This window comes from Pseudonocardia sp. DxW (assembly GCF_058448985.1).
Genome location: NZ_JBZFLK010000008.1, coordinates 1 through 55,625, shown reverse-complemented (window position 1 = coordinate 55,625; position 55,625 = coordinate 1). Strand labels below are relative to the sequence as shown.

58 protein-coding genes and 1 tRNA gene are annotated in these 55,625 nt (G+C 74.4%); 32 read left to right on the top strand and 27 right to left on the bottom strand.

Annotation, left to right across the window (positions count from 1 at the left end; genetic code table 11):
• Nucleotides 1–165: 165 nt before the first annotated feature.
• The gene (locus ACVJO7_RS14160; protein WP_344024948.1) at nt 166–378 is read left to right on the top strand and encodes a hypothetical protein; all 213 of its coding nucleotides are present in this window, start codon (nt 166–168) and stop codon (nt 376–378) included.
• A gap of 128 nt (nt 379–506) precedes the next feature.
• The gene (locus tag ACVJO7_RS14155) at nt 507–1,691 is read left to right on the top strand and encodes a pyridoxal phosphate-dependent aminotransferase (RefSeq protein ID WP_491673249.1); all 1,185 of its coding nucleotides are present in this window, start codon (nt 507–509) and stop codon (nt 1,689–1,691) included.
• Between the two features lie 18 nt (nt 1,692–1,709).
• Here the strand turns inward: ACVJO7_RS14155 and ACVJO7_RS14150 are convergent, their stop codons facing one another.
• Nucleotides 1,710–2,906 carry a threonine aldolase family protein gene (locus ACVJO7_RS14150; RefSeq protein ID WP_491673248.1) on the bottom strand — a complete coding sequence of 399 codons (1,197 nt, stop codon included), beginning with the start codon at nt 2,904–2,906 and terminating at the stop codon, nt 1,710–1,712.
• Between the two features lie 119 nt (nt 2,907–3,025).
• Here ACVJO7_RS14150 and ACVJO7_RS14145 point away from each other — a divergent pair, with 119 nt between their 5' ends.
• From ACVJO7_RS14145 to ACVJO7_RS14135, 3 genes are read left to right on the top strand one after another with little or no spacing between them, the layout of a single operon-like run.
• Nucleotides 3,026–3,610, top strand: coding sequence for a TetR/AcrR family transcriptional regulator (locus ACVJO7_RS14145; protein WP_491673247.1), 585 nt, complete (start codon nt 3,026–3,028; stop codon nt 3,608–3,610).
• Between the two features lie 53 nt (nt 3,611–3,663).
• Entirely contained in the window at nt 3,664–5,082 is a 1,419-nt protein-coding gene (gene purB, locus ACVJO7_RS14140; protein WP_491673246.1) for an adenylosuccinate lyase, read from the top strand.
• Nucleotides 5,079–5,939 (top strand): phosphoribosylaminoimidazolesuccinocarboxamide synthase, encoded by an 861-nt coding sequence (locus tag ACVJO7_RS14135; RefSeq protein WP_344024938.1) that lies wholly within the window; start codon nt 5,079–5,081, stop codon nt 5,937–5,939. Before purB ends, ACVJO7_RS14135 begins: the two co-directional genes overlap by 4 nt.
• 115 nt (nt 5,940–6,054) lie before the next feature.
• Here ACVJO7_RS14135 and ACVJO7_RS14130 read toward each other — a convergent pair whose 3' ends face one another.
• Nucleotides 6,055–6,624 (bottom strand): flavoprotein, encoded by a 570-nt coding sequence (locus tag ACVJO7_RS14130; RefSeq protein WP_491673245.1) that lies wholly within the window; start codon nt 6,622–6,624, stop codon nt 6,055–6,057.
• 42 nt (nt 6,625–6,666) lie between these two features.
• Nucleotides 6,667–7,617: a sugar-binding transcriptional regulator gene (locus ACVJO7_RS14125; protein ID WP_491673244.1), complete on the bottom strand. Its 951-nt coding sequence runs from the start codon at nt 7,615–7,617 to the stop codon at nt 6,667–6,669.
• Nucleotides 7,618–7,773: 156 nt separating this feature from the next.
• Here ACVJO7_RS14125 and ACVJO7_RS14120 point away from each other — a divergent pair, with 156 nt between their 5' ends.
• From ACVJO7_RS14120 to ACVJO7_RS14095, 6 genes are all read left to right on the top strand, one after another.
• Nucleotides 7,774–8,871, top strand: coding sequence for an alcohol dehydrogenase catalytic domain-containing protein (locus ACVJO7_RS14120; RefSeq protein ID WP_344024935.1), 1,098 nt, complete (start codon nt 7,774–7,776; stop codon nt 8,869–8,871).
• 11 nt (nt 8,872–8,882) lie between these two features.
• Entirely contained in the window at nt 8,883–10,190 is a 1,308-nt protein-coding gene (locus ACVJO7_RS14115) for an RbtT/DalT/CsbX family MFS transporter (protein ID WP_491673243.1), read from the top strand.
• Nucleotides 10,187–11,899 (top strand): dihydroxyacetone kinase family protein, encoded by a 1,713-nt coding sequence (locus tag ACVJO7_RS14110; RefSeq protein WP_491673242.1) that lies wholly within the window; start codon nt 10,187–10,189, stop codon nt 11,897–11,899. Before ACVJO7_RS14115 ends, ACVJO7_RS14110 begins: the two co-directional genes overlap by 4 nt.
• Nucleotides 11,896–12,402, top strand: a complete 507-nt coding sequence (locus tag ACVJO7_RS14105; RefSeq protein WP_344024931.1) for a ribose-5-phosphate isomerase — start codon at nt 11,896–11,898, stop codon at nt 12,400–12,402. Before ACVJO7_RS14110 ends, ACVJO7_RS14105 begins: the two co-directional genes overlap by 4 nt.
• Nucleotides 12,402–13,121, top strand: a complete 720-nt coding sequence (locus ACVJO7_RS14100; protein ID WP_344024929.1) for a GolD/DthD family dehydrogenase — start codon at nt 12,402–12,404, stop codon at nt 13,119–13,121. The genes ACVJO7_RS14105 and ACVJO7_RS14100 overlap by 1 nt, the downstream gene beginning before the upstream one ends.
• Nucleotides 13,122–13,199: 78 nt before the next feature.
• Nucleotides 13,200–13,961, top strand: coding sequence for a DUF2334 domain-containing protein (locus tag ACVJO7_RS14095; RefSeq protein ID WP_491673241.1), 762 nt, complete (start codon nt 13,200–13,202; stop codon nt 13,959–13,961).
• A 69-nt stretch (nt 13,962–14,030) separates the two neighbouring features.
• On the opposite strand, the gene ACVJO7_RS14090 is transcribed toward ACVJO7_RS14095, so the two are convergent.
• Nucleotides 14,031–14,390: a VOC family protein gene (locus tag ACVJO7_RS14090; protein WP_344024925.1), complete on the bottom strand. Its 360-nt coding sequence runs from the start codon at nt 14,388–14,390 to the stop codon at nt 14,031–14,033.
• 186 nt (nt 14,391–14,576) lie between these two features.
• Between ACVJO7_RS14090 and ACVJO7_RS14085 the strand changes: the two genes are divergently transcribed.
• On the top strand, nt 14,577–15,437 hold the full coding sequence (locus ACVJO7_RS14085) for an alpha/beta fold hydrolase (RefSeq protein WP_491673240.1): 861 nt from the start codon (nt 14,577–14,579) through the stop codon (nt 15,435–15,437).
• Nucleotides 15,438–15,449: 12 nt separating this feature from the next.
• Here ACVJO7_RS14085 and ACVJO7_RS14080 read toward each other — a convergent pair whose 3' ends face one another.
• The gene (locus ACVJO7_RS14080; RefSeq protein WP_491673239.1) at nt 15,450–16,466 is read right to left on the bottom strand and encodes an NAD-dependent epimerase/dehydratase family protein; all 1,017 of its coding nucleotides are present in this window, start codon (nt 16,464–16,466) and stop codon (nt 15,450–15,452) included.
• A 90-nt stretch (nt 16,467–16,556) separates the two neighbouring features.
• On the opposite strand from ACVJO7_RS14080, the gene purS reads away from it, so the two are divergent.
• The 6 genes from purS (at nt 16,557) to purM (ending at nt 22,994) form a co-directional block, all read left to right on the top strand.
• Nucleotides 16,557–16,790 carry a phosphoribosylformylglycinamidine synthase subunit PurS gene (gene purS, locus ACVJO7_RS14075; protein ID WP_491673238.1) on the top strand — a complete coding sequence of 78 codons (234 nt, stop codon included), beginning with the start codon at nt 16,557–16,559 and terminating at the stop codon, nt 16,788–16,790.
• On the top strand, nt 16,787–17,467 hold the full coding sequence (gene purQ, locus ACVJO7_RS14070; RefSeq protein WP_344024918.1) for a phosphoribosylformylglycinamidine synthase subunit PurQ: 681 nt from the start codon (nt 16,787–16,789) through the stop codon (nt 17,465–17,467). The genes purS and purQ overlap by 4 nt, the downstream gene beginning before the upstream one ends.
• Nucleotides 17,468–17,541: 74 nt before the next feature.
• Nucleotides 17,542–19,839, top strand: coding sequence for a phosphoribosylformylglycinamidine synthase subunit PurL (purL, locus tag ACVJO7_RS14065; RefSeq protein WP_491673237.1), 2,298 nt, complete (start codon nt 17,542–17,544; stop codon nt 19,837–19,839).
• Nucleotides 19,836–20,198, top strand: a complete 363-nt coding sequence (locus tag ACVJO7_RS14060) for a sterol carrier family protein (protein WP_344024914.1) — start codon at nt 19,836–19,838, stop codon at nt 20,196–20,198. The genes purL and ACVJO7_RS14060 overlap by 4 nt, the downstream gene beginning before the upstream one ends.
• A 68-nt stretch (nt 20,199–20,266) precedes the next feature.
• Nucleotides 20,267–21,838: an amidophosphoribosyltransferase gene (gene purF, locus ACVJO7_RS14055; RefSeq protein ID WP_491673236.1), complete on the top strand. Its 1,572-nt coding sequence runs from the start codon at nt 20,267–20,269 to the stop codon at nt 21,836–21,838.
• 58 nt (nt 21,839–21,896) lie between these two features.
• Nucleotides 21,897–22,994: a phosphoribosylformylglycinamidine cyclo-ligase gene (purM, locus tag ACVJO7_RS14050; protein ID WP_491673235.1), complete on the top strand. Its 1,098-nt coding sequence runs from the start codon at nt 21,897–21,899 to the stop codon at nt 22,992–22,994.
• Nucleotides 22,995–23,015: 21 nt separating this feature from the next.
• Here the strand turns inward: purM and ACVJO7_RS14045 are convergent, their stop codons facing one another.
• From ACVJO7_RS14045 to ACVJO7_RS14030, 4 genes are all read right to left on the bottom strand, one after another.
• Nucleotides 23,016–23,732, bottom strand: a complete 717-nt coding sequence (locus tag ACVJO7_RS14045; protein WP_358480493.1) for an NUDIX hydrolase — start codon at nt 23,730–23,732, stop codon at nt 23,016–23,018.
• Nucleotides 23,733–23,938: 206 nt separating this feature from the next.
• Nucleotides 23,939–24,142 (bottom strand): DUF3073 domain-containing protein, encoded by a 204-nt coding sequence (locus ACVJO7_RS14040; RefSeq protein ID WP_344024905.1) that lies wholly within the window; start codon nt 24,140–24,142, stop codon nt 23,939–23,941.
• Nucleotides 24,143–24,365: 223 nt separating this feature from the next.
• A complete protein-coding gene (gene ygfZ / locus ACVJO7_RS14035; protein WP_491673234.1) occupies nt 24,366–25,502 on the bottom strand; it encodes a CAF17-like 4Fe-4S cluster assembly/insertion protein YgfZ in 1,137 nt (378 codons plus the stop codon).
• A complete protein-coding gene (locus ACVJO7_RS14030) occupies nt 25,499–26,017 on the bottom strand; it encodes a Fur family transcriptional regulator (protein ID WP_491673233.1) in 519 nt (172 codons plus the stop codon). Before ACVJO7_RS14030 ends, ygfZ begins: the two co-directional genes overlap by 4 nt.
• A 248-nt stretch (nt 26,018–26,265) precedes the next feature.
• On the opposite strand from ACVJO7_RS14030, the gene ACVJO7_RS14025 reads away from it, so the two are divergent.
• Together ACVJO7_RS14025 and ACVJO7_RS14020 are read left to right on the top strand one after the other, a co-directional pair.
• A complete protein-coding gene (locus ACVJO7_RS14025) occupies nt 26,266–28,119 on the top strand; it encodes a hypothetical protein (RefSeq protein ID WP_491673232.1) in 1,854 nt (617 codons plus the stop codon).
• Nucleotides 28,120–28,162: 43 nt separating this feature from the next.
• Nucleotides 28,163–29,767, top strand: coding sequence for a hypothetical protein (locus ACVJO7_RS14020; protein ID WP_491673231.1), 1,605 nt, complete (start codon nt 28,163–28,165; stop codon nt 29,765–29,767).
• A gap of 93 nt (nt 29,768–29,860) precedes the next feature.
• Here the strand turns inward: ACVJO7_RS14020 and ACVJO7_RS14015 are convergent, their stop codons facing one another.
• From ACVJO7_RS14015 to ACVJO7_RS14000, 4 genes are read right to left on the bottom strand one after another with little or no spacing between them, the layout of a single operon-like run.
• Nucleotides 29,861–30,724 carry a 5-oxoprolinase subunit C family protein gene (locus tag ACVJO7_RS14015; protein WP_491673230.1) on the bottom strand — a complete coding sequence of 288 codons (864 nt, stop codon included), beginning with the start codon at nt 30,722–30,724 and terminating at the stop codon, nt 29,861–29,863.
• Nucleotides 30,721–31,335: a 5-oxoprolinase subunit B family protein gene (locus ACVJO7_RS14010; RefSeq protein ID WP_491673229.1), complete on the bottom strand. Its 615-nt coding sequence runs from the start codon at nt 31,333–31,335 to the stop codon at nt 30,721–30,723. The genes ACVJO7_RS14015 and ACVJO7_RS14010 overlap by 4 nt, the downstream gene beginning before the upstream one ends.
• Nucleotides 31,336–31,965 (bottom strand): heme-binding beta-barrel domain-containing protein, encoded by a 630-nt coding sequence (locus ACVJO7_RS14005; protein ID WP_425563640.1) that lies wholly within the window; start codon nt 31,963–31,965, stop codon nt 31,336–31,338.
• Nucleotides 31,962–32,144 carry a hypothetical protein gene (locus tag ACVJO7_RS14000; RefSeq protein WP_491673228.1) on the bottom strand — a complete coding sequence of 61 codons (183 nt, stop codon included), beginning with the start codon at nt 32,142–32,144 and terminating at the stop codon, nt 31,962–31,964. Before ACVJO7_RS14000 ends, ACVJO7_RS14005 begins: the two co-directional genes overlap by 4 nt.
• A gap of 140 nt (nt 32,145–32,284) precedes the next feature.
• Here ACVJO7_RS14000 and ACVJO7_RS13995 point away from each other — a divergent pair, with 140 nt between their 5' ends.
• The 4 genes from ACVJO7_RS13995 (at nt 32,285) to ACVJO7_RS13980 (ending at nt 37,386) form a co-directional block, all read left to right on the top strand.
• Entirely contained in the window at nt 32,285–33,826 is a 1,542-nt protein-coding gene (locus tag ACVJO7_RS13995; protein ID WP_491673227.1) for an FAD-dependent oxidoreductase, read from the top strand.
• Between the two features lie 152 nt (nt 33,827–33,978).
• Entirely contained in the window at nt 33,979–34,917 is a 939-nt protein-coding gene (locus tag ACVJO7_RS13990) for an alpha/beta hydrolase (protein WP_491673226.1), read from the top strand.
• 118 nt (nt 34,918–35,035) lie between these two features.
• On the top strand, nt 35,036–36,655 hold the full coding sequence (locus tag ACVJO7_RS13985) for a flavin-containing monooxygenase (protein ID WP_344024886.1): 1,620 nt from the start codon (nt 35,036–35,038) through the stop codon (nt 36,653–36,655).
• 83 nt (nt 36,656–36,738) lie between these two features.
• Nucleotides 36,739–37,386 (top strand): GntR family transcriptional regulator, encoded by a 648-nt coding sequence (locus ACVJO7_RS13980; protein ID WP_491673225.1) that lies wholly within the window; start codon nt 36,739–36,741, stop codon nt 37,384–37,386.
• Nucleotides 37,387–37,514: 128 nt separating this feature from the next.
• Here the strand turns inward: ACVJO7_RS13980 and ACVJO7_RS13975 are convergent, their stop codons facing one another.
• The 6 genes from ACVJO7_RS13975 to ACVJO7_RS13950 form a co-directional block, all read right to left on the bottom strand.
• The gene (locus ACVJO7_RS13975; RefSeq protein ID WP_344024882.1) at nt 37,515–37,814 is read right to left on the bottom strand and encodes a DUF1416 domain-containing protein; all 300 of its coding nucleotides are present in this window, start codon (nt 37,812–37,814) and stop codon (nt 37,515–37,517) included.
• Between the two features lies 1 nt (nt 37,815).
• Nucleotides 37,816–38,652, bottom strand: coding sequence for a sulfurtransferase (locus ACVJO7_RS13970; RefSeq protein ID WP_344024880.1), 837 nt, complete (start codon nt 38,650–38,652; stop codon nt 37,816–37,818).
• Between the two features lie 42 nt (nt 38,653–38,694).
• Nucleotides 38,695–39,162, bottom strand: coding sequence for a DUF4395 domain-containing protein (locus ACVJO7_RS13965; RefSeq protein ID WP_344024878.1), 468 nt, complete (start codon nt 39,160–39,162; stop codon nt 38,695–38,697).
• Between the two features lie 67 nt (nt 39,163–39,229).
• A complete protein-coding gene (locus ACVJO7_RS13960) occupies nt 39,230–39,304 on the bottom strand; it encodes an Ms5788A family Cys-rich leader peptide (protein ID WP_358481078.1) in 75 nt (24 codons plus the stop codon).
• 80 nt (nt 39,305–39,384) lie between these two features.
• Entirely contained in the window at nt 39,385–39,804 is a 420-nt protein-coding gene (locus ACVJO7_RS13955; protein ID WP_491673224.1) for a thioredoxin family protein, read from the bottom strand.
• A 15-nt stretch (nt 39,805–39,819) separates the two neighbouring features.
• Nucleotides 39,820–40,647 (bottom strand): LmeA family phospholipid-binding protein, encoded by an 828-nt coding sequence (locus tag ACVJO7_RS13950; protein ID WP_491673223.1) that lies wholly within the window; start codon nt 40,645–40,647, stop codon nt 39,820–39,822.
• A 215-nt stretch (nt 40,648–40,862) separates the two neighbouring features.
• Here ACVJO7_RS13950 and ACVJO7_RS13945 point away from each other — a divergent pair, with 215 nt between their 5' ends.
• The 6 genes from ACVJO7_RS13945 (at nt 40,863) to pstB (ending at nt 46,883) form a co-directional block, all read left to right on the top strand.
• Nucleotides 40,863–41,657: a winged helix-turn-helix transcriptional regulator gene (locus ACVJO7_RS13945; protein WP_491673222.1), complete on the top strand. Its 795-nt coding sequence runs from the start codon at nt 40,863–40,865 to the stop codon at nt 41,655–41,657.
• A 44-nt stretch (nt 41,658–41,701) separates the two neighbouring features.
• On the top strand, nt 41,702–42,604 hold the full coding sequence (gene mshD / locus ACVJO7_RS13940) for a mycothiol synthase (protein WP_491673221.1): 903 nt from the start codon (nt 41,702–41,704) through the stop codon (nt 42,602–42,604).
• 183 nt (nt 42,605–42,787) lie between these two features.
• Nucleotides 42,788–43,888 (top strand): phosphate ABC transporter substrate-binding protein PstS, encoded by a 1,101-nt coding sequence (gene pstS / locus ACVJO7_RS13935; RefSeq protein ID WP_491673220.1) that lies wholly within the window; start codon nt 42,788–42,790, stop codon nt 43,886–43,888.
• Nucleotides 43,889–44,030: 142 nt separating this feature from the next.
• Nucleotides 44,031–44,975, top strand: coding sequence for a phosphate ABC transporter permease subunit PstC (gene pstC, locus ACVJO7_RS13930; RefSeq protein ID WP_344024866.1), 945 nt, complete (start codon nt 44,031–44,033; stop codon nt 44,973–44,975).
• A gap of 1 nt (nt 44,976) precedes the next feature.
• Nucleotides 44,977–46,092, top strand: coding sequence for a phosphate ABC transporter permease PstA (gene pstA, locus ACVJO7_RS13925; protein ID WP_425563639.1), 1,116 nt, complete (start codon nt 44,977–44,979; stop codon nt 46,090–46,092).
• 11 nt (nt 46,093–46,103) lie between these two features.
• Nucleotides 46,104–46,883 (top strand): phosphate ABC transporter ATP-binding protein PstB, encoded by a 780-nt coding sequence (pstB, locus tag ACVJO7_RS13920; RefSeq protein ID WP_344024862.1) that lies wholly within the window; start codon nt 46,104–46,106, stop codon nt 46,881–46,883.
• Between the two features lie 67 nt (nt 46,884–46,950).
• Here the strand turns inward: pstB and phoU (ACVJO7_RS13915) are convergent, their stop codons facing one another.
• The 7 genes from phoU (ACVJO7_RS13915) to ACVJO7_RS13885 all read right to left on the bottom strand — a co-directional run bounded on the left by phoU (ACVJO7_RS13915) (nt 46,951) and on the right by ACVJO7_RS13885 (nt 54,206).
• Entirely contained in the window at nt 46,951–47,610 is a 660-nt protein-coding gene (gene phoU, locus ACVJO7_RS13915; RefSeq protein WP_491673219.1) for a phosphate signaling complex protein PhoU, read from the bottom strand.
• 84 nt (nt 47,611–47,694) lie between these two features.
• On the bottom strand, nt 47,695–47,862 hold the full coding sequence (locus ACVJO7_RS13910) for a dodecin domain-containing protein (protein WP_491673218.1): 168 nt from the start codon (nt 47,860–47,862) through the stop codon (nt 47,695–47,697).
• 110 nt (nt 47,863–47,972) lie between these two features.
• A complete protein-coding gene (phoU, locus tag ACVJO7_RS13905) occupies nt 47,973–48,629 on the bottom strand; it encodes a phosphate signaling complex protein PhoU (protein ID WP_344024857.1) in 657 nt (218 codons plus the stop codon).
• 101 nt (nt 48,630–48,730) lie between these two features.
• A complete protein-coding gene (locus ACVJO7_RS13900) occupies nt 48,731–50,635 on the bottom strand; it encodes an LCP family protein (protein ID WP_491673217.1) in 1,905 nt (634 codons plus the stop codon).
• 726 nt (nt 50,636–51,361) lie between these two features.
• A complete protein-coding gene (locus ACVJO7_RS13895) occupies nt 51,362–52,237 on the bottom strand; it encodes a GGDEF domain-containing protein (protein ID WP_491673216.1) in 876 nt (291 codons plus the stop codon).
• 154 nt (nt 52,238–52,391) lie between these two features.
• Entirely contained in the window at nt 52,392–53,549 is a 1,158-nt protein-coding gene (gene dusB, locus ACVJO7_RS13890; protein WP_344024851.1) for a tRNA dihydrouridine synthase DusB, read from the bottom strand.
• 60 nt (nt 53,550–53,609) lie between these two features.
• Nucleotides 53,610–54,206, bottom strand: a complete 597-nt coding sequence (locus ACVJO7_RS13885) for a superoxide dismutase (protein WP_491673215.1) — start codon at nt 54,204–54,206, stop codon at nt 53,610–53,612.
• Nucleotides 54,207–54,300: 94 nt separating this feature from the next.
• Between ACVJO7_RS13885 and ACVJO7_RS13880 the strand changes: the two genes are divergently transcribed.
• Both ACVJO7_RS13880 and ACVJO7_RS13875 read left to right on the top strand, forming a co-directional pair.
• The gene (locus ACVJO7_RS13880; RefSeq protein ID WP_344024847.1) at nt 54,301–54,516 is read left to right on the top strand and encodes a hypothetical protein; all 216 of its coding nucleotides are present in this window, start codon (nt 54,301–54,303) and stop codon (nt 54,514–54,516) included.
• 144 nt (nt 54,517–54,660) lie between these two features.
• Nucleotides 54,661–54,733 (top strand) — tRNA-Lys (locus tag ACVJO7_RS13875).
• A 67-nt stretch (nt 54,734–54,800) separates the two neighbouring features.
• On the opposite strand, the gene ACVJO7_RS13870 is transcribed toward ACVJO7_RS13875, so the two are convergent.
• Nucleotides 54,801–55,625: tyrosine-type recombinase/integrase (locus tag ACVJO7_RS13870; RefSeq protein WP_491673214.1), on the bottom strand; the 825-nt coding region annotated here is incomplete at its 5' end.

Genomic DNA, 55,625 nt, shown 5'->3' with positions numbered 1-55,625 from the left:
CCAGGACGATCTTGTCCAGGCCCTGGTCGTTGCCGCGGGCCGTGTAGAAAGATCTTGAACACGGTGTAAATCCGGACATCATGGTTTGATCGATCCGGTGCGGGGCGGAATCGTTCCGTGTCACGGGGGCACAGCCGGTGCCCTCGAGACACAGGAGGATCCATCATGGCCAACGCTCCCCAGCCGGCCCGTCGTCGTCGCGCCCTGACCCTGGTCGGTGCCGCGATCGCCGCCCCGCTCGCCACCCTGGCGTTCACGGGCTCGGCCCAGGCCGCCGAGCTGACCCCGGTCGCCGAGTACCTCGACGCCGCGGTCGCCGACACCAGCGCGCAGATCGGTGCCGCCCTCGACGAGCTGGGCCTCGCCGCGGCGGAGTGACACCGCGCGGGTTCTGCCCCTCACGGGGCGGGCTCCCGGCCCGCGCACCGGTGTGATCCGGGCCCGGCACCCCCCACGGCGGCGGAGGTGCCGGGCCCGGCGCACGTCCACCGGCCTACCCTCGACCGGTGACCGGATCGACCGCCTCCCAGCTCACCGTCGCCGCCCGGGCCGCGGTGGCCCCGTTCCACGTGATGGACGTCTGGGCGGCCGCCGCGCAGCGGGCCCGCACGCACGGCGACCTGATCAACCTCTCGGCCGGGCAGCCGTCGACCCCGGCGCCCGAGCCGGTCCGCCGGGCCGCCGCCGAGGCGCTGAACTCCGAGGTGCTCGGCTACACCGTCGCCCCCGGCATCCCGGAGCTGCGCGCCGCCGTGGCCGGCCACTACCGGCGGACCGCGGGCGTGACCGTCGACCCGGACGACGTCGTGCTGACCACCGGCTCGTCCGGCGGATTCCTGCTGGCCTTCCTCGCCGCGTTCGACGCGGGCGACCGGGTCGCGCTGGCCCGGCCCGGCTACCCCTGCTACCGCAACATCCTCACCGCGCTGGGCTGCGAGGTCGTCGAGCTGCCGTGCGGGCCGGCGACCCGGTTCCAGCCGACCGTCGCGATGCTGGAGGCGCTCGACGCGCCGGTGAAGGGCCTGATCCTGGCCAGCCCGGCGAACCCGACCGGCACCGTGCTGGAGCCGGCCGAGCTGGCGGCGCTCGCGTCGTACTGCGAGGGCCGCGGGATCCAGCTGGTCAGCGACGAGATCTACCACGGCATCACGTTCCCCGGCTCGCCTGCGACGGCCTGCGCCTGGGAGACCTCGCGGGAGGCGCTGCTGGTGAACTCGTTCTCCAAGTACTTCTCGATGACGGGCTGGCGGCTGGGCTGGCTGGTCTGCCCGCCGCGGCTGCGCCGCACCGTCGAGGGCCTGGCCGGGAACTTCACCGTCTGCCCGCCCGCGCTGCCGCAGCACGCCGCGCTGGCCGCGTTCGACGAGGCGAGCTACGCCGAGGCGGACGCGCACGTCGTCCGGTACGGGCACAACCGGGACCTGCTGCTGGCCGGGCTGCGCGGGATCGGGATCGACCGGCTGGCACCGGCCGACGGCGCGTTCTACGTCTACGCCGACGTCGCGCACCTGCTGCGCCCCGGCGAGGACTCGATGGCGCTGACCTACCGGCTGCTCGACGAGACCGGGATCGCGGTCGCGCCCGGGCCGGACTTCGATCCGGTCGACGGCGGGGGCTACCTGCGGTTCTCCTGCGCCGGGACGTCCGAGGGGATCACCGCGGCGCTGGACCGGCTGCGCGCCTGGGTGTGACCGGCCGGCCGGCGCTGGTCAGCCCAGTGCGGTGCGCGGCGTCTGCTCCGGCACGTCGCGGGAGCGGCCGAGATGGGCCGGCGGCGCCCCCGGCGACCCGGTGCTGGCCGGGCCGACCTCCCCGATCCGGTCCAGGGCGGCGGCGATGTGCCGCTCGGTGACGTCCCGGTGGGTCATCAGCCGCAGCTTCCCGGCGATCGCGCCGGCGCGCACCCCGGCCTCGCGGAACGCGGCGATCGTGCCGCGCAGGTCGGCCACGTCGAGCAGCACGATGTTGGTCTGCGGCTCCCGGACCCGCCAGCCGCGTTCGCGCAGGCCCGCGGCGAGCGTGGTGGCCAGCGCGTGGTCCTCGGCGAGCCGGTCGACGTCCTCCAGGGCGACCAGCCCGGCCGCGGCCAGCACGCCACCCTGCCGGACGCCGCCGCCCAGCATCTTGCGCAGCCGCCGGGCCTGCTCGGTGAACTCCGCCGATCCGGCGACGACCGACCCGACCGGGGCGCCGAGACCCTTGCTCAGGCAGACCGCGACGGTGTCCGCGCCGACCGTGAGCGCGCCGGGCGGCACGCCGAGCGCGACGGCGGCGTTCCACAGCCGGGCGCCGTCGAGGTGCACCGAGAGCCGGGCGGCGCGGGCGGCCGCGGCGACGGCCGCGTGCTCCTCGGGCGCGGTCACCGTGCCGCCCGCCGAGTTGTGCGTGTTCTCCAGGCAGAGCAGCGTCGGCCGGAGCGCGGCGTAGGAGCCGTTGTCGGCGGTGTCCACCGCGGCCCGTCGCACCGCGTGCGGGGTGATCTTGCCGGGACCGCCGTCGTGTGGCAGCGGCCGCGGCATCCCGCCGGCCAGCCAGGCGGCCGTCCCGAGCTCGAAGTCGAGCACGTGCGCGCCGAGCGGGGCCAGGAACGACTCGCCACGGCCGAGCCGGCTCATCAGCGCGATCAGGTTCGCCATCGACCCGGTCGGCGTCCACAGCGCGTCGGTGGCGCCGAGCAGGCCGGCGACCCGCTCCTCGAGCTCGCGCATCGTCGGATCGCGGTCGAGCACGTCGTCGGCGACCTCGGCGGCCGACATCGCCTTGCGCATCGCGGGCGTCGGTGCGGTCACGGTGTCCGAGCGGAGGTCGATCGGCTCGGCCGGATCCACCGCGGGGGCGCCGCGCAGTGGGCTTCGCGAGGCTCGGCGGCTGCGAGGTGACGGGCGCACGCCCTCAGTGTCGGTCATCCGCGTCCGGAGCGACACGGCAGGGTCACGAAAAGGTCACGGATGACGCCCTCACCTGGGAGAGGAGACGCGGGGCAACTCACTCGAAAGAATGCCGCCGCGGCAGGCAGGATGACCCCATGGCGGCCCCCGGTAAACAGACGGAGAAGGGTGAGCGGCGGCGCGCGCTGCTCGTCGCGGCAGCTGCCGAGCTGCTCGCGGAGGGGGGCTTCGACGCGATCCGGCACCGTGCCGTCGCCGAGCGGGCCGGGGTGCCGCTGGCCGCGACCACCTACTACTTCTCCTCGCTGGAGGACCTGGTCGGCGCCGGCCTGGACCGGCTCGGCCGCGAGGAGCTGGCCGACGCGCGCCGCTGCCTCGACATCCGGGACGACCCGGCCGAGATCGTGCTCGACCTGCTGCTCGGCCCGCGCTCGCGGAACGAGGGACTGGGCGCGGTGCTGCGCCGGTTCGAGCGGCTGATCGGCTCCGGGCACCGGCCGTTCCTGGCCGGGCTGCTGCGCGCCCAGCGGGTCGAGTTCGACTCCCTGCTCGACGAGGCGCTCACCCGCACGGCGGGCCGCCGTCCGCGGCCGGGCGAGGTGCGCCGGGTGACCGCGCTGGTCGACGGCATGGTGCTGACCGCCCTGATCGAGGCCGAGCAGGATCCGCGCGGGGTGGCCCGCCACGCGTTGCGCGAGGCGATCGGCGAGCAGTCCGTGTGAGCCGGGGCTCCCGCCCGCCCCACCCGTCCGACCAGCGATTATCATCGCGCCACGTGATTCCCAACGTGCTGGCCGCGCGCTACGCGAGTCCCGAGCTGGTCCGGCTCTGGTCCCCCGAGTACAAGATCGTGCTGGAGCGACGGCTGTGGATCGCGGTCCTGCGCGCCCAGCGTGACCTGGGCATCGAGGTGCCGTCGTCGGTGATCGACGACTACGAGGCCGTCGTCGAGCAGGTCGACCTGGCCTCGATCGCCGATCGCGAGCGGATCACCCGGCACGACGTGAAGGCCCGGATCGAGGAGTTCAACGCCCTCGCCGGCCACGAGCACGTGCACAAGGGGATGACCAGCCGGGACCTCACCGAGAACGTCGAGCAGCTGCAGATCCGGCTGTCCCTGGAGCTGGTCGCCGACCGCACGGTCGCGGTCCTGGCCCGGCTCGGCCGGCGCGCCGCCGAGTACGCCGAGCTGGTCATGGCCGGCCGCAGCCACAACGTCGCCGCGCAGACGACCACGCTGGGCAAGCGCTTCGCCTCGGCCGCCGACGAGCTGCTCGTCGCGCACGCCCGGCTCGACGACCTGCGCTCGCGCTACCCGCTGCGCGGCATCAAGGGCCCGATGGGCACCAGCCAGGACATGCTGGACCTGCTCGACGGCGACCCGGCGAAGCTCGACGAGCTGGAGCAGCGGGTCGCGACGCACCTCGGGTTCGCCGAGGCGTTCACCAGCGTCGGCCAGGTCTACCCGCGCTCGCTGGACCACGACGTCGTCACCGCGCTGGTGCAGCTCGCCGCGGCCCCGTCGTCGCTGGCCACCATGATCCGGCTGATGGCAGGCGCCGAGCTCGCCACCGAGGGCTTCGCCCCGGGGCAGGTCGGGTCGTCCGCCATGCCGCACAAGATGAACGCGCGTTCCGCGGAACGCATCAACGGCCTGATGACCATCCTGCGCGGACTCTCGGTGATGACCGCGGACCTGGCCGGCGCCCAGTGGAACGAGGGCGACGTCAGCTGCTCCGTCGTCCGCCGGGTCGCCCTGCCGGACGCCTTCTTCGCGCTCGACGGCCTGTTCGAGACCACGCTGACCGTGCTCGACGAGTTCGGCGCCTACCCGGCGGTGATCGCCCGCGAGCTGGACCGCTACCTGCCCTTCCTCACGACGACCGCGGTGCTGATGGCCGCCGTGCGGGCCGGGGTCGGCCGGGAGACCGCGCACGAGGTGATCAAGGAGCACGCGGTCGCCGTCGCGCTGGCGATGCGCGAGCAGGGCCAGGCCGACAACGACCTGCTCGCCCGGCTCGCCGCCGACGACCGGCTCGGGCTCCCCGCCGGCACGCTCGACGGGCTGCTCGACGATCCGCTGCGCTTCACCGGGGCGGCGGCCGCGCAGGTCGCCGCGGTCACCGAGCGGATCGCGGCGATCACCGCCAAGAACCCGGAGGCGGCCGCCTACACCCCCGGAGGGATCCTGTGAGGCTGATCCACTCGGGCAAGGTCCGCGAGCTCTACCTCGACGAGTCGGTGGACCCGGCGGAGCTGCTGCTGGTCGCCTCGGACCGGCTCTCGATCTACGACGTGGTGCTCCCGACCCCGGTCCCGGACAAGGGCGCGATCCTCACCGCGCTGTCGCTGTTCTGGTTCGACCGGACCGCCGATCTCGTCCCCAACCACGTCATCGGCACGCACGACATCCCGGCCGCGTTCGCCGGGCGGGCGGTGCGCTGCCGCCCGCTGGACATGCTGCCGGTGGAGTGCATCGCCCGCGGCTACCTCACCGGGCTGGGCCTGAAGGAGTACCAGAAGGACGGCACCGTCTCCGGCGTGCGGCTGCCGGACGGCCTCGTCGAGGGCTCCCGGCTGCCCGAGCCGATCTTCACCCCGACCACCAAGGCGGCGGTCGGCGAGCACGACGAGTTCATGACCTTCGACGACGTCGTCGCGCTGGTCGGCGCGGACACCGCCGAGCGGCTGCGCGCGCTGACCCTGGAGGTCTACCGGCGCGGCGCCGAGTCGGCCGCCGCCGGCGGCATCCTGGTCGCCGACACCAAGCTGGAGTTCGGCCGGGACACCGACGGCGAGATCGTCCTCGGCGACGAGGTGCTCACCCCGGACTCGTCGCGGTTCTGGCCCGCCGACTCCTACCAGCCCGGGCGCCCGCAGTTCTCCTTCGACAAGCAGTACGTGCGCGACTGGTCGGCCGGCCTGGACTGGGACCGCACCGCGCCCGGCCCTGAGGTGCCCGATGACGTGGTGAAGGTCGTCCAGGACCGCTACGCCGAGGTGTACCGGAGGATCACCGGGACGGCCTGGGAGTCGCCGGTCACCGGCTGAGGCCTCCTCCGGCGGGTGTGGTCGCGTGACACCCGCGGAGGACCTCCACCACGAGCGGGTCATCGCGGTGCCCGAAACGGTGGGCCGACCCGGACCGACCGTCCGGGTTCGACGGTCAGATGCGGCCGTCGAGTGCGTGCTCGGTCGCGGCCAGGATCGTGTCCCACGGGAGCGGGCGGTTCGCCGGTGCACGTCCCGGCTCGTGGAGTTCCCAGACTCCGGGCCCTTCGATCAGCCGCACCCCCGCGGCCCGCAGCGTGGCGAGGTGGCCGGGCCAGGCCGGATGGCGGGTGTGTGCGGCGTTGACCCTCGGGAACACGACGAGCGGGATCGCCGGGTTGCCGAGCAACTCGCACAGCAGGGTGAGTGCCTGGCTGTCCCCGATGCCCAGCGCCAGCTTCGCGACCGAGTTCGCGCTGGCCGGGGCCACGACACAGCAGTCGAGGGGAGGATGGGGGCTCCGCTGGCCGGGGAGCCGGGGGCTGGTCCGCACCGGGAGCCCGGCCGCATCCTGCAGCGTCGCCAGCTCGTCCGAGCCCGCCGGCCAGGATCCGGCGGTCGGCGTGAGCGTGACGGCCACACCCCAGCCTCGGGCCCGGGCCGGCCGGACGAACGACTCGCCGACGGTCTCGACACCGCCCGCCGCGCATCCGACGAGCCCGACCACCGGCCCCGATGCACGCATCGGCTCACGCTACCGCGCAGCCGCGCCCCGGCCGGCGCCGTCTCACCCCCCGCCCAGCGCCTCCAGCAGCGCCCGCGCCGTCGGGGCGTCGGTGGCGAGCCGGTTGAACAGCCCCGCCCGCGCCCCGCCGACGATGCTCGGCACCTTCTCCGCCCCGACGGCCACCGCGATCGTCCGCGGCACCTTCCGCAGCTCGTCGGGGGAGATCCGGACCATCCGGTCGCTGCCCGGGAACGCGATCTCGCCGCCGTCGGCGCGGTAGAAGTTCAGGCACACGTCGCCGGCGCCGGCGCGCAGCCCCTCGTCGTCCAGCGGGACCGAGGTGGAGATCGACTCGCGCCCGGCCGGCGGCGCCCCGACGCCGACCAGCGCGGCCTGCGCCCGGCCCCAGAACCCGGTGACCCGCCGGAACTCGGGGTCCTCGGCGAGCGTGTGCCGCATCGCCGGTGACGGCATGGCCTGGGTGAACAGGAAGTGCGGGTGCGCCTGCATCCGTTCGGCGAGCGCCCGGGTGATCTCGTTGGTCTGATGCCACGCCTCCGGCTCGGCGACGCCGCCGACGGTCGGCACGATCTCGCAGCCGGGGAACGCGGGCAGCGCCTCGTGGCTGATCTCCCACATGGTCCGGCCGGAGGACACCAGCAGCACGTCGCCGGGGGCGAGCGCGGCCTCGCGCAGCGCCTCGCCGACCGGCTCGGCGAGCGCCGGGCCGAGCGGGTCCGCCGTGTACGGCGCCAGCCACACCCGCTCGACGCCGAGTGCCGCGGCCAGCCGGACCGCGTCGTCGCCGCCGGTGGCCAGGGTGTCCGGGTCGTGCACGGTGATCCGGACGATGCCGACCCGCCGGGCCTCGGCGAGCAGCCGGGACACCGTCGGCCGGGACACCGTCAGCCGCTCCGCGATCGCGGCCTGGTTGAGGTCGTCGAGGTAGTACAGCCGCGCCGCCCGGTGCATCAGGGCCAGGTCGCGGCGGGTGAGCCCACGCGGCGCCATCGCCGGTTTCCCTTCGTCGTGGCCGATCCTGCCGCACCACCGTACTGCACGTTTGTTCATCCTGGAACCGATGTGTTGACGGATGTTCACAACAGAACGCATGCTCAGAACCAGCGTTCATGCAGAGATCCGCATGGCACCAATGGAGGTTCTGCCGTGGCTGTCGATACAGCGATTCCCGCCCGGATGCAGGCCGTCGTCGTGCACGGCCCGGAGGACTACCGGCTGGAGGAGGTGGACGTCCCGAAGCCGGACGCGGGAGAGCTGCTCATGCAGGTCGAGGCCGTCGGCGTCTGCGCCAGCGATCTCAAGTGCTACCACGGCGCCGCCAAGTTCTGGGGCGACGAGAACCGCCCCGCCTGGGCGCAGACCGGCGTGACCCCGGGCCACGAGTTCGTCGGCCGGATCGTCGGCGGCGACGACGCCGGGCTCGCCCGGCACGGCGTCGCGCTCGGCGACCGGGTCGCCTGCGAGCAGATCGTGCCCTGCGAGGAGTGCCGCTACTGCCTGCGCGGCCAGTACTGGATGTGCGGGCCGCACGACATGTTCGGCTTCCGCAACTTCAACGGCGCGATGGCCCAGTACATGCTGGTCCCGACCCGCGCCCGGGTGCACCGGGTCTCGCCGGACCTGGAGCCGCAGCACGCCGCGTTCGCCGAGCCGCTGTCCTGCGCGCTGCACGCGGTCGAGCGGGCCACCATCTCCTTCGACGACGTGGTGGTCGTCGCCGGCTGCGGCCCGATCGGGCTGGGCCTGATCGCCGGCGCCCGCGCCAAGAACCCGCGGCTGCTGATCGCGCTGGACCTCGACGACGACAAGCTGGAGCTGGGCCGCCGCACCGGCGCCGATCTCACGATCAACATCGGCCGGGAGGACGCCGTCGCCCGGGTCAGGGAGCTGACCGACGGCTACGGCGCCGACGTCTACCTGGAGGGCTCCGGCGCCGTCCCGGCCGTCGCGCAGGGCCTCAACCTGCTGCGCAAGCTGGGCACCTTCGTCGAGTACTCGGTCTTCGGGTCCGACGTGACGGTGGACTGGTCGATCATCTCCGACGACAAGGAGCTCGACGTCCGCGGCGCCCACCTCGGCCCGCACTGCTGGCCCGCCGCGATCAAGATGCTGGAGGACGGCAAGCTCCCGGTCGCCGACATCTGCACCCACCAGGTGCCGCTCGCGGAGTTCCAGAAGGCCCTCGACCTGGTCGGCGACACCTCCGGTGCGTCGGTGAAGGTCTCGATCCTCCCGAACGCGTGAGGGGGCCGGACGTGAAGGAGACCTTCCTCGACCGGCTCGGCATCCCGCACTCGCTGCGCTGGGGATTCCTCGGCCTGCTGGTCTTCATGACCGGCAACGGCACCGAGTCGAACTTCATCTCGCCGCACATCGAGGCGGTCCTCGGCTCGCCCGAGGCCACCGTCGCCACGATCATCTCGATGTACGGCCTCGCCGTGCTCGTCGCCAGCTACCTGGCCGGCGCGCTCGCCGACCTGTGGGGACCGCGCCGGGTGATGACCCTCGGCGTCGTCGTCTGGGTCGTGTTCGAGGTGCTCTTCCTGCTGAGCCTGCAGGCGGAGAGCTTCTGGGGCGTCGTCATCACCTACTTCCTGCGCGGCTTCGGCTACCCGCTGTTCGCCTTCGCCTTCCTGGTGTGGGTCACCGCGGTCACCCCGTACTCCCGCAACGGCGCCGCCGTCGGCTGGTTCTACGTGATGTTCACCGGCGGCCTGCCCACCCTGGGCTCGCTGTTCGCGATCGGCATGATCCCGGCGTTCGGCGGCGGGACCGGCGGCGAGACCGCCGCGATGGTCGGCGCGACCGCGCTCGTCGTCGCCGGCTGGGCGATCTGCCACTTCGGCGTCCACGAGGGACACGCCCACCGGCGCCTCGCCCCGGCCGGCGAGACCAGCGCCCAGGTGCTCACCGCCGGCCTGCGGCTGACCGCGAAGAACCCGCGGATCCTGATGGGCTTCCTGGTCCGGCTGATCAACACCGCGCCGCAGTACGGCATGTTCGTCATCCTGCCGACCGTCATCGCCGTCGATCTCGGCTGGGGCCAGAACCGCTGGCTGACCATGACCGTGTTCGTGTACGCGACGAACATCGGTGTCAACGCCGTGTTCGGCTGGGTCGGCGACAGGTGGGGCTGGCGCCGCACCGTGCAGTGGTTCGGCGTGTTCGGCTCCGCCGTGGGCCTGCTGCTCTGGTGGTACGTGCCGCAGGCCGTCCCGGCCGGCTCCACCTGGGGCTTCTGGGTCTCCGTCGCGGCCGGCTGCGTCTTCGGCTGCCTGCTCGCCGGGTTCGTCCCGATGGGCGCGATCATGCCCGCGCTGGCACCCGACCACAAGGGAGCCGCGATGGCCATGTACACCACCGCGGCCGGTGGCGCCGCGTTCCTGGGCGCGGCCGTCGTCGCGATCATGCTGGCGCTCGGCACCGGCAACGTCGGCGTCGTCTGGGCCTTCGTCGCCCTCTACGGGGCCGCCTTCGTGATGATGTACTGGCTCGACGTCCCCCAGCGCGCGGAGGACCTGCCCACCTCGGCCGACTCCGCCGGAGTGGGTGAGCGCGCATGACCCGCATCTACGACGACCCGGCCGAGTTCGCCGACGACCAGCTCGCCGGTTTCCTCGATCTCTACGCCGACCGTGTCCGAGGGGTGCACGGCGGCGTGGTCGCCCACCGCGGCGACGACCCGCAGGTCGCGGTGGTGATCGGCGGCGGATCGGGTCACTACCCGGCGTTCTGCGGGACGGTCGGGCCCGGGCTGGCGCACGGTGCCGTGGTCGGCAACATCTTCACCTCGCCGTCGGCGGCCCAGGCGTACTCCGTCGGCCGGGCCGCCGACCAGGGCCGCGGCGTGATCTTCAGCTTCGGCAACTACGCCGGCGACGTGATCAACTTCGGGATCGCCGCCGAGCGGCTGCGCGCCGACGGGATCGACGCCCGGATCGTGGTCGTCACCGACGACATCGCCTCCGCCGCCGACGAGGAGCGCCGCCGCGGCATCGCCGGCGACTTCACCGTGTTCAAGGTGATGGGCGCCGCCGCCGCGCGCGGCCACGACATCGACGAGGTGGAACGCCTCGGCCGGGCCGCGAACGCCGCGACCCGCACCCTGGGCGTCGCCTTCGCCGGCTGCACCATGCCCGGCGAGGACGAGCCGCTGTTCACCGTGCCGGACGGGCATCTCGGGCTCGGCCTGGGCATCCACGGCGAGCCCGGGATCCGGGACGTCCCGATGCTGCCCGCCCGCGAGCTCGCCGACCTGCTGGTCGACGACGTCCTGAAGGCCGCCCCGGCCGGCGCGGGCAGCCGGGTCGGCGCGATCCTCAACGGACTCGGGACGACCAAGTACGAGGAGCTGTTCCTGCTCTGGGGGCACGTCGCGCGGCGGCTGCGCGACGCCGGGTACGAGATCGTCGGTCCCGAGGTCGGCGAGCTCGTGACCAGCCTGGACATGGGCGGCTGCTCGCTCACCCTGATGTGGCTCGACGACGAGCTGGACCCGCTGTGGCGGGCCGACGCCTACACCCCCGCCTACCGCAAGGCAGGCGCGCCGCTGGCCGGGCTGCGCGCCCCGAGCAGCGACGAGCTGGCCGGCGCGCAGGCCGCCGTCACCGCGCCGGAGGCGGGCGAGGCCGCCCGCCGGCTGGCCGGCACCGTGCGCGACGCGCTCGCCGCCGTCGAGGCGACGGTCCGGGAGCACGAGCACGAGCTCGGCCGGATCGACGCCGTCGCCGGGGACGGCGACCACGGCCGCGGCATGCTCAAGGGGATCACCGCCGCGACCGCGCGGATCGCCGACCTCGGTCCCGAGGTCGGCGGCGGCTGGCTGCTCCAGCAGGCCGGCCAGGCCTGGGCCGAGCGGGCGGGCGGCACCTCCGGCGTGCTCTGGGGGGCCGCGCTGGAGTCGTTCGGCCGGCATCTCGGCGACTCCGCGGACGGCTACCCGGCCGACGTCGTCGCCGCCGGCGTCCGCGAGTTCGCGAGCACCATCGAGCAGCTCGGCGGGGCCCGGCCGGGCGACAAGACGCTGCTCGACGCGCTGCTGCCGTTCGCCGACGACCTGCAGCGACGGGTCGCGGCGGGCGCGGACCTCGCCACCGCCTGGACCGCCGCCGCGGACAGCGCGACGGCGGGCGCGCGGGACACCGCCGAGCTGCGCCCGCGGATCGGGCGCGCCCGGCCGCTGGCCGAGAAGAGCGTGGGGACGCCCGACGCGGGGGCGACCTCGATGGCGCTGATCGTCACCGCGGTCGGACGAGTTCTGGAGGACGGATGAGCGACAAGCTGCGCATCGTGGTCGGTGCCGACGACGCCGGGTTCGACTACAAGGAACGGCTCAAGGCCGATCTGCAGGCCGACGACCGGGTCGCCGAGGTGATCGACGTCGGGGTGGCCGCCGACGGGCACACCGCCTACCCGCACATCGGGGTGGCCGCGGCCCGCAAGGTCGCCGACGGCGAGGCCGATCGCGCGCTGCTGGTCTGCGGCACCGGGCTCGGCGTCGCGATCTCGGCGAACAAGGTGCCCGGCATCCGGGCGGTGACCGCGCACGACCCGTTCTCGGTGGAGCGCTCGGTCAAGTCCAACGACGCCCAGGTGCTCTGCTTCGGGCAGCGCGTGGTCGGCATCGAGCTGGCCCGCAAGCTCGCCTCGGACTGGCTGGACCACCGGTTCGACCCGCAGTCCGCGTCGGCCGAGAAGGTCGCCGCGCTGGACGGCTACGACCGCCGGGACGGCGAGCGCACCGCCGCGGCCGGGACGGTGGGGACGGACTGCTGATGTTCGACCTGACGGGCAGGGTGGCCCTGGTGACCGGCGCCGCCTCCGGGATCGGCGCCGAGGTGGCGGGCGCGCTCGCCGCGCAGGGCGCCGTCGTCGCCGGGGCCGACCTGCGCACCGACGGGCTCGGTGGGTGCACCTCGGCGCACCGGGTGGACGTCGCCGACCCGGACTCGGTGCGCGCCTGCGTGGACGAGGTGCTCGACCGGCACGGCCGGCTCGACGTGCTGGTCAACTCGGCCGGGCTGGCGCTGCTCGCGCCCGCCCTGGAGCTGGGTGTCGACGAGTGGCGCCGGACCCTCGACGTCAACCTGACCGGATCGTGGCTGATGGCGCAGGCCGCCGGGCGGGTGATGGTGGAGCAGGGCCACGGCCGGATCGTGAACCTGGCGTCCCAGGCGGCGAGCAGCGGTCTGGAGAAGCATGCGGCCTACTGCGCGTCGAAGGCCGGGATCAACGGGCTCACCCGCACCCTCGCCGTGGAGTGGGGGCCGCACGGGGTGACCGTGAACGCGGTGTCGCCGACCGTCGTGCTCACCGCGCTGGGCCGCGAGGTCTGGGACAACCCGGCCGGCGACGCGCACCGCGCCGAGATCCCCGCCCGGCGGTTCGCCGAGCCGTCCGAGATCGCCGCGGCCGTGGTGTATCTGGCGTCGGCCGAGGCGGCGATGGTGAACGGCGCCGAGCTGCGCGTCGACGGCGGGTTCACCGCCCGCTGAGCGACCGCCGGTCGTTCGTCGCCGGGCCGACCCGCGCGGCTCACACCGCGTTCATCCCGGTGCGCTGTCATGGCGGGCATGGGAACGCTGCTGGTCTCGCTGTCCGGCCTCACCGACGGCGACGACGCCGACCGCGCCCGCGCCGTCGCCTTCGCCGTCGAGCTGGACCGGCGCGGGGTACCGCTCACCCACCTGGTGCAGCCCCGCGCCGCCGGCGCGCCGCCGTTGCGCCGCGCCGACGACCTGGTCCGCTGGATCGCCGGCCGGGTCGGCGCCGGCGACGACCTGCTGCTGCACGGCTACGACCACACCGCCGACCCGGTCGGGGCCTGGCAGAACGGTTCGGTCCCGCGGATCGGGCGGCGCACCGAGTTCGGCGCGCTGCCCCGGCACGAGGCGCTGCTGCGGCTGACCGCCGCGCGCCGGGTGCTCACCGCGACCGGCCTGTCCACCGACGGCTTCGCGGCGCCCGGCTGGACGGCGTCCGCGGGCACCGTCGCGGCACTCCCCGAGCAGGGGTTCACCCTGTGTGCGGACGAGACCGCGATCCGGTCCACGCTCCCCGGCGGACCCGTCCTGCGGGCCAGGGTGCTGACCTTCCGCAGCTCCGAGCCGTGGCTGCGGGCCGAGCCGGCGGCGGGCGGCAGGCGGGCGCTGCCGGCCCAGGCGCTGCGCTCGGTCAGGCGGGCAGGCGTCGTGCGGATCGGCTTGCGCGCCAAGGACCTCCGGAAGCCGCACCGGGTCGGGGCCGCGCTCGAGGCGATCGACGCCGCCCGCTCCGCCGGTGCCGTCGGGTCGGTGCACCGCGGGCTGTTCCCGGTGTTCGCGGCGGCCGCGTGACAGCACCCGCCCACCGGGTTGTCCACAGTGTGTGTGTCCTGTGGACAACCCCGGTCGCCTGTGGATGGATCAGCTGCGGTGCTCGCCGAGCACGCAGAACTCGTTGCCCTCGGGATCGGCCAGCACGGTCCACGGCTGGTCCCCGTGCTGGCCCACGTTGATCCGGGTCGCGCCCAGCATCAGCAGCCGGGCGACCTCGGAGTCGCGCACGCCGTCCGGCCGCAGGTCGATGTGCATCCGGTTCTTCGTCCGTTTGCCCTCCGGCACCGGCACGAAGGTGATCCCCGGGGCGCCACCGCGGACCGGCCGGATGGAGAACTCGCGCGGCGACACGGCGACGACCTCCCAGTCGAGCGCCTCGGCCCACCAGCGGCCCAGCCGTTCCGGGTCGCGGGCGTCGAGGACCACCTGCTCCCAGGTCATGCCCATCGGAGGTGTCCCGCCGGTCCCCGGCCGGTGACCGGTGCGGGGCAGGGCGGGCCCGCCGGATCGTGCGTGTGGCTGCGGTGCATGCGACCAGCATCCCCGGTCCGTCCGCGCTCGTCCGAGCGGGTGACATGGGTCGTTGCTCACGCGGCACCGATGAGAACGCCGTCCCGGCCCGGTCGGGGATGCATGGACCCGCACACCCTCGACGTCGGCGACGCCGTCATCACCTACGACGTGCACGGCCCCGATCCGGCGCCGGGCGACCGGCCGCTGCTCGCGATCGCCCAGCCGATGGACGCCACCGGGTTCCGCTCGCTCGCCGCGCAGCTGCCGGAGCGCCGGGTCGTCGCCTACGACCCGCGCGGGATCGGCCGGAGCACCCGGCGGGACGGGCGCACCGATCACGACCCGCAGGTGCAGGCCGCGGACGTGCACGCGCTGATCGGCACCATCGGCGGGCCGGTGGACCTGCTGGCGAGCAGCGGGGGTGCGGTCACGGCGCTGGCGCTGGTCGCCGCGTACCCCGCCGACGTCCGGGTCCTGGTCGCGCACGAGCCACCGCTGATCGACGAGCTGCCGGACGCGGCGGCCGCCCGGCGGGCGTGGCGCGGGGTGCGGGAGGTCTACGAGGCGAAGGGCCACGGCGCCGGGATGGCCGCCTTCATCGCGCTGACCTCCTGGTCCGGCGAGTTCACCGACGACTACTTCGCCGCCGGGCCGCCGGATCCGGCCGCGTTCGGCCTGCCCACCGACGACGACGGCTCCCGCGACGATCCGCTGCTGTCCGATCTGTCGGCGTCGGTCCTCACCCACGTCCCGGATGCGGCCGCGCTCGCCGCGGCGCCCACCCGGGTGCTGATCGCCGCCGGGAAGGAGTCCGGGGACACCCTCCCCGCGCGCACCGCGCGGGCGCTCGCCGCGCGGCTCGGCCGGGAGATCGTGCTGTTCCCCAGCCACCACGGCGGATTCGCCGGCGGCGAGTTCGGTTACCCGGGCGATCCGGCCGGGTTCGCCGCCCGGCTGCGCACGGTGCTCGACGGCGGCTGAGCGGCCACCGGATCAGCCGGTGGCGTGCGCCCGCAGCACGGCCCGCTCCTCGTCGGGGGTGAGCCCGGACCGGCGGTGCCGGGCCACGCCCAGCTCCCGCTCGCGGTCCAGCGCGGCGCGCGCCGTCTCGCCGACCGACCGCCCGCCGAGCCCGGCCGCCAGGGTCGCGGTGACGTCCCGGTCGGCGATGCCCCAGTGCGACTCGGGCAGCCACAGCGGCAGCGACCGCGGCCCGGCCCAGATCGCGACGTCCTCGGAGACCAGCGTCTCCGCCGGCACCCGCACCAGGTCCAGATCCGGGGCGCCGACGGCGTCGGCGACCTGTTCCAGCACCCTGGCCAGGGTGGAGCGCGGCCCGGTGCCGTCGAAGACGCCGGTGGCGCCGGCCTCGGCGGACCGCACGATCCACTCCGCCAGGTCACGCACGTCGATGATCTGCATCGGGTGCCCCGGCACGTCCGGCACGACGGCGCGCCCGCCCCGGGCGAACCGGTTCGCCCAGTACCCGAACCGGTCCGACAGGTCCCCGGCCCCGCAGATCAGCCCGCCGCGCACGATCAGCGCCCGGTCCCCGACCCGTTCGCGCACGGCCTGCTCGCTCGCCACCTTCGCGGCGCCGTAGACCTCCGGGTCGTCGGAGTCCGGATCGGGACGGGTGTGCAGCGGACCGAGGGTGGGCTGGCCGACGGTCCCGCCGCGGACCGACGGATCGGCGTAGGCGTTGATCGACGAGACGAACGTCCAGTGCGCGGCCCGGTCGGCGAGCGCGTCCAGGGCGTCGCGCACCCAGGGCGCCGACATCGTCGCGACGTCGATCACGGCGTCGAACCCGCCTCCGGACGGCTCACCGGCCAGCGCCGCCGCCAGCGCGCCGGGCTCGGAGCGGTCCGCCTTCACCGTCGCCGCACCCGGCGGCGGCGCGCCGGAGACGCCGCGGGACACGCAGGTCACGGCATGTCCGGCGGCCAGCGCGGCCTCGGCGATCGCGCGCGAGAGGAAGACCGTCCCACCCAGCAGCAGAATCCGCATACCCGATGGTGGGGCCCGGCCCGGTGGGCTGTCATCCCCGTTCGCCGTGGGACGACCAAGTGCCGCGGAACGAACCTCTACCCTGGTGCCGTGGCCAGAGTGGTGGTGGACGTGATGCCCAAGCCCGAGATCCTCGACGTCCAGGGACAGGCGGTGACCCGGGCGCTCGGCCGGATCGGGATCTCCGGGGTGAGCGGGGTGCGGCAGGGTAAGCACTTCGAGCTCGAGGTCGACGACGCGATCGACGACGAGACCCTGCACCGGCTCGCCGGTTCGCTGCTGGCGAACCCGGTGATCGAGGACTGGACGGTGACCCGGCTGTGAGTCGTGTCGGCGTGATCACCTTCCCGGGCACGCTCGACGACGTCGATGCCGCCCGCGCGGTCCGGCGCGCCGGTGCCGAGGCCGTCCCGCTCTGGCACGGCGACCACGACCTGCGCGGTGTGGACGCCGTCGTCGTCCCGGGTGGCTTCTCCTACGGCGACTACCTGCGGGCCGGCGCGATCGCGTCGCTGGCGCCGATCATGCGCGAGGTCGTCGACGCGGCCGGGCGCGGCCTGCCGGTGCTCGGCATCTGCAACGGCTTCCAGATCCTCTGCGAGGCGCACCTGCTGCCCGGGGCGCTGGTCGCCAACGCCGGGCTGCACTTCCTGTGCCGGGACCTGGTGCTGACCGTGGAGAACGGCCGGACCGCGTGGACCGCCGACTACGCGGCCGGCGACCAGCTGCTGGTCCCGCTGAAGTCGCAGGAGGGCCGGTACGTGGCCGACGCCGCCACCCTCGACGAGCTGGAGGGCGAGGGCCGGGTGGTGTTCCGCTACCGCGACGGCGCCCCGAACGGCTCGGCCCGCAACATCGCCGGCGTCACCAACGCGGCCGGGAACGTGGTCGGGCTGATGCCGCACCCGGAGCACGCGACCAGCACCCTGACCGGTCCGTCCGAGGACGGTCTGGGCCTGTTCACCTCGGTGCTGAAGGCGACGGTGGCCGCCGGTTCCTGAGGCGCTGACCGGGCGGGCTGTGCTTCCGGGCACGGCCCGGCCGGGTGCCGGGACCCCACGATTACCCTGGTGCCGTGACGCAGTCCCAGGTGCAGGTCGATTCCGTCTCCCACGCCGAGGCGACGCCGGAGGCGCCGCAGCCCTACCGCGAGCTGGGCCTCAAGGACGACGAGTACGCCCGCATCCGGGAGATCCTCGGCCGCAGGCCCACCGACGCCGAGCTCGCCATGTACTCGGTGATGTGGAGCGAGCACTGCTCGTACAAGTCGTCGAAGGTGCACCTGAGCTACTTCGGTGAGACGACGACCGAGGAGATGCGCTCGGCGATGCTCGCCGGGATCGGCGAGAACGCCGGCGTGGTGAGCATCGGCGACGACTGGGCCGTCACGTTCAAGGTCGAGTCGCACAACCACCCGTCCTACGTGGAGCCCTACCAGGGCGCGGCGACCGGCGTCGGCGGCATCGTGCGCGACATCATGGCGATGGGTGCCCGCCCGATCGCGGTCGGCGATCCGTTGCGCTTCGGCCCGATCGACGCCGAGGACACCGCCCGGGTGCTGCCCGGGATCGTCGCCGGGGTCGGCGGCTACGGGAACTGCCTGGGCCTGCCGAACGTCGCGGGCGAGGTCGTGTTCGACCCGTCCTACGCGGGCAACCCGCTGGTCAACGCGCTCTGCGTGGGGGCGCTCAAGCGCGAGGACCTGCACCTGGCGTTCGCCTCCGGTACCGGCAACAAGATCATCCTGTTCGGTGCGACGACCGGGCTCGACGGCATCGGCGGCGTGTCGGTGCTGGCGTCGGAGACGTTCGGGGAGAACACCGGCCGCAAGAAGCTCCCCAGCGTGCAGGTCGGCGACCCGTTCACCGAGAAGGTGCTCATCGAGTGCTGCCTGGAGCTGTTCGCGGCCGGGCTGGTCGTCGGCATCCAGGACCTCGGCGGGGCCGGGCTGTCCTGCGCCACCTCCGAGCTGGCCAGCGCCGGTGACGGCGGGATGAGCGTGGACCTCGACGCCGTCCCGCTGCGCGCCACCGGGATGACCGCCGCCGAGATCCTCTCCTCGGAGTCCCAGGAGCGGATGTGCGCGGTGGTGAAGCCCGAGCACGTCGAGGCGTTCCTGGCGGTCTGCGCGAAGTGGGACGTGCTGGCGTCGGTGATCGGTGAGGTCACCGAGGGCGACCGGCTGGTGATCACCTCCGGCGGCGAGACGGTGGTCGACGTGCCGCCGCGCACCGTCGCCCACGAGGGCCCGGTCTACCGGCGCCCGGTCGCCCGCGACGAGGTGCAGCAGGACGCGCTCAACGCCGACCTGCCGGACCGGCTGCCGCGCCCGGAGACCCCGTCCGAGCTGCGCACCGAGGTGCTGCGGATGGCGGGCTCGCCGAACCTGGCCAGCCGCGCCTGGGTCACCGACCAGTACGACCGCTACGTCCGCGGCAACACCGTCGCCGCGCACGGCGCCGACGCCGGTGTCGTGCAGGTCGACGAGGAGACCGGCCGCGGGATCTCGGTCGCCACCGACTGCAACGCCCGGTTCGTCGCGCTCGATCCCTACACCGGCGCGCAGCTCGCGCTGGCCGAGGCGTACCGCAACGTCGCCACCTCCGGCGCGGTGCCGCTGGCCGTCACCGACTGCCTGAACTTCGGCTCGCCGGAGGACCCGCACGTCATGTGGCAGTTCCAGCAGGCCATCCGCGGCATCGCGGACGGCTGCGCGGTGCTCGGCACCCCGGTCACCGGCGGGAACGTCAGCTTCTACAACCAGACCGGTTCGACCGCGATCCTCCCGACGCCGGTGGTCGGCGTGCTCGGCGTGATCGAGGACGTCCGGCGCGCCGTCGGGTCCGGGTTCGCCGGCGCCGACGGCGACGCGGTGATCCTGCTCGGCTCCACCGCCGCCGAGTTCGGCGGCTCGGAGTGGGCGCACGAGGTGCACGGCCACCTGGGCGGGTACCCGCCGGCCGTCGACCTGGAGCACGAGCGCCGGCTCGCCGGTCTGCTCGCGGCCGCCGCCGCGGACGGCGAGCTCACCGGCAGCCACGACCTCTCCGACGGCGGGCTCGCCCAGGGCCTGGTCGAGGCCGCGCTGGCCGGTGGCCGCGGCGCCCGGATCGACCTGGCCGAGGTGCACGCCGACGCGTTCACCGCGCTGTTCTCCGAGTCCGCCGGCCGGGTGCTGGTCACCGTCGCCGCGGACGCCGCCGACGCCCTGCTGGCGCGGGCCGCCGACGCCGGGGTCCCGGCCGTCCGGATCGGCGGGACCGGGGGCACCGCGCTCGACCTCGGCGACGCCGCCGGGACGCTCGCGCTGGACGAGCTCCGGGCCGCCTGGGAGGCCACCCTGCCGGCCCGGTTCGGCCCCGTCTCGGTGTGACCGGCCCGCTGCACGACTGGCTCGACGGCGGCCCGGAACCCGACCGGGCCACCCGCCGGGCCGCCGTCAAGGAGTCGCTGGCCGAGCTGGCGCGGCGGGCGCCGGGGCACAGCGTCGAGGTGCGGGTCCCGCCGTTCGGCGCCGTCCAGTGCATCGACGGGCCGCGGCACACCCGCGGCACCCCGCCCAACGTCGTCGAGACCGATCCGCGGACCTGGCTCGCGCTCGCGCTGGGCCGGACCTCCTGGGGCGACGCCGTCGCCGACGGTTCGCTCCGGGTGTCCGGTTCGCGGGCCGCCGAGGTGGCGGCGCTGCTGCCGGTGCACGGACCGCGGAGTGACCCTGCTCCCCGAACCTGAAGGAACCCGCTGACGCGGCGTACGATCACGATCTGGTCCCGGTACGCCGCCAGCCGAGGAGCGCCGCGTTGAGTTCCGTCCGGAACACCCACGTCAGCACCGCCCCCACCCCGATTCCCGCTCCCGAACCCGACGAGACCGGCCCCCGCGAGGAGTGCGGGGTCTTCGGCGTCTGGGCGCCCGGCGAGGACGTCGCGAAGATGACGTACTACGGCCTGTACGCGCTGCAGCACCGCGGCCAGGAGGCCGCCGGGATCGCCGTGTCCGACGGCCAGCGGATGGTCGTGTTCAAGGATCTCGGCCTGGTCAGCCAGGTGTTCGACGAGCAGACCCTGTCCTCGCTGCGCGGTCACCTCGCGATCGGGCACTGCCGCTACTCCACCACCGGCGCGACCACCTGGGAGAACGCCCAGCCGACCTTCCGCACCACCGCCACCGGATCCGGGCTGGCGCTGGGGCACAACGGGAACCTGGTCAACACCGCCGAGCTGCGCGAGGACGTCGCGAAGCTGGAGAACCGCAACCGGTCCGGGCTGCGCGCCACCACCGACTCCGACCTGGTCGGCGAGCTGCTCGCCGCGGGCGCCGCCGATCTCGGCATCTTCGAGGCCGCGCTGCGGCTGCTGCCGCGGCTGCGCGGGGCGTTCTCGCTGGCCTTCGCCGACGAGACGACCCTGTTCGCCGCCCGCGATCCGCAGGGTGTGCGGCCGCTCGTGCTGGGCCGGCTGGAGCGCGGCTGGGTGGTCGCCTCGGAGACGGCCGCGCTGGACATCGTCGGCGCCTCTTTCGTCCGCGAGGTCGAGCCCGGCGAGCTGATCGCGATCGACGCCGAGGGCATCCGCAGCCAGCGCTTCGCCGCGCCGGAGCCCAAGGGCTGCGTGTTCGAGTACGTCTACCTGGCCCGCCCGGACACCCAGATCGCCGGCCGCTCGGTGTACGACACCCGGGTCGAGATCGGCCGCCGGCTCGCCGAGGAGCACCCGGTCGAGGCCGACCTGGTCATCCCGGTCCCGGAGTCCGGCACGCCGGCCGCGATCGGCTACGCGCAGGGCTCCGGCATCCCCTACGGCCAGGGGCTGGTGAAGAACGCCTACGTCGGGCGCACCTTCATCCAGCCCAGCCAGACCATCCGCCAGCTCGGCATCCGGTTGAAGCTCAACCCGCTGCGCACCGTCATCCGCGGGAAGCGGCTGGTCGTCGTCGACGACTCGATCGTGCGCGGCAACACCCAGCGCGCCCTGGTCCGGATGCTGCGCGAGGCCGGCGCCTTGGAGGTGCACGTGCGGATCGCGTCGCCGCCGGTGCGCTGGCCGTGCTTCTACGGCATCGACTTCGCCAGCCGCGCCGAGCTGATCGCGAACGGCGCCGACACCGAGGGCGTGCGCCGCTCGATCGGCTCGGACTCGCTCGGGTACGTCTCGGTGGAGCAGATGGTCGCCGCCTCCGAGCAGCCGCGTTCCCGGCTGTGCTGCGCCTGCTTCGACGGGGACTACCCGATCCCGCTGCCGGACGAGGCGAAGCTCGGCAAGCACCTGCTGGAGGACATCCCACCGGCCGAGCGGGCCCGCACGGCGCCCGCCCCGGAGCCCGGCCCGCTGTCGGTCGGATACGGTGCCGGTGGGGCGCTGTCCCGGTCGTAGGCTCGGCGACACGCCCCGCGCACGCCCCGTCACGATCCCCGTACTGGAGAACCGACCCATGCCCTCGACCGAGCCCGGCCCCGCCAGCTACGCATCGGCGGGGGTGGACATCGACGCGGGGGAGCGGGCGGTCGAGCAGTTCCGCCCGTTCGCGGAGAAGGCGACCCGGCCCGAGGTGATGGGCGGGATCGGCGGCTTCGCCGGCCTGTTCGCCGCCCGGTTGGGCAAGTACAGCGAGCCGGTGCTCGCCGCGTCCACCGACGGCGTCGGCACCAAGGTCGCGATCGCGCAGGCGATGGACAAGCACGACACCATCGGCCAGGACCTGGTCGCGATGGTCGTCGACGATCTGGTGGTGTGCGGCGCGGAGCCGCTGTTCCTGCAGGACTACATCGCCGTCGGCAAGCTGGTCCCCGAGAAGGTCGCGACCCTGGTCCGCGGCATCGCCGAGGGCTGCGAGCAGGCCGGCTGCGCGCTGCTGGGCGGCGAGACCGCCGAGCACCCCGGCCTGATGGACGCGGGCGGCTACGACCTGTCCGCGACCGGCGTCGGCGTGGTCGACGCCGAGAAGATGCTGCGCCCGGAGCGGGTCCGCCCCGGTGACGTGCTGGTGGCGCTCGGGTCGTCCGGCCTGCACTCCAACGGCTACTCGCTGGCCCGGCACGTGCTGCTCGACATCGCCCGGCTGCCGCTGGAGGGCGAGCTGGAGGAGTTCGACCACTCGCTCGGTGAGGAGCTGCTCGTCCCGACCCGGATCTACGCCAAGGACTGCCTGGCGATCGCCGCCGAGACCGGCGTCCGCACGTTCTCGCACATCACCGGCGGCGGGCTCGCCCGGAACCTGGAGCGGGTGCTGCCGGACGGCCTGGCCGCCACCGTGGAGCGCGGCTCCTGGACCCCGGCCCCGGTCTTCAAGCTGATCCAGAGCCGCGGCCGGGTGGACCGCGCCGAGATGGAGAAGACGTTCAACATGGGTGTCGGCATGGTCGCCGTGCTCCCGCCGGAGGACGTCGACCGGGCGCTCGCCGTGCTCACCGCCCGGCACGTCCCGGCCTGGATCCTCGGCGAGGTCGCCCGGATCGGCGACGTCGACGGTGCCGGTTCCGGCGGGATCGGCGCCCGGGTGCAGCTGCGCGGGGAGCACCCGCGCTTCTGAGCGGGACCGGCCGGCGCGGGATCAGCGCGCCGTCGCGGACCGCTCGTGCGGGCGGTGCGACTCCCGCAGCATCGGCGGGTGCAGCGCGGTGGCCGGGCCCCGCCGGAACAGCCGGGGCGGCCGCCCGCGGCCGCCGGTGACCAGCGTCGTCGTCGGGACCAGGAACCCCTCGGTGGAGGTCACCTTCCGCTGGAAGTTCCGCGGATCGAGCGAGGCGTCCCAGACGGCCTCGTAGACCCGGCGCAGGTCGGACACGGTGAACTCGGGCGGGCAGAACGACGCGGCGAGCGTGGTGTACTCCAGCTTGGACCGGGCCCGCTCGACGCCGTCGCCGAGGATCCGTTCGTGGTCGAAGGCGAGTGGCGGGATCCGGTCGACCGGCCACCACGCCGACTTCGCGGCGCCGCCGCCGGGCGTCGGCTCCGGCATGTCCGGGACGAACGCCAGGTAGCCGACGGACAGCACCCGGCCGCGCGGGTCGCGGTCCGGGGCGGCGTAGCTCGCGAGCTGCTCGAGATGGCCGACGACGGCGTCTCCGGTGGCGGCCCCGGTCTCCTCGCCGAGCCGACGGCTGGCGGTGTGCACCAGGTCCTCCTCGGGGCGCACGAAACCGCCCGGGAGGGCCCACTCGCCGAGGAACGGCGGTTCGCCCCGCTCGATCAGCAGCAGGTGCAGCTGGTCGGACCGGACCGTGAGCACGACGAGATTGACGGCGACCGCGAAGAGGTTGCCGCGCATGTCGTGGACACCTCGGACAGGAACGGGGACCGGTGAGCGCGCCCCTCGCGGAACGCGTTGGTGATCTTGCCCTATCCGGCCGGTCGGGCGAAACCGCCGGGTACGTCCGGCGTAGCGCTCGCAGCGGCGAGCGGGTGAGGAGAGGTCGCGCACGCGACGACGCCCGGTCGGGGAACCGGAGTCCCGACCGGGCGCCGGTGCGCGGGTCAGCGGCGAGGGTGGTCGTCCTCGTCGTTGTACTTGGCGGCGAGGTCGGCGTACTCGCCGTACTCCTCGTCGCCGTTGTCGGTAGTAACCGCCGTCCCGCTCCCGATCTCGCGCTGCAGCGCGTCGAGATCCATCGCGGGGGAGCTGTACTTGAGCTCGCGGGCCACCTTCGTCTGCTTGGCCTTGGCTCGTCCGCGCCCCATGGCTGGTCCCCCTTACAACAGGGAAGGGGCGGCCCGGTCACCTGACACGACCCGGCGGCCCCTCTCGTCTCATCAATGTCGTGGGTCCAACCGTACCCTGCGCACCCCGGGGCGTGCGATGCGGCACCGTCGTCGTCACAGGGGTGGGCGCGCCGGTGCGGTGGCCCGACGGCCGGCGTTCACCCGGTGTACACCACGGACGGGGTACGCCGGACCGCGCAGGTCAGCCGCGGCGCCCCGGCCCGCGCCCGGTGCGCTCCCGGGCGGCCCGTCCGGGTGGCGGCTGGTCCGGGTCGGGCTCGTAGGAGTCCGGGTCGATCGTGACGGGGGACACGCGGTCGTCGGCGCCGGCGGTCAGCTCCGCGTCCACCGGGACCGAGCGCTTCACCAGGGCGAGCGCGATCGGGCCGAGCTCGTGGTGCTGGACGACGGTGCCGATCCGCCCGACGGCGCGGCCGTCGCGCTGGACCGGGTCGCCGGTGCGGGGCAGGTCCTCGTCGCCCGCGTCGAGGTGCAGCAGCACCTGGCGGCGCGGCGGGCGGCCCAGGTTGGCGACCCGGGCGACCGTCTCCTGCCCGCGGTAGCAGCCCTTCGTCAGGTGCACCGCCGGTCCGATCCAGCCGACCTCGTGCGGGATCGTCCGGTCGTCGGTGTCCCGGTGCAGCCGGGGGGCCCGGGACTCGACCCGCAGCGCCTCGAACGCGATCGTGCCGGCGGCCCGCGCGCCGGCCGCGGTGAGCGCGGACCACCGGGTGTCGCGCTCGGCGCGCGGCACGACGACGTCGGCGGCGTCCCTCCCCGGCCACGGGGTGCGCCGGACGAACCCGCCGCCGTCGAGCCCGGCGACGCCGTGCGGTGCCGCGGGAACCGGCAGCCCGGCCCGTTCGAGCACCTCGGGAACGTCCGGCCCGACGACGGTGAGCACGGCCAGCTCCGCGGTCGCGTCGCGCGGCTCCACCTTCGACCAGAACACCATCTTCTGCAGGTAGTCCAGCAGCGGGGCGCCCTCGCCGGGCTCGGTGTCGAGGTACACGGTGTCGCCGGTGGCGGCGACGGCCATGTGGTGCAGCACCCGGCCCTGGATGTCCAGGACGAGCGCCTCGGTGCCGGTGTCCGGCGGGAGCTCGCTCACGTGCTGGGTGAGCAGCAGGTGCAGCCAGGACAGCCGTTCCGCACCGGTCACCGCCAGCACGTCCCGGTGGCTGCGGTCGACGACGGCGGCCGAGCGGGCCATCGCGCGCTGCTCCGCGGGCGGGTCGCCGTGATGGGCGGCGACGGCGGCGTCCGGGTCCGGCGGCTCCGTCGCGCCGTCGTGGGCCTCGTCGTTCTCGGGTGCCGTCTGCGGTCCGGTCGTGCTCACCGGTCTCCCTTCGCGACGCCCGGTGTCGCCGGGGCCGCGTCGCCGTGCTCGGTGCTGCTGTGCTGGGTGCTGCCGTGCTGGGTGCCGTGATGCTCGCCGGTCTCGTCCGCCGCGCAGTCGGCGCAGGTCCCCGACAGTGCCACGTGTGTCGCGTCGAGGTGGAAACCCAGGTCCGTCAGGGTGCGTTCGGCCACACCGGACAGCAACTCGGCCGGTGCCTCGTCGACCCGGCCGCATCGGTGGCAGACCAGGTGCACGTGCCGGTGCCGGTACTCGGAGTAGGTCGGCGCGCCGTGCCCCAGATGGGCGTGCCGGACGACGCCGAGCCCCTCGAGCAGATCCAGCGTCCGGTAGACGGTGGTGATGTTGACGGCGGGCGCCGTCGCCTGGACACGCGTGCACACCTGCTCGGGCGTGGCGTGCCCCAGTTCGCGCACCGCGTCCAGGACGAGTTGGCGTTGGGGGGTCATCCGGAGACCGCGCTTGTGCAGCGTGCCCTTCAGCGAGGAGTCCACACCGTGATGGTATTCGCTCCGGCCCGGTAGGCTGCGGTCGCGAGGACGGTAGCCGCGCATCGTGTCACGGGAGCGTCCTTCGCGGGGGACGCCACGCCGGTGAGTGATCATTGCGGGTCGCGGCGTTCGCCGTGACGGCGCTCCCGTGGCTACCCTGACCGGCGGGGTCGGATCGGTGTCGCCGGTTGCGTGGACCTCGCAGTGGTGTCTCACCGGCACTGCGCCGGACGAACTGTGAGGAGTGAGCGATGACGGCAGACGGGGCGGACCGCCCGGGCGGTTCCCCGCGGTTCGACGTCGTGCTCCGCGGATACGACCGCAGGCAGGTCGACGAGCACATCGTCGGGATGCAGCGGGTGATGGGCCGGATGCGGGCCGACATCGACGCGTTGCGCAGCCGGCCGGTGCCACCGCCGATGCCGGTGCCGCCGCCCGGCGGCTTCGTCGGGCCACCGGGTCCGGCCGGCCCGCCCGGTCCGCCCCGGCAGGGCCCGCCGCGCCCCGCGCCGGCGCCGCCCGGCCCGGGCCACGAGGCGGACCGGCACACCGGGTCCGACCACTTCTCCGACCGGATACAGGCGATCCTGCAGAAGGCGGAGGAGGAGGCCGAGGAGATCCGGGCCAAGGCCAGGGCCGACGCCGAGCGGGTCACTGCCGAGGCGCGCAAGCAGGTCGACCGGGCCCGGGCGGACGCCGACCGGGCCCGCGAGCAGGGTGACAAGCTCCGCGCCGAGGTCGGCGAGTTGACCCGCCGCCGGGACGAGCTGCGTGCGGGCGCCGGGAAGCCGGGATCCGACCGGGCCCGGCCCGCCGCGGCGAAGGCCGAGGGCGCCGACGAGGCGGCCCGGCCCGGTTCGGCGGAGTCCCGCACCGGTGCGCCCGAGTCGCGCAACGGTGCCGCCCAGCCGGCCCGCCCGGGAGCGACGGCCGGGTCCCAGCCCGGCCAGAAGGACCAGCCCTCGGGCGCCGGTCGCGGATCTGGCACGCCGCAGACCCCGTCCGGGGTCAACGGTGCCCGCCCGGCCGCTGTGCAGCAGGGCCCCGGCCAGGGTGAGTCCGGCGCGTCGCCGCGCCCCGGCCCGCGTCCGCAGCCCGGCCCCGGAGCGCCCGGGCAGCCGGGCTCCGGCCGCAACGACTCCGGTTCGCAGGCCCGCCCGCAGGGCAGGCCCGGCTCGTCCGACCAGCAGCCGGACGCCGCGAAGCCGGCCGCCGCGGCCGCCGGCGGTGCCGGATCGCAGGGCGCCGGACCGCAGGGCGCCGGACCGCAGGGCGCCGGGAAGCAGGCCGGCGGGCAGCAGGGTGCCGGGAAGCAGGCCGGCGGACAGGGTGCCGGGCAGCCGGGCGCCGGGCAGCAGCCTGGCGGCCAGCAGGGCGCCGGGCAGCAGGGTTCCGGCCAGCAGCCCCGGCCGGGCCAGGCCGGAGGATGGAGCCAGACGATCCGGCCGGAGCAGGGTCACGCCTCCGGGCAGCAGCCCCGCCCCGGCCAGCCGGCCCCGCGGCCCGGCGCGGGGGCGCGGCCCTCGCCGGCCCCGCGGCCCGGTGCGGCCGCGCCCGGCCAGCAGGGGCCGGAGCAGGGCGCCGAGCGGACCACCGCGGTGCGCCCCGGTGGCGAGGAGCACGAGCCCCAGCCCGCCGAGCTGTTCCGTCCGGCGTCCGACGCCCGTCCGGCGGAGCCCGCGACGTCCGCGGTGCCGCGCCAGGACGGGAAGCAGACCGGATCGGAGAGCGACGCCGAGAAGACCGTCGCGGTCGGGGCCGTCCGCCGTTCCGGTGACACCCCATCGGATGGTTCGGACAAGCCCTCCGCGGACGACGAGAAGGCCAAGCAGACGAGGTCCGGGTCGGCTGCCGAGCCGCCGACCACCGCCAACCCGGCAGCCGGTCGGGGCAGCGGTCACGGCGACCAGGAGCCGCGCCGGAACGGCTCCGGCCAGGCCGGCAACGGTCAGACGGCCGGCGGTGGCGGATCCGAGTCCGCGGACGAGGCCGGCGGACGCCCGGCCAACGGCCAGTCGGCCGGGCCGCACAGCGGCACGAACGGTTCCGCGGACTCCGGTCGGCCGACTGCGGCGCAGCCCTCGTCGGGGACGCGCAGCACCTGAGGTTGCACGCGCACGGGCCCGGGCCCCTTTAGGGTCCGGTCCCATGCAGCTCGGCTCGGTCACGGTTCCGCCCCTCGCGCTCCTCGCGGCGCTGGGGGCGGCAGTGCTCGTGGTCCTGGTCCTCTGGGGTGTGTGGCGGGCCCGCAGCGGCCCGGCGCCGCTGCCCGTCGCGCCGCCGGACATCGCCGGCCCGCAGCCGTGTGCCGAGGACTGGACCGGGGAGTCGGCCGGTGGCCCGGCCGATCCGCTGCCTCCGGCGCGTCCGCGGACCGTCGCGGACATCGTCGCGGAGCGACACGTCGGCGCCGTCGCGGAGCGACACGTCGGCGCCGTCGCGGAGCGGCACGTCGAGCCTGCCGCGGAGCGACACAGCGAGCCTGCCGCGGAGCGGCGCGCCGAGCCCGTCGCCTCACCGGCTGCCGGGGCCATCGCTGCCGGGGCCGCCGGCGTTGCCGGGGCCTCTGGCGAGCGGGGTGCCGGGGCGTACGCGGAGCGGGACCCGGGCGTGGACACGGGCCCGCTGCCGGGCCTGCCGGTCCGCCCCGGTGGGTCGGTCCCCGCCGGTGCCCGGCGGTCCGCGACCGGCGCCCCGGGCCGGCACGCCCGGGAGTCGGACCGTGGCGGCCCGCTCGACGAGCTCCTCGCCCCCGCCGACGAGCGGCCCGGCTCGGCGACCCGGGCCCGCACGCGCGGCCCGGTGCAGCCGGGCGCCGAGGACGCGGATCCGGTGACCGACGACCGGTCCGCCATCGACCGGCCGGACGGCGCCACCGCGACGGACGCCGCGGGTGCTCCGGTGGCGGATGCCTCGGGGCCGGGCGGGACCACCGGCCCGGCCGTCCCGGTCGCGCACCTGCACATCGCCGACGAGCACCCCGACCCGGCCGCCGCCGGCACGTCGGCCCCCGGCCCCGGGAGCAGCGACCCGGCGAGCAGCGGACCGGCAGGCGACCCGGGAGGCAGCGGCCCGGCAAGCGATCCGGCGAGCAGCGGTCAGGCGGGCGCCCCGGAGGTCAGCGACCCGGCGCCCGACAACCCCGAGCCTCGCTCGGACGTCGTCCCCCCGCCCGCCGACCACCCCGCGGCGCCGCTGCCGCCCTGGTCCGCCGAGCGCACCGTGCCCGCGCAGGAGGACCTGCCCAGCGGCGGGTCGCCGGGCACCGCATCCCCCGCACCGACGGGCCGGGACGCGGCCTCGGCGCAGCCGGCCCGGCCCGCACCGCCACCGCTGTCCGAGCCGGTCTCCCGGGCCGTCCAGCAGGCCCTCGTGGCACGCGCGGTCCAGCGGGCGCGGATGCGCCGCGGCGAGACCGAGCCGACCGGCCCGGATCCGGTGCCGGGTGAGCAGCAGGAGCTCCCGCTGGCGGTGGTGCCGTCCCCGCCCGGCGACGACGACGCCCGGGACCGGCTGCTCGCGGTGCTGCTGGCCGACCCGGTGCGCGCGCTCGACGCCACCCGCACCCTCGACGACTCGCAGCACCGCATCGAGGAGCTCGGCGACGTCCTGCGCCGCCGCCGCGACGAGCTGGCCGGCGCCGTCCGGCACCTGAACGAGTGCGGCCTCGATCCGGCGCAGATCGGACGGCTCTCCGGGATGGCGCCGGCCGACGTCCGGACGATCCTGGACGGCGAGGACGCCGGACGCTGATCGGCCGCGCCTCGCGGGGGCTCGCCACGATCCGGGCCGGTCACGCCGCGTTCCGCGGAACGCGGCCGCGCGCTCACCCGCCCCGGCACGGTCTCAGCCGAGCACGGTGAACCGGACCCTGGTCCCGGGCGCCGCCTGGGCCAGCAGCGGCAGGTCGTCCGGCTCGACGACCGCGATCACCGGGTAGCCCCCGGTGGTCGGGTGGTCGGCCAGGAAGACCACCGGCGGCCCGTCCGGCGGGGCCTGGACCGCACCGGTCACCATGCCCTCGCTGCGCAGCTCGCGGTCCCTGGTGTCCGGGTGCCGCGCCGGTGGCGGCCCGTCCAGTCGCACCCCGATCCGGTTGCCGTCCTGCGACACCGTCCACACCGGACGGATCAGCGCGTCCCGCGGGTCGGCGAACCAGTCGTCGCGGGGGCCGAGCCGGGCGCGCAGCCGGATCGCCGGCCGCGGCACCGACACCGGGACCGGCCCTCCGACCGGCAGCCCACCGGTCCGGCCGCCGACCGGCAGCAGGTCACCGTCGGCGAGCGCGGCCGGACCGAGCCCGGACAGCAGGTCGGTGCTCCGGCTGCCCAGCACCGCGGGCACGTCGAGCCCGCCCGCCACCGCGAGGTACAGGCGCAGGCCCCCGACCGGGCCCCCGACGTCGAGCACGGCGCCGTCGCGGAGGTGGACCGCGGTGTGCGACGCCGCGGGCCTGCCGTCCACCCGGACCGGCGCCGGCGCTCCGGTCACCGCGACGACGCGGCCGCCGTGGGCGCGCAGCCGCAGCCGCCCGCCCAGCAGCTCCAGCCCGGCGGCGCCGTCGTCGTTGCCGACCAGGCGGTTCCCGAGCTCGTAGGCGGGTCGGTCGAGCGCGCCGGACGGCGGCACGCCCAGGTGCGCGTTGCCGGGCCGTCCGCGGTCGGTGACCAGCGCCTGCAGTCCGGCGGCGAGGACCTCCAGCCCGCTCATCGGGCCTCGAACCGCACGCGGTCGCCCGGGGTGAACAGCGCGGGCCGGTCCGCCGCCGGATCGAACAGGACGGTGTCGGTGCGGCCGATCAGCCGCCAGCCGCCGGGGGAGCGGCGCGGGTACACGCAGCTGTAGACCTCGGCGATCCCGACCGAGCCGGCCGGCACCGCGGTCCGCGAGCTCTCCAGCCGCGGCTGCTGCAACGGCCCGGGCAGCCCGGACAGGTAGCCGAACCCGGGGGCGAAACCGCAGAAGTCCACCGTGTACTCGGCGCCGCTGTGCAGCGCGACCACCTCGTCCCGGGAGATCCCCGCGGTGTCCGCGACGAGATCGAGATCGGCGCCGTCGTAGGAGACCGGGATCGTGTGCAGCACACCGGTGCCACCGGCCCCGTCGCGCGGGTCGGCGTCGGCGACGGCGGCCCGCACCCGGTCCAGGCCGGCCCCGGCGGAGACCTCCACGAGGACGGTCCGGGCGGCGGGCACGAGCTCGGTCACCTCCGGCAGCCGGGCGGCCCGCACGGCGTCGACGATCGCGGCCACCTCGGCGGCGGTCCGCACCTCGAACAGCAGTGCCCGGCTCCCGCACGGACGGGCGGTCGCGCCCTCCACCTAGCCGACCACGCGGTGCAGCAGCGCCGAGATGTGCGGCTGCATCGGCTGGCCGACCATCGCCCGCTCGTCGACGTAGGCGAGATCGCCCTGGTTCACCAGGCCGTAGAGCCGCTTCGCCCCGGTGACCTCCTTGGCCGACGGGGTGCGGGCGATCGCGTCGGTCTCGATCTCCCAGGACCGCATGTCGCCCTTCGGCCCGTAGTAGAGCTCGACGATCCCGGTGTTGTGGGCGATCAGCACCTCGACCGAGCCGTCCGGCTGCGGGCGCCAGAAGCCGGTCTCGCGGGCGGCCTGCCGGATGATCCCGCCGTCCGGGTCGAGCAGCCAGGACCGCGACTCGTAGGACAGGAACGGGCGGCCGTCGTGCGCGAAGGTGATCTGCTGTCCGAAGTGGAACGGGCCGTCGATCGTCGGGTAGACGACCTCGCCGGTGCCCCGCCAGGTGCCGACCAGCGGCAGCAGGCCCAGGCAGGCCTCGTTCAGGTCGGGGCCCTCGCGCAGGTTCGCGGTGTCATCGTCGACCGGCAGGTCCGGCCACTGCGGCCGGTTGCGCTGCGGCGAGTCCGGGGCGGCGTTGGCGGGGCCGGTGATGGTGGTCTGCAGCTGCTCGTCGTCGGGGTCGGTCACGAGTCGCGCTCCTCGGTGTGGTGGTGGTCGTCATCGGCGTCGTCCGGGACGGGACGGTCCGTGCGCCCGGGCTCGGGGGCGGCGGGCTCGACGACGAACAGGCGCCGGAGCAGCCACCCGGCCCAGGCGGCGGTCCCCGCGGACAGGGCGATCAGCAGCCCGGTGGAGAACCAGTGCACGACGCGCCAGCCTACCGGCCCGCCGGTGCGGGACCCGCCGGGCCGCCGGGGCGGGCGTCCGGCCCTCCCCGCGGGTGCGCGCCGTGTGGTCTATTGGTGGTTCGACGTCGGCGAGCGGGTGGCCCGCGACCGGAGGCCCTGTGCACAGCGAGTACGACCTGATCTGCGTCGGTTCGGGGATCGGCGGTTGCGCCGCGGCCGCGGCGGCGGCCGACGCCGGGGCCCGCACCCTGGTGCTGGAGCGCACCGACGTCGTCGGCGGGGTCACCGCCGTCTCGGGCGGCCAGATCTGGATCCCCGGGAACCGCTGGGCCGCCGCGCTGGGCATCGCCGACACCGCCGAGGACGGCGCCCGCTACATCGACGCGGTGGCCGGCGGGCACAACGACCCGGCCCGGACCAGGGCGCTGCTCGGCGCGGCCGACGAGGCGCTCGACCTGTTCACCGCCCGGGGCCTGGAGCTGCGGGTGCTCCGCGACCTGCCCGACTACTACCACCCGGACGCAGCGCACTCCACGGCCGAGGGGCGCTACCTCGAACCGGTCCCGCTACCGGCGGACGCGCTCGGCGGGTGGGCCGGCCGGCTGCGGCGGACCGCCGTCTGGAGCATGGGTGGCGACGGCGGCGGCACCACGCCGGCGGCCGAGCTGGTGACCGGGCAGGCCCTGGCCGGCTACTTCCTGCGTGCCGCGCTCGGGGCCGGCGCGCAGGTGAGGACCGGGGCGCGGGTCACCGGGCTGCGCAGCCGCGACGGTGCGGTGACCGGGGTCGTCCTCGACGACGGCCGGGAGATCACCGCCCGGCTCGGCGTCGTGCTGGCGACCGGCGCCTACGACCGCAACCGGGAGCTGGTGCACCGGTTCGAGGGCGTGCGCGACGACCACGGGACCGGCTCCCCGCCCGGGATCACCGGGGACCATCTCGGCATGGCCGCCGCGCTCGGGGCGTCGATCCGGGCGCTCCCGGCGGCCCGCAACACCGTGCAGGTGGGCTTCCCGACCGGTGAGCCCGACGAGGACGGCGGGCCCCGCTACCGCACGCACTGGGTGGTGCACCCGCACGAGATCATCGTGAACGCGCAGGGTGCGCGGTTCGCCGACGAGAGCTTCTATCCCGCGATCAACGCCGCGCTGCATCACCTGGACGGGGCGTCGCAGCGGCTGCCGAACTGGCCCGCCTGGCTCGTCTACGACCACGATCTCGCCGAACGCGGTGTCGTGCAGGTCGATCCGGGCCGGGTCGTCAGCGCGCCGTCGGTCGAGGAGCTCGCCCGGCGCGCGGGCATCGACGCCGCCGGGCTCGCCGCCACGGTGGCCGGCTACAACGCGGCCTGCGCCCGCGGCCGGGACGACGCCTTCGGCCGCGGCGAGCGGCCCTGGACGCTGTGGATGAGCCGGCTCGCCGCCTCCGGCACCGGCCCGAACCCCACGCTGGGGCCGATCGTGCGGCCGCCGTTCCACGCCGCCCGGCTGGCCCGGGTCCAGGCCGGGCTCGGCTCGGCCGGGCTCGAGGTGGACACCTGCGCGCGGGTGCTCCGCTGGTCCGGCGGGCCGATCCCCGGGCTCTGGGCGGTGGGCAACGCGACCGCCCGCGACGACATGGGGTTCTCGGCGCAGAGCGGCACGTCCAACCTCCGGGGGATGGTCCAGGGGTACCGTGCCGGGCGCTCCGCCGCCTCCTGACCCGATGATCTTGATGCAGCATGCAGGATGCATTATTCACTCGTTCGGATGTGATGTAACTCGCTGACGCGTTCGTATCTTGTGGTTCCGCCCTTCGGCGCGGCTATCCGATCCGGACCTGTAAGACCCCACATTCACAACGAGGTGAAACCATGGCGCTCGACGACGCGACGGCAGGATTCCTGGCCCAGATGGCGGAGAGCGGGGCCAAGCCGCTGCACGAGATGACCCCGGCCGAGGCCCGCGAGCTCGGCGGCATGCTGCGGGACATGTACGGCCCCGGCCCCGAGGTCGCGCAGCGGATCGACGAGACCGTCCCGGTCGACGGCGGCAGCATCGGCGTCCGGCTGCTGCTGCCCGAGGACCCGCGGGCGGTCATCGTCTACTACCACGGCGGCGGCTGGGTGATCGGCTCGCTCGACGAGTTCGAGACGCTCGGGCGGAACCTCGTGGCGCGCACCGGCGCCGCCGTCGTGCTGGTCGACTACCGGCTGGCGCCCGAACACCGCTACCCGACCGCGGCCGAGGACTCCTGGGCCGCGCTGCGCTGGACCGTCGACCACCTCGCGGCCCGCGGCCTGCAGCTGCCGCTGATCGTCGCCGGGGACAGCGCCGGCGGGAACCTCGCCGCGATCATGGCGCAGCGGGCGAAGGCCGAGGGCGGGCCGGAGATCTCGCTGCAGGTGCTGGTCTACCCGGTGACCGACGCCGACGTCGACAACGCCAGCTACACCGACCCGGCCAACCAGCTGATGCTCAGCCGCGACTCGATGATCTGGTTCTGGGACCACTACGCCCCGGACACCGCCGGCCGGTCCCGGCCCGACGCGTCGCCGCTGCGGGCCGCCGATCTGTCCGGCCTGCCGCCCGCCGTCGTGCTCACCGCCGAGCACGACGTGCTGCGCGACGAGGGCGAGGCCTACGCCGAGAAGCTGCGCGCCGCGGGCGTCCCGGTGCAGAGCCGCCGCTTCGAGGGCCAGATGCACGGCTTCTTCACCTTCGTCAACGTCCTGCCCGGCTCGGCCGCCGGCCTCGACTACGTCGCCGACCAGGTCGAGAAGCACCTCGCCGGCCGCTCGCAGCCGGCCTGAGCCCACCGGGCCGGCAGCACGCGCTCCCCACGCCGCACTGCACTCCGATCACTGCACTCCGATCACTGCACTCCGATCACTGCACTCCGATCTGCAACGACGCACGTCAGGAGCAAGCATGTCCAACGAACGGACCGTGGACGCCGTCATCGTCGGTGCCGGGCTCGCCGGCCTCTACCAGCTGTACCGGTTGCGCGAGCTCGGGCTGACCACCCGGGTGTTCGAGACCGGCGACGGTGTCGGCGGCACCTGGTACTGGAACCGGTACCCGGGCGCCCGCTGCGACGTCGAGAGCCTCTCCTACTCCTACTCGTTCTCACCCGAGCTGGAACAGGAATGGCAGTGGACCGAGCGCTACCCCAGCCAGCCCGAGATCCTCAGCTACATCGAGCACGTCGCCGACCGGTTCGACCTGCGATCCGGGATCACCTTCCGGACCCGGGTCGTCTCGGCGGTCTTCGACGAGGCGACCAGCCGGTGGCGGGTGGACACCGACACCGGTGAGTCCGTCGACGCCCAGTACCTGATCATGGCGACCGGCTGCCTGTCCCGGGCCAAGGACATCGACATCCCGGGGATCGCCGACTTCCAGGGCGCGACCTACCACACCTCGCGCTGGCCACGGGAGGGCGTGGACTTCACCGGCAAGCGGGTCGCGGTGATCGGAACCGGATCGTCCGGCGTCCAGTCGATCCCGGTCATCGCCGAGCAGGCCGCCGAGCTCACCGTCTTCCAGCGCACCCCCGCCTACTCGCTCGCCGCCCGGAACCGGCCGCTGGAACAGTCCGAGATCGACGAGATGAAGGCCGACTACCGCAACTGGCGGGAGGCGCAGCGCACCTCCGGGTTCGGCGTGCCGGTCGAGCTCGCCACCCAGTCCGCCCACGAGGTGTCCGAGGCCGAGCGGAACGCGAAGTACGAGGCGGGCTGGCGGGAGGGCACGCTCGTCTCGATCCTGGCCGGCTACACCGACACCCTCACCGACGCCGCCGCCAACGAGACAGCCGCCGAGTTCGTCCGGCAGAAGATCCGGGAGCGGGTCCAGGACCCGCAGGTCGCCGAGACGCTGTGCCCCAGCACCTACCCGTTCGGCACCAAGCGGCCCTGCCTGGACACCGGCTACTACGAGACGTTCAACCTGCCGCACGTCTCGCTCGTCGATCTGCGGCGGACACCGCTGATCGAGGTCACCCCGGCCGGGGTGCGCACCTCCGAGCACGAGTACGCGTTCGACGTCATCGTGTTCGCCACCGGGTTCGACGCGATGACCGGCGCACTCGACTCGATCGACATCCGCGGCCGGGACGGCGTGCTGCTCCGGGAGAAGTGGGCGCAGGGTCCGCGCACCTACCTCGGACTGGCCGTCGCCGGGTTCCCCAACCTGTTCACCATCACCGGCCCGTCCAGCCCGTCGGTGCTGTCGAACATGATCGTGTCGATCGAGCAGCACGTCGACTGGATCACCGACTGCATCGTCTCGCTGCGCGAACGGTCGATCGCCGCGATCGAGGCGACGACCGAGGCGGAGGACCAGTGGATCGCCCACGTCGAGGAGGTCGGCAACACCACGCTCTACCCGACCGCCGAGTCCTGGTACATGGGATCGAACGTGCCCGGCAAACCGCGGGTGTTCCTGGCCTACATCGGCGGGGTCGGCTTCTACCGCGAGCAGTGCGACGCGATCGCCGCCGACGGGTACCGCGGGTTCCGGTTGCACGAGGCACTCGCGACGACGTGAGCGACCCTCGCACCCCCGGGGCCGGTGCACCGGACACCGGCCCCGGGGGTGACCGGCCGGAGCCGGGAGAGCATGATTTCCCGGTGTCCTTCGCGATCCCGCCGACCCGGCGCGAGGCGATCACCCGTCAGCTCCGCGGCGAGATCGTCCAGGGCACCCTCGCGCCCGGAACCGTGATCAAGGACGCCGAGCTCGCCGCCCGGCTCGGGGTCAGCATCACCCCGGTCCGGGAGGCCATCGCCCAGCTCGTCGCCGAGGGGCTCGTCGACGTCGCACCGAACCGGACCCGGCGCATCGCCGACCTGAACGTGCAGGACACCGTCGACCTGTTCGACGTGATGGGCCTGCTCGCCTGCGCCGGCGTCGAGTGGGGCATCGAGAACATCACCGACGAGCACCTGGGCCGGCTGCGCACCCGGCTCGCCGAGTTCGAGGACGCGCTCGCCCGCCACGACGTGACCGTCGCCAACGCCGCCGGATCGGACTTCAGCACCATCCTGATCCTGGCCAGCGGCAACCGGGAGCTGCAGACCCACGTCGATCTCGTGGTGACCCGGACCCAGCGGATGATGGCGCTGAACTGGGACAGCGCCATGTGGACGCCGTGGACCGAGGGCTACCGCGCCGTCCTCGAACTGCTCGAGCGCGGCGACCGGGCGGGCGCCGTCGAGCGGTACCGGCAGATCTACCGGGAGTGCCGGGCGCTGCTCGGCGCCGCCGAACAGCCCTGACAGCGCGAACGGGCCCCTCCCGGGATCGGATCCCGGGAGAGGCCCGTGCGGCAGGCAGGCTCAGGCGACGGTGCTGTTGCGCGCCTTCGCAGGCTCAGGCGACGGTGTCGTCTCGCGCCTTCGCGAGCTCAGGCGACGGTGATCTCCGCCTGGTGCAGTCCCGGCCCGTCGGCGACGAGCTCGGACTGCCCGTTGCCCGAGCGCGACAGCGCCCGGACGGTCCAGGTGCCCGGGGCGGCGAAGAACCGGAAGTCCCCGGACGCCGACGACACCACCTCGGCGGTGAACTCACCGGTGCCGTCCAGCAGCCGGACGAACGCGCCGCCGACCGGGTCGCCCCCGGCCACCACGCGTCCGGCCAGCACGGTCTCCTTCTCCAGGTCCGTGCCCGCGGGCAGGCTCACGGTCTGGTCGGGTGCACCACACATGTCACTTCGCTCCCAGCTCGATCGGAACGCCGATCAGCGAGCCGTACTCGGTCCAGCTGCCGTCGTAGTTCTTGACGTCCGCGTGACCGAGCAGCTCGTGCAGCACCACCCAGGTGTGGCTCGAGCGCTCGCCGATCCGGCAGTAGGCGATGGTCGACCGGCCCTCGTCGAAGCCGGCCTCCTTGTACAGCGCGGCCAGCTCCTCGTTGGACCGGAAGGTGCCGTCCTCGTTGGCGGCCTTCGACCACGGGATGTTGATGGCCGACGGGATGTGCCCCGGGCGCTGCGACTGCTCCTGCGGCAGGTGGGCCGGGGCCAGGATCTTCCCGGAGAACTCGTCGGGCGACCGGACGTCGACCAGGTTCTTCGTGTCGATGGCCTCGACGACCTCGTCGCGGAACGCGCGGATCGAGGTGTCGGCCTCCTTCGCGGTGTAGGAGGTCGCCGGGCGGTCCTTGACGTCGGTGGTCAGGGTCCGGCCGTCCAGCTCCCACTTCTTGCGGCCGCCGTCGAGCAGCACGACCTTGTCGTGGCCGTAGAGCTTGAACTCCCAGTAGGCGTAGGCGGCGAACCAGTTGTTGTTGCCGCCGTAGAGCACAACCAGGTCGTCGTTCGAGACGCCCTTGGCGCCGAGCAGCTGCTCGAACTGCTCCTTGGTCACGATGTCGCGGCGGACCGGGTCCTGCAGCTCGTCGGTCCAGTTGACCTTCACCGCGCCGGGGATGTGACCCCCGTCGTAGGCGGTGGTGTCCTCGTCGACCTCGAGGAACACCACCCCGTCGGTCTCCAGGTTCTGCTCCGCCCAGTCGGCGGTGACGAGGACGTCCTCGCGGCTCATGTGTGATCTCTCCCGAATCGTGTCGCGTGAAGGTGTGGACGGTCAGGGGCGCGCGGCGGCGGTGCCGCCACCGCGCAGGCGGGCGAGCAGCCCGTACATCTCGCAGCCCAGGCAGTAGCCGAAGGCCGCATTGAGGAACGCCGCGACGAGTGCCGCCGCGGCGGCGACGACGCCGAGCGCGGTCAGGCCGGTCAGGTACCCGGCGGCGGCGACGACGGTGAACACCAGCCCGACGGTCTGCGAGAAGCGGACCGGGGCGGCGTCCTCCCACTCGGTGGGCGGCCCCAGCCGCGGCGCGAGCAGTACCCGGTACAGCGCTCCGTACGGGGCGAACCGCATCCCGGCGACGGCGCCGACGGCGAAGACGACGGCCTGCGCGATGGCGAGCAGGCCGCTGCCGCTGACCAGCACCAGCGCCAGGACGACGGTGGTGAGGGCGGCGGAGAACCGGACACCACGCGGATCGAGCCGGGGCTCGGTGCGCGCGGGCCCGTTGTCCGTGACGGACATGGACACTCCTGGTGAACCGGGTTTCAGCCGGGCGCCCGACGGACGCCGCGGCGGGAGGGCACGCGGGTCAGGAGTCCAGACAGAGGCAGCCGGCGAGGCGGCACAGATCGACTGCGCGGCGTCGGGTCAGCGGCCAGTTCACACCCCGAGCGTAACCGACCCGGAGCGACCCGCACACCCCGTGCGCCCCGCCGATGCGTCACGGAGCGGGAGGGTGTCCGGTCAGGCCGGCAGGGCGCCGGTCAGCTCGTCGGTGCGCGGGACCCCGGAGACGCGCAGGATCTCGCCGCCCGCGGCGTCGAAGACGACGGTGGTCGGGGTGCGCAGCACACCCAGCGCGCGGGCCACGTCGATCCGCTCGGCCACGTCGACCTCGACGTGCGCGAGCCCCGGATCGGCGGCCGCCAGGTCGCCGAGCAACCGCGCGGTCTGCCGGCACGGCGTGCACACCGGCGAGGAGAGCTGCAGCAGCAGGGCGCGTCTGCCGTCCGGCGCGATCCCGGCCAGCTCCCAGCCGCAGGGGCCGGCCGCCCGGGCCGCCGTCGTCGTCCGGACCCGCCCGGAGCGGTTGCGCAGCAGCAGACCGGCCACCGTCGCCAGCGCCAGCACCACGATCAGGACGACCAGTCCACCGGTCTGCACCTGCGCCTCCCCGGGTCAGCTGGTGGAGCGGGTGGCCCCGTCCCCGCCGATGTCCAGATCCCGGACCGCCCCGGAGATCTCCAGGACGTTGTACTCCGGAACCGAGGCCGACGTCGGCGTGACGCCCAGCGGGAGCGTCCCGGGATCGAGCTCGACGGCCAGCGCGCGCAGCAGCGAGTCGCGCACCGCGGCCGGGACGGGCTCGTTCGTGTCCATCTCCCGGACGTCGCGCGGCACGATCCGCAGCACGCCGTCGGTGACGACGAGCGCGCTCAGCACGCCCACCCGGGTGTCCGAGCCGTCCACCGGCAGCTCGGCGACGAACCGGGCGGCGGTGCGCGGGTCGGTGCCGCGCAGGGTCGGGTCGGCGCCGGCCCGGATCGCGGAGTCGATCGCGTTCGCGTCGACCTCCTCGACGGTCAGCCGCTCGACCGCGGCTGCCGGCCCGCCGGCCGCGACGACCATCCGCCGGACGTCGTTCGGGCTGATCCGGACGGCCCCCTCGGCGGCGGCCGCGCGGAACTCGGCGGGGCCGGAGCCGACCAGCGCGGACAGCGGGGCGCGCACGCCGTAGAGCTCCGCGCGCACCTCCGGGGTGCGCAGCGGGCCGATCGGCACCCGATCCATGCTCACCTCGACCTTGCCGTAGCGGCCGGTCACCGCCTGGGCCAGGAAGGAGAGGCCGGTCACCCGCACGGCCGGGTCCTCCGGCAGGTCGAGGGTGTCGCGCATCTGCCGGGCGATGCCGGACTCCGCCGCGGCGCCGGTACCGAGATCGGCCAGCACGAGCACGGCGGCCACGGCCAGCACGGCGGCGAGCGCCCGCTTCACGGTGCCTCCCACGGGCGGTGCCTCCCTGTGGCGGGTTCGGGACCCCAGAACGGTAGAGACCTGACGCTCCGTGCCCGCGCCCGACCCCCGACCTCACCTTCCGGACAGGTCCGGTAGGCCGGTCCGGGTGGATCGATACACCCGGCGGGCGTGAGGCTGATCGCGATCCGGCTGACCAGCGCGTGACGTGGCGGTATCGTCCACGTATCGCGCGAGAGGAGGAGTCCATGGAACTGCTCCTGCTGACCACGGCTCCCGACGCGGCCGCCGTGCTGCCTGCCCTGTCCCTGCTCCCGCACAACGTGCGGACCGCGGCCCCCGAGGTGGCCGCACTGCTCGACGCCGGACCGCACGACGCGGTCCTCGTCGACGCCCGCAGTGACCTGGTGGCGGCCCGGAGCCTGTGCCGGTTGCTCGGCAGTACGGGAACCGACGTCCCTGTCATCGCCGTCCTCAACGAGGGCGGTCTGGTGGCGGTCTCCGGCGAGTGGGTGGTGGACGAGATTCTGCTGCCGGACACCGGGCCCGCCGAGGTGGACGCCCGGCTGCGGCTGCTGCGTTCGCGGCCCGGCGCGGAGTCCGCATCCGGTGGCGGTGCGCTGGTGCTCGGCGAGCTGGTCATCGACGAGGCCACCTACTCGGCCCGGCTCAAGGGCCGCCTGCTCGAGCTCACGTACAAGGAGTTCGAGCTGCTCAAGTACCTCGCGCAGCACGCGGGCCGGGTGTTCACCCGGGCCCAGCTGCTGCAGGAGGTCTGGGGGTACGACTTCTTCGGTGGCACCCGGACGGTCGACGTCCACGTACGGCGGTTGCGGGCCAAGCTCGGCGGTGAGCACGAGCAGATGATCGGCACCGTGCGCAACGTCGGCTACAAGTTCGTCCGGCCGTCCCGCGGCGGTCTCACCGCCCCGCCGGACCCGGAGGACGAGACCGATCCCGAACCCGCCGACCGTCGCCTCCCCGGGGCGGCCCGTCCGACCCCCCCGGGCCGGACCACCCCGGGGGCGCTCTCCTCGCGCTGACCGACGCCGACGCCGTCGATCGGGTGGGCACTAGGGTCCGGCCCGTGGATCCGCAGGTGCTCACCCGACTCGACGCCGACACCGCCGCCGCGGTGCACGAACTGCTCGCCGCCGCATCGCGCGCGGACGGCGCGGAGCCGCTGTCCGAGGCGTTCCTCCGCAACCTGCGCCCCGGCGCGACCGCGGACGGGGTGCTGCACCTGGTCTCCGGCACCGGCGGTGCCGGAGACGTCGCGGTCGGCGGGTACGCCCAGCTCGACGGCGGGTACGCCGAGCTGGCGGTGCACCCGGACCGGCGCCGGCGCGGGATCGGCAGCGCCCTGGTCGCGGCGCTGGAGACGGCGACGCCCGATCCGCACGTGTGGGCGCACGGCGACCTGGACGCCGCGAAGGCGCTCGCCGCGGCCCGCGGCTACCGCCGGGACCGGGTGCTGTGGCAGATGCGCCGCCCGTTGGCCGGGCCGGACGCCCCGGCGCTGCCCGAGGTGGAGCTCCCCGACGGCGTCACCCTCCGCTCGTTCGTCCCCGGCCGGGACGACGCCGAGTTCCTGCGGGTCAACAACGCCGCCTTCGACTGGCATCCCGAGCAGGGCGGGTGGACCGGCGAGGAGCTCGCCGCCCGGCAGGCCGAGGACTGGTTCGACGCCGACGGGTTCCTGCTGGCCACCGACCCGTCCGGCACGCTGCTGGGCTACCACTGGACCAAGGTGCATCCCGCCACGGGCGACGAGCCCGCGATGGGCGAGGTCTACGTGCTCGGCGTCGACCCGGCCGCGCACGGCCGCGGCCTGGGCCGGGTGCTGACCCTGGCCGGGCTGCACCACCTGCGCGATCGCGGGCTCGGCACGGTGCTGCTCTACGTCGAGGCGGACAACGCCCCCGCCGTCCGGGTCTACGAGCGGCTCGCCTTCGGGGTGCACGCCGCCGACGTCAACTACACCCGGTAGTGATCATCGTCCGGTCGCCGCTCGTCGATCGTGTGACACGGATCCCCCGACCGGCGGTCCTGTTCATTCCACGTTCATCTTCCGTGGGTCCTGCGTCCAACGGCGGCTCCTAGCGTCTGCGCTCGGACGGCCACCCCGGGCCGTCATCCCGAACGGCACCAGCCGACCACGGAGGAACCTGCAGTGAAGACGAAGCGGCGCGCGCCCCGGGCGCGCTTGGCGGCCGTCGGCCTCGCCACCACATGTGCGCTGTTCGTCGCCGGCTGTGGCGCGGCGAACGAGGGCGGCGGTGCGGCCGAGGCCGAGGGCCTCTCCGGCACGATCTCGGGCGCCGGTGCGAGCTCCCAGCAGGCCGCGATGCAGGCGTGGATCGCCGGGTTCGGCGACGCCAACCCGGACGCGACCGTGAACTACGACCCGGTCGGCTCCGGCGGCGGCCGCACCCAGTTCATCCAGGGCGGTGTGCAGTTCGCCGGCTCGGACGCCTACCTCCACGATGAGCAGCTGGACGAGGCCCGCCAGCGCTGCGGCGGCTCGGTCATCGAGATCCCGAACTACGTCTCGCCGATCGCGATCGTCTACAAGCTCGACGGCGTGCAGGACCTCAGCCTCTCCCCGGCCACCATCGCCGGGATCTTCCGGGGCGAGATCACCACCTGGGACGACCCGGCGATCGTCGCCGACAATCCCGGCGTCACGCTCCCGGCCACCGCCGTCACCCCGGTGCACCGCTCCGACGAGTCGGGCACCACCGAGAACCTCACGGACTTCCTGAACCAGGCCGCGCCGGACGTCTGGACCGACGAGGCCGACGGCAACTGGCCGATCCAGGGCGGCGAGGCCGCCCAGGGCACCTCCGGTGTGATCGGTGCGGTGAACGCGGGCAACGGCACCATCGGCTACGCCGACGCCTCGCAGGCGGGCGACCTGGGCCAGGCGAACGTCAAGCTGGGTGACCAGGACGTGGCGCCGACCGCCGAGGCCGCCGCGCAGATCTTCGAGGAGTCCCAGCGGGTCGAGGGCCAGGGCGACGGCTCGTTCGCCTACGAGCTCAACCGGACCGCCGCCGGCGGCGCCTACCCGGTGGTGCTCGTGTCCTACCTGATCGCCTGCCCGACCTACCCGGACCAGGCGCAGGCCGACGTGGCGAAGGCGTTCCTGAGCTACGTCGTCAGCGCCGAGGGCCAGGAGGCCGCGGCCCAGGCCGCCGGTTCCGCCCCGCTCTCGGACACCCTGCGCAGCGAGATCACGCCCGTGATCGACAGCATCTCGGCCGGTGGCTGAGCGGGTCCTGCGACCACTGGAGATCGAGTCGTATGTCATCTAGCCAGGAGCCCCGGGCGGTGTTCATCATGGACGCGCGGCCCGGGGCTCCGGGTGCCGTTCCGACCCTGCCCAGCGCACGTCCGCACATCCAGGGATCACTGTGACCACCACTCACGCCCCGCCTGAGCGCCCTGCCGGGAAGCCGGTCTCGCAGCTCGGTGACCGCATCTTCGCCGGTTCCGCGAAGGGCGCCGGGATCCTGATCCTGGTCGTCCTGGCCGGGGTCGCGGCCTTCCTGCTCATCGAGGCCTTCCCGGCGATCACCGCCTCCGAGTCGGAGCTGCCCGGCGGGATCGTCCTCTACGTCGCCCCGCTGATCTTCGGCACGCTGCTCAGCGCGGTGATCGCGCTGGTGGTGGCGACCCCGCTGGCCGTCATGGTGGCCCTGTTCATCAGCCACTACGCCCCGCGCAGGTTGTCCCAGGGGCTCAGCTACATCGTGGACCTGCTCGCCGCGGTCCCCTCGATCGTGTATGGCCTGTGGGGCGCCTGGACGCTGGCGCCGCTCTCGGTCGGCCTGTCCACCTGGCTCGCCGACAACCTCGGCTGGATCCCGCTGTTCGCCGGCCCGCCGTCGACCACCGGCCGCACCATGCTGGTCGTCGGGCTGGTGCTGGCGGTGATGATCCTGCCGATCATCACCGCGGTCGCCCGCGAGGTGTTCCTGCAGGCGCCGAAGCTGCACGAGGAGGCCGCGCTCGCGCTCGGCGCCACCCGCTGGGAGATGATCCGGCTCGCGGTCCTGCCGTTCGGCCGTTCCGGGATCATCTCCGGCGCCATGCTGGGCCTCGGCCGCGCACTGGGCGAGACGATGGCCGTCGCGATGATCCTCTCCGTGTCCGGCGCGATCACCTTCAACCTGATCAGCTCCGAGAACCCGGCGACGATCGCGGCGAACATCGCGCTGCAGTTCCCGGAGGCGTCCGGGCTGCGGGTCAACGTGCTGATCGCGTCCGGTCTGGTGCTCTTCGTGATCACCCTCCTGGTCAACATGCTCGCCCGCTACATCGTCGAGCGCCGCCGCGACTTCTCCGGAGCGAACTGAGATGTCCACCGGAACCGAACCCGACCGCACCGGAGAGGTCCCCGTGACCGGAACCGGGCTGGAGGCCCCCGCCTCCGCCACACCGGCGGTCCTGCGCCGCAAGGGCAGCCTCCCGCGGTGGGCGCCGCTGGGCATCCTCGCCGTCACCGCCGCCGTCATGGCGGGCGTGGTGCTGGCGATCGGCTCCGGCGTCGGGCTGTGGCTGTTCTTCACCGCCGTGGTGTACGCGGGCGCCACCTACACCGCGTCACGCGTCGTCGAGGGTGCCCGCAAGGCCGCCGACCGGCTGGTCACGGTCGTGGTGACCAGCGCGTTCCTGCTCGCGATGATCCCGCTGGTCTCGGTGCTCTACACCGTGGTCAGCCAGGGCTGGGAGCGGTTCGACGCCACCTTCTTCACCAACTCGATGCGGGGCGTGGTCGGCGAGGGCGGCGGTGCGCTGCACGCCATCCAGGGCACCCTGATCATCACCGGGCTGGCTGCGGCCATGTCCATCCCGGTCGGCGTGCTGACCGCCATCTACCTGGTCGAGTACGGCAACAACTCGCGGCTGGCCCGGGCGATCACCTTCTTCGTCGACGTCATGACGGGCATCCCGTCGATCGTCGCCGGCCTGTTCGCCTATGCGCTGTTCGCGCTGCTGCTCGGCCCGGGCGTGCGGTTCGGCTTCGTCGGAGCCGTCGCGCTCACCGTGCTGATGATCCCGATCGTGGTGCGCTCCACCGAGGAGATGCTCAAGATCGTCCCGAACGAGCTGCGCGAGGCGTCGTTCGCGCTGGGCGTGCCGAAGTGGCGGACGATCCTCAAGGTCGTCATCCCGACGACGGCGGGCGGCATCGCCACCGGCATCACCCTGGCGATCGCCCGGGTGATCGGCGAGACGGCGCCGCTGCTGGTCACGGTCGGCCTCGCGACCGGGGTGAACCTCAACCCGTTCGACGGCCGGATGGCGACCCTGCCGGTGTTCTCCTACTACTCCTACGCGGTGCCCGGCGTGCCCCGTGAGCCGTTCCTCGACCGGGCGTGGACCGCGGCCCTGGTGCTGATGCTCATCGTGATGGTGCTGAACGTCGTCGCCCGGCTGATCTCGAAGTTTTTCGCCCCGAAGACCCGATAGGACATCCCGCCATGGGTAAGAGCGTCGAAGCCAAGAACCTGAACATCTACTACGGCTCGTTCCTCGCGGTCGAGGGCGTCAACATGACGATCAACCCGAAGACGGTGACCGCGCTGATCGGGCCGTCCGGCTGCGGCAAGTCGACCTTCCTGCGCTCGATCAACCGGATGCACGAGAACATCCCGGGCGCCCGCGTCGAGGGCAGGCTCGAGCTGGACGGCCAGGACCTCTACGGGGCGAACGTCGATCCGGTCGGCGTGCGCCGGCAGATCGGCATGGTGTTCCAGCGGCCGAACCCGTTCCCCACGATGTCGATCTACGACAACGTGATCGCGGGGATGAAGCTGAACAACCGCCGGGCGTCGCGGGCCGAGTTCGACGACACCGTCGAGCGCTCGCTGCGCGGCGCGAACCTGTGGAACGAGGTCAAGGACCGCCTCGAGAAGCCCGGTTCCGGCCTGTCCGGCGGCCAGCAGCAGCGGCTGTGCATCGCCCGCGCGATCGCGGTGCGCCCGGACGTGCTGCTGATGGACGAGCCGTGCTCGGCGCTGGACCCGATCTCCACGCTCGCGATCGAGGACCTGATCAACGAGCTGAAGAACGACTACACGATCGTCATCGTGACCCACAACATGCAGCAGGCCGCCCGGGTCAGCGACTTCACCGGCTTCTTCAACATCGAGGGCACCGGCAAGCCCGGCAAGCTGGTCGAGATCGACGAGACCAAGACGATCTTCTCCCAGCCGTCGCAGAAGGCCACCGAGGACTACGTCTCCGGCCGCTTCGGCTGAGCCGGCCCCGGCCCGTCCGCCCCCGGTGCCCCGCGTGGGGCGCCGGGGCCGACCCGTGTGCCGGCGGTCAGAGGGTGACCTCGTCCGGGGTGGCCCCGGTGACCGCGTAGACGACGTGATTCGCCAGGTGCACGCAGTGGTCGGCGTAGCGCTCGTGGAACCGGGCCAGCAGCGCGGCGTCCACCGCGGCGGGCACGCCGGCCGCCCAGGTGGGCCCGAACATCAGCTCGAACACCGAGCGGTGCACCTCGTCGATCGCGTCGTCGTCGGACTCCAGCTCGCAGGCGAGGATGACGTTGCGGGTGCGGAGCACGGTGACGGCCTTGTGCCCCAGCGCGGTGACCAGCGTGCCGTACTCGGTGAACAGCTCGACGGCCTGCTCGGGCAGCGCCGGCCGGTCACCGGCCCGGACGACCACCTCGGCGACGTGCCGGGCCAGGTCACCCATCCGCTCCAGCTGCTGCGAGCAGCGCAGCGCGGTGATCACCGACCGCAGCGGGCTCACCATCGGCTGGTGCAGCGCCATCGTCTCGACGGCCAGCAGCTCGATCGCGGCCCGGTGCCCGTCGATGATGTGGTCGCGGGCGACGACCTGCTCGGCCAGCCGGCGACGGTTGTGCAGGAGGGCCTCGGAGGCGTTGCGGAACGCCGTCACGACCAGCGGGCCCATCTCGTCGAGCATGGCCTGCAGCTGCGTCAGGTTGTCGTCGAGTGTCTCCCTGCGCATGCCCACGACCTTAGATCGGCTCGGACGGCGGCCTCGCCGGGACTGCGATGAACGGTCGGTGAACGGGCGGCGCGTGCCGGCCGCTCAGGCGGCCATCCGGACGCCGACCCGCAGGTCGACCTGGAAACGCTCGGTCGAGGCGAGCACGGTGGAGCGCACACCGGCGACTTCGAACCACTCGAGGGACTGCCCGACCCGGCCGACGCCGTTCCGGATCGCCTCCTCGACGCTCTCGTCCGACGTGCCGGTCACCTCGGTGACGACACACCCCGCGTGTTCCATGGCTCAGGTGTGCCCCGGCCGTCTCACCGCCAAACGCGATCCGGCGGGCGCCGGGGTTCCCGCGCGCCGTGCGGCGACCCTCAGACGGCCAGCGGGCCCGGCATCTGGCCGGTGACGACGTAGACGATCCGCCGGGCGACGGCCACCGCGTGATCTGCGTAACGCTCGTAGAACCGGGCGAGCAGCGCGACGTCGACGGCGGCGGACACCCCGTGCGTCCAGTTGCGGTCCATCAGCACGGTGAACATGTGCTGGTGGAGGTCGTCCATCTCGTCGTCGTCGACCTCCAGCTCGGTCGCCGCCTCCAGGTCCCGGCTCCGGATCACCCGGCCCGCCTTCTCGGCCAGCGCCACCCCGACCCGGCCCATCTCGGTGAAGTACGGCTTGACCTCGTCGGGCAGCACCGACTGCGGGTGCCGCCGCCGGGCCGCCTGCGCCACGTGCAGGGCGAGATCGCCCATCCGCTCGATGTCACCCGCACCGTGGATCGCGGCGACGACGACCCGCAGGTCGGTCGCCACCGGGGCCTGCAGCGCGAGCAGCCCGAACGCCCGGTGCTCGGCGGTCGCACGGACCCCGTCGATCCGGACGTCCTCGGAGATGACCTGTTCGGCGAGCTGCAGATCGGCCTCGAGCAGCGAGCGGGTCGCGCGGTCCATGGCGGCGGCGACGTCGTCGCACATCCCCGCCAGGCCGGACGCCAGCTCGTCCAGCTGCTCCTGGTACGTGTCGCGCATGCCCCGAGCCTAGAGCCGGTGTCGACCCCGGTCAGCCTCGGCGGATGAACCAACGATGAACGGTGTCCGACGTCCGGAGGCTCCGGGCCCCGCCGCGGCGCTCAGGAACAGTCGGCGTCGTCGGCCGGGACGGCCTGCACCGGGGCGGTGCCGGTCGCCCCGACGACGATCTCCAGCCGTCCGCTGCCGGTCGGGTCCGGCGCGGGCCACGCCCCGGGGAGCACGCCGACGAGCGTGCCCGCCGCGTCGGTCCGGTCGGGGGAGTAGCGGACCGTCGCGCCCTCGGCGGGATCGCCGGTGCGGACGGCGCCGATCTCGTAGCCGCGCTCCCGCAGGTTCTCGGCGATCCGGTCGACCGAGCCGGGGGAGCCGGTGGCGTCGACCACGTCGACGACCGTCCCGGCGGTCGCCGGGGCGGCGGCGGACCGGGCGGCCGGCGCGGTCGCCGACTCGGGCAGCGGCTCGTGCTTGCGCAGCGCGGCGAACAGCGCCTGCGCGTCGCTGCGCTGCAGCTCCAGGTGCCCGCGGGTGTTCGGCGTCTCGGAGACCGGCAGGCCCAGGAAGAGCGGAGTGCTCCCGTCGCCTGCGGTGCCGGCCCGGCCGAGGCCGCGGGCCAGGGTCAGGATCTCCCCGGCGTCGACGCCGTCGGCGACGATCGCCGCCGACACACCCTCGGCGGCCCGGCCGGCGGCCCCCGGGGTGAGCAGCGAGGTCGTGGAGAGCGCGTCGCCCAGCGCGGCGCCGAGCACCCGCTGCTGGCGCTGCACCCGGTTCGCGGGGGAGCTGTCGGCGGTCGCGGCGGCGGCGGCGAACCGGAGGGCGAGCGGGCCGTCCAGCGGGACCGATCCCGAACCCTCGACGACCGGCCCGAGCACCGGATCGACCACCGGGCGCTCGGTGCAGACCCGGATTCCGCCGACGGCGTCGACCAGCTCCGGGGTGCCCGCCAGGTCGAGTGCGACGACACCGGTCACCGGGATGCCGGTGAGCTGCTGCACGACGCCGACGGTGCAGGCCGGGCCGCCGATGTCGTAGGCGGTCGCGAACGCCGTCCGCGACTCGGCCGGGACGGTGTCGCCGTAGCTGCCGGTCGCCGGGTCCCAGCGGCCGCACGGCGGCCGGGCCACCTCGAGCGTCGCGGGCACCGACAGGGTCACCGGCTGGCCGCCGCCCGCCGGCTGGTGGACCAGGACCGCGGTGTCGGTGCGGGCCGACTCCGGTGTGTCCGCGCGGTCGGGCTGCAAGCCCAGGACCAGGATGTTCCGGTCGCCGGTCTGGGTGTCGGCGTCCAGGATCGCGTCGGAGTCAGGGGCGAGCGCCGCGGCCGGCCGGATCCCGTCGTACACCTGGCCGCGGGCGCTGAACCCGAACGCGGTGGTGACCAGGACCAGCGCGGCCGCCGTGGCCGCGCCGATCCGGGCCCAGCGCCGGCGGTCGGGACGGGTGGGGGCGGCCCCGGTCGCTTCCGTCGCGCCGCCTGCTGTTGCGCTGCCTGCTGTTGCGCTGCCTGCTGTTGCGCTGCCTGCTGTCGCGCCGGCTGCTGTCGCGCTGCCTGCTGTTGCGCCGGCTGCTGTTGGTCCGGCCGCGGCCGGACCGGTCGCCGGTGCGCCGGTCACGGTGGCTCCGGCCGGGTTGCCTGCGTCCGCTGCGTTGCCCGGCTCGCCCACCGCACCCGTCCCGCCCGGCGTACCGGCGGGTGGCTCGTCGGCGACCTCGTCGGCGTAGCGGCGGCGCAGCCGGCGGGGCACCGCCGAGATCTGGGTCTCCCGGGAGTCGGTGGCGCTCCGGGCGGGCGCCTTCCCGGCCGGCTTCCGGCCCTCCGCCGCACGTTCGCCTGCGCCGCGTTCGCCTGCGCCGCGTTCCGGAGTGGCGCGTTCCGGTCCGGGGCCGCGTCCCGGCGCGGCGGGCGGCTCCGGCGCGGCGCGGCGGTCACCGTTCGGCGCGTCGTCGGGCCCGGTGCGGGCCGGTCCCGTCGGTGCTGCCGCCGGCCGGTCGGTGGCGGGCACACCGCCGGTGCTGCCGGCCGGACCGGGGCGGCCGGCAGCACCGGTCGCGGGGACTGCCGGACCGGCATGGCCGGCGGCGCCGGTCGTGGGGACGGCCGGGCCGGGGCCCGCAGGACCGTGGCCGCCGGTGCCGACCGGCCGGGGGAGGCCGGGTGCGGGTGTGGCCGGATTGCGGTTGTCCGGTGGGGGAGGGATGGGGCCGCCCGCCGGGTTGCGGTTGTCCGGTGGAGGCGGTGTGGGGCCGCCCGCCGGGTGGTGGTCGCCGGTGCCGGTCGCCCGGGGGAGGCCGGGTGGCAGCGTGGCCGGGCCGGACCGCGCCGGGCCACGGCCGGGCACCACCGGCCCGGGCATGCCGGGGGCCGGCGTCGTGGGGGCGGGTCCGGCCGGGCCGGACCCGGTGGGTACCGGGCCACCCGGACGGGAACCGCCCGGTGCGGGGCCACCGGGGTGCCGGGGCACCCGGCCACCGCGCACCCGTCGCACCCCGGCCGGCGGGACGGGGCCGGGCGGCACCTGCCGGCCGGAGCCGGTGGGGGGAGGCGACCCGGGCCGGTCGTCCGCGGGCTGGTCCGGCGGATCGGCGGCGTCGGCCCTGCGGCGGGTACGCCGGGGCCGGTGGCCGTCGTCGTCGCCGTCCTGCACCGGGCCTCCTCCTCGCGCGGCCGTTCCCGGCGCGCTCGCCGTCCGTGTCGGGGGACGCGGACGACCGGATCCTGCGCGGTGAGTCTATTCAGCCGTCAGCGGGGACGGTGGCCCGGGGCGGCCGCCGTGTGCGTCCGGTTGGGGGATCGACCTGCGTCCGGATGCCGCACCGGCGAGCACCACGCGGCCGCCCGGGCCACGGTGCGCGACGGCGTTGCGGCCCGCCTGCTTGGCCGTGTAGAGCAGCAGGTCGGCCTCGGCGACCAGCGGGTCCACCGCCGCGTCCCCGGGGCCGGTGTGCGCGATGCCGATGCTGATCGTCATCCGCAGCTCGGGGTGGAGCTCGGACCAGTCGTGCGCGGCCACCCGCTCGCGGGCCGCCTCGCAGGCCGCGACGCCCTCGTCCGGGCCGAGACCGGGCAGCACCAGGGCGAACTCCTCGCCGCCGTACCGGGCGCAGAACGCGCCCCGGGGCAGCGCCCGGCCGAGCTCGAGCACGATCCGCTGCAGGACCCGGTCGCCGAAGGGGTGCCCGTGGGTGTCGTTGACCAGCTTGAAGTGGTCGATGTCGGCGAGCGCCAGGCAGACCTGCCGGTCGGCGCCGAGCAGGTCGGCGAGCGTCTCGTCCAGGTAGCGCCGGTTGTAGGAGGCGGTCAGGCTGTCCCGGCGGCTCTGCTCGTGCGCCTCGGCGTGCTCGCGACGCAGCCGGTCCAGCTCGTCCTCGACCACCGCGGCGCCGTTCAGCAGCCGGACCGCCTCGCGCAGGTGCAGATACGCCTGCTCGAACCGGTCGTGGGCGGCGAGCCGCTCCGCGGCGGCGGTGTGCAGCGCGGCCCGGGCGGTGGGCGTCGTCGGCGGGACGTCACCGATCCCGGGACCGGGGGCGACGTCGGTGGGCGGCAGCGCCGCGCGCCGTGCGGAGCGCACCAGGTTGCGCACCGTCCAGGCCGTGTCGGTCACCGTCCACCTCCCGTCTCGTCGATCATCACCGGTGTTATCGGTGCGACGATTGTGGTGCTTGAGGCGCATGATGATTCAGTACCCGTTCGGCGTGTCCGGTTCCCCCGGCCCGGGGACGGACCCGTCGCCCCGGGGTGGCCCGGACACTCGATGATCAGCCGCCGGAGTGCTCCACGTCCGCACCGAAGGGGACGGACGGGTCGTCCGGGTCGTCGAGCCAGTGCTCCGGGAGCACCACCCGGCCGGGGGAGCCCTGACGGCCACGCGGGCCGTCGGCGTCCGCTGGGAAGGGCTCGTGCGGGTCCAGCTCGGCCAGCAGGTCGTCGAGATGCCCGATCGAGGTGACCATGCCCAGGCTGCGGCGCAGGTCCGAGCCGACCGGGAAGCCCTTGAGGTACCAGGCGACGTGCTTGCGGACGTCGCGGATGCCCTTGTGGTCGCCCATGTGCTCGCAGAGCAGCACGGCGTGCCGGCGCAGCGTCGCCGCGACCTGGCCGAGGTTCGGCGGGGCGGGCAGCTCGCGCCCGGCGAACGCCGCTTCCAGGTCGCCGAACAGCCACGGCCGACCCAGGCAGCCCCGGCCGACCACGACGCCGTCGCACCCGGTGCGCGCGACCATGTCCAGCGCGTCCTGCGCGGAGAAGATGTCGCCGTTGCCGAGCACCGGGACGTGCGCCGGCACGGCCTCGCGCAGCCGGGCGATCGCGCTCCAGTCGGCGGCGCCGGAGTACCGCTGGGACGCGGTGCGGGCGTGCAGTGCGACGGCGACCGCGCCCGAGTCGACCGCGATCCGGGCGGCCTCGAGGTGGGTGTGGTGCTCGTCGTCGATGCCGATCCGCATCTTGACGGTGACCGGCCGGTCGCCCGCCCCCTCGACCGCGGCCCGCACGATCCGCTCGAACAGCTTCCGCTTGAACGGCAGCGCGGCGCCGCCGCCGCGACGGGTGACCTTCGGGACCGGGCAGCCGAAGTTCATGTCGATGTGGTCGGCGAGATCGCGCTCGACGATCATCTCGGCGGCCCGGCGCATCGACGCCGGATCGACGCCGTAGAGCTGCATCGAACGGGGGTGCTCGTCGCCGTCGAAGGCGATCATGCGGAAGGTGAGCGGGTTCTTCTCCACCAGCCCGCGGGCGGTGATCATCTCGCAGACGTAGTAGCCGGCGCCCTGCTCCCGGCACAGACGGCGGAAGCCGGCGTTCGTGATACCGGCCATCGGTGCGAGCACCACCGGCGTGTCGACCGCGTAGGGGCCGATCCGCAACGGTGGCAGCACGCGTCCGCGACGGGCGGGGGCGTACTGCACGGTCACACCGACGATTGTCCCAGGTGCGTCCCGCGCGTCGCGCCCCGCCCGCCGACGGGGGACGGATCAGAAGTCGACGGTCACGCAGCCCGGGCGGCCACCGGCGGTGCCGGCGTGCCCGGCGTGGGTCGCGGTGGGCTCCTCGTGCAGGATCACCGACTCCGCGCGGCGGTCGTCCGGGAAGGTCCACGGGACGGTGCTCGTCGACTCGCCGGCACCGGTCCCGTCGGTGGTGACATCGAGCCAGATCTCGTTCTGCGGGTTCGCGTACGCCGGGTCGACGCTCGGCGTGACCGGGTCCTCGGAGAACTGGTAGTGCGGGCCGGCGTCGGCGCCGTCCTCGGGCGTGCACGCCTGGGTGTGCGCGTGCGAGCCGTACGTGCGGTTCGGCTGGAGGCCGGTCACCCGCAGCGTGGTCGTCGTCGAGCCCTCGCTCTCCTCGCTCGTCACCTCGACGGTCGCGCCCACCGGGACGAGCTCGGTGTCGTAGGTGTAGGCGGGACCCTCGCCGCCCTCGGCGAACGTGGCGGAGACCTGGACGGTCTGCCCGGCCGTGACCTCGGCCTGCTGGTCGTCGCCGTTCCCGTTGCCGCCGCAGGCGGTGACGAGGAGCGCGGCCGCGCCGAGCATCGCGAGCCGGGTGGTCGTACGTCGGAACCTCATGCCCCGATGGTGCGCCGAACCGGACTTTCGGGCCGGATCCGCCACGCCGTCGTGGCCCGGATCCACCGGGTCGGGTGTCCGCTACCGTTGCCGAGTGACTACCGACGTGGTCGAGCGCACCGAGGATCTCCCCGACCCGCTGGACGCGGTCGCCGAGCCGGTCAGCTGTGTCCGTTGCTCCACCGGGGCGCTTCTGACGATCGTCGGGCGCTGCGCGGACTGCATCTCCGACATGGGCCGCAATCACCCGGACGAGCGCGAGGCGTGGAAGCGGGAGCTCACCGAGGCGATCGAGAGCCGCGGCGAGTAGCCGGCGCCTCCCCGTCCGGAGGTGTCGCATTGACGAGATCGGTGCCGCCCGGCTGTACGATGTGACCCGGGATCGCCGAGACCGTCCGGGGGGACAGATCATCCGGCGGCGGTTCCGCCCCGGCGTCGGTCGGGGTGGTTTCTGGGGCCTCTAGCTCAATCGGCAGAGCAGCGGACTTTTAATCCGCGGGTTCGGGGTTCGATCCCCCGGGGGCCCACACAATCACCAGGTCACAGCGTCGCACTGATCATCTGACCAAGATCGCAGTACCACTTTGGGACCACTTACCCGTCCCCGTCGCTGTCGAACATGCCCTCCAGGACCTCGGCCGTCTCACGGTCGGTGAGCCTGCGCCCGAGGTAGCGGTCCTGCGTCATGCTGATCTTGGAGTGGCCCAGCTGGTCACTGATCTTCCGGACGGTCACGTTCGCGTCGTCCAGGAAGCTCGCCACGGTCTTACGCAGCGTGTGACTCACGAGCCCGTCAAGCTCGGCGTCGTCGCGCACCTGGCGCCAGACCCGTCGGACGTTCGCCGGGTCCCGCCAGCCGCCCAGGGAGTCCGGGAACACCGCCTCCACACCCGGGCCGATCGCCAGGCGCCGGCGCTTCAACATCGTCAGCCCCCACGAGGGGATGGGGACCACGCGCTCGCCCTTGCGGCCCGACTTGGTCGAGGGCAGCCGGAGCAGGCCGACCCCGGTGCGGCGGACCAGACGCCAACGGACGTCCACCACACCCTCGTCGAGGTCGACCTCCGACCAGCCGACCGCCAGGGCCTCACCGATCCGGACCCCGGTCGCCAGCATCATCCGGGTCAGGTCGGGCAGGTCCCAGTCCCGCGCCTTCGTGCTCTGCTCCACCGCATCCAGCCAGGCCGTGCGTTCGGCCGCGGTCAGCGAGCGCGGAGGCCGGCGGGGCTCGGAGTCGATCCGGGCGACCTCCCGGACCGGGTTGTAGGCGATCGCGCCGTGCCGGGCGGCGAGCTTCATGACGCCCGAGATCACGATCTTTGCCGGCTCTTCCCAGATGACGGTGTAGGTCGGCCGGGCGCGTCGGTCCGCAGATAGACGTCGAGGTCTCCCGACGATGGAGGTTCCTACGCCATCCAT

Bases quoted from the DNA above. Each gene is read 5' to 3' on its own strand.
- ACVJO7_RS14100 (WP_344024929.1), top strand. From the start codon at position 12,402: ATGTTCGACCTGACGGGCAGGGTGGCCCTGGTGACCGGCGCCGCCTCC.
- ACVJO7_RS14105 (WP_344024931.1), top strand. From the start codon at position 11,896: ATGAGCGACAAGCTGCGCATCGTGGTCGGTGCCGACGACGCCGGGTTC.
- ACVJO7_RS13965 (WP_344024878.1), bottom strand. From the start codon at position 39,162: ATGTCCGTCACGGACAACGGGCCCGCGCGCACCGAGCCCCGGCTCGAT.
- pstB (WP_344024862.1), top strand. From the start codon at position 46,104: ATGGGTAAGAGCGTCGAAGCCAAGAACCTGAACATCTACTACGGCTCG.
- ACVJO7_RS14020 (WP_491673231.1), top strand. From the start codon at position 28,163: ATGCAGCTCGGCTCGGTCACGGTTCCGCCCCTCGCGCTCCTCGCGGCG.
- ACVJO7_RS14150 (WP_491673248.1), bottom strand. From the start codon at position 2,906: ATGACCGACACTGAGGGCGTGCGCCCGTCACCTCGCAGCCGCCGAGCC.
- ACVJO7_RS14045 (WP_358480493.1), bottom strand. From the start codon at position 23,732: ATGCGCGGCAACCTCTTCGCGGTCGCCGTCAATCTCGTCGTGCTCACG.
- ACVJO7_RS14095 (WP_491673241.1), top strand. From the start codon at position 13,200: ATGGGAACGCTGCTGGTCTCGCTGTCCGGCCTCACCGACGGCGACGAC.
- phoU (WP_344024857.1), bottom strand. From the start codon at position 48,629: ATGCGCGACACGTACCAGGAGCAGCTGGACGAGCTGGCGTCCGGCCTG.
- ACVJO7_RS14015 (WP_491673230.1), bottom strand. From the start codon at position 30,724: ATGAGCGGGCTGGAGGTCCTCGCCGCCGGACTGCAGGCGCTGGTCACC.
- ACVJO7_RS14125 (WP_491673244.1), bottom strand. From the start codon at position 7,617: ATGGCGCCGCGTGGGCTCACCCGCCGCGACCTGGCCCTGATGCACCGG.
- ACVJO7_RS14090 (WP_344024925.1), bottom strand. From the start codon at position 14,390: ATGGGCATGACCTGGGAGCAGGTGGTCCTCGACGCCCGCGACCCGGAA.
- ACVJO7_RS13990 (WP_491673226.1), top strand. From the start codon at position 33,979: ATGGCGCTCGACGACGCGACGGCAGGATTCCTGGCCCAGATGGCGGAG.
- ACVJO7_RS14145 (WP_491673247.1), top strand. From the start codon at position 3,026: ATGGCGGCCCCCGGTAAACAGACGGAGAAGGGTGAGCGGCGGCGCGCG.
- ACVJO7_RS13975 (WP_344024882.1), bottom strand. From the start codon at position 37,814: ATGTGTGGTGCACCCGACCAGACCGTGAGCCTGCCCGCGGGCACGGAC.
- ACVJO7_RS13945 (WP_491673222.1), top strand. From the start codon at position 40,863: ATGGAACTGCTCCTGCTGACCACGGCTCCCGACGCGGCCGCCGTGCTG.
- pstA (WP_425563639.1), top strand. From the start codon at position 44,977: ATGTCCACCGGAACCGAACCCGACCGCACCGGAGAGGTCCCCGTGACC.
- ACVJO7_RS14040 (WP_344024905.1), bottom strand. From the start codon at position 24,142: ATGGGGCGCGGACGAGCCAAGGCCAAGCAGACGAAGGTGGCCCGCGAG.
- ACVJO7_RS14025 (WP_491673232.1), top strand. From the start codon at position 26,266: ATGACGGCAGACGGGGCGGACCGCCCGGGCGGTTCCCCGCGGTTCGAC.
- ACVJO7_RS13885 (WP_491673215.1), bottom strand. From the start codon at position 54,206: ATGAGGTTCCGACGTACGACCACCCGGCTCGCGATGCTCGGCGCGGCC.
- ACVJO7_RS14080 (WP_491673239.1), bottom strand. From the start codon at position 16,466: ATGCGGATTCTGCTGCTGGGTGGGACGGTCTTCCTCTCGCGCGCGATC.
- ACVJO7_RS14160 (WP_344024948.1), top strand. From the start codon at position 166: ATGGCCAACGCTCCCCAGCCGGCCCGTCGTCGTCGCGCCCTGACCCTG.
- ACVJO7_RS13970 (WP_344024880.1), bottom strand. From the start codon at position 38,652: ATGAGCCGCGAGGACGTCCTCGTCACCGCCGACTGGGCGGAGCAGAAC.
- ACVJO7_RS14085 (WP_491673240.1), top strand. From the start codon at position 14,577: ATGGACCCGCACACCCTCGACGTCGGCGACGCCGTCATCACCTACGAC.
- ACVJO7_RS14130 (WP_491673245.1), bottom strand. From the start codon at position 6,624: ATGCGTGCATCGGGGCCGGTGGTCGGGCTCGTCGGATGCGCGGCGGGC.
- purM (WP_491673235.1), top strand. From the start codon at position 21,897: ATGCCCTCGACCGAGCCCGGCCCCGCCAGCTACGCATCGGCGGGGGTG.
- ACVJO7_RS14110 (WP_491673242.1), top strand. From the start codon at position 10,187: ATGACCCGCATCTACGACGACCCGGCCGAGTTCGCCGACGACCAGCTC.
- phoU (WP_491673219.1), bottom strand. From the start codon at position 47,610: ATGCGCAGGGAGACACTCGACGACAACCTGACGCAGCTGCAGGCCATG.
- ACVJO7_RS13985 (WP_344024886.1), top strand. From the start codon at position 35,036: ATGTCCAACGAACGGACCGTGGACGCCGTCATCGTCGGTGCCGGGCTC.